The sequence below is a fragment of the Bartonella koehlerae C-29 genome (assembly GCF_000706625.1).
Lineage (GTDB): Bacteria > Pseudomonadota > Alphaproteobacteria > Rhizobiales > Rhizobiaceae > Bartonella > Bartonella koehlerae.
Window position 1 is genome coordinate 1667502 of sequence record NZ_KL407334.1, and the last position, 57671, is coordinate 1725172.

Annotated in this window: 36 protein-coding genes and 5 pseudogenes; 32 read left to right on the forward strand and 9 right to left on the reverse strand. The window is 37.8% G+C overall.

Going from position 1 to position 57671, the window contains the following annotated elements; translation table 11 throughout:
* From O9A_RS07025 to O9A_RS07035, 4 genes and pseudogenes are all read left to right on the forward strand, one after another.
* Positions 1-1010: autotransporter outer membrane beta-barrel domain-containing protein (locus O9A_RS07025; protein WP_034460025.1), on the forward strand; the 1010-nt coding region annotated here is incomplete at its 5' end.
* 456 nt (positions 1011-1466) lie between these two features.
* A pseudogene (locus O9A_RS08060) lies at positions 1467-1703 on the forward strand (integrase); the annotation flags it as partial.
* 515 nt (positions 1704-2218) lie between these two features.
* Positions 2219-3091, forward strand: a pseudogene (locus tag O9A_RS07030) (hypothetical protein); the annotation flags it as partial.
* A 1309-nt stretch (positions 3092-4400) separates the two neighbouring features.
* Positions 4401-7145 carry an autotransporter outer membrane beta-barrel domain-containing protein gene (locus tag O9A_RS07035; RefSeq protein WP_034460027.1) on the forward strand — a complete coding sequence of 915 codons (2745 nt, stop codon included), beginning with the start codon at positions 4401-4403 and terminating at the stop codon, positions 7143-7145.
* A 1734-nt stretch (positions 7146-8879) separates the two neighbouring features.
* On the opposite strand, the gene O9A_RS07040 is transcribed toward O9A_RS07035, so the two are convergent.
* The 3 genes from O9A_RS07040 to parA form a co-directional block, all read right to left on the reverse strand.
* A complete protein-coding gene (locus O9A_RS07040; RefSeq protein WP_034460029.1) occupies positions 8880-9323 on the reverse strand; it encodes a hypothetical protein in 444 nt (147 codons plus the stop codon).
* Positions 9324-13162: 3839 nt separating this feature from the next.
* Positions 13163-13393 (reverse strand): hypothetical protein, encoded by a 231-nt coding sequence (locus O9A_RS07050; protein ID WP_034460033.1) that lies wholly within the window; start codon positions 13391-13393, stop codon positions 13163-13165.
* Positions 13390-14019 (reverse strand): ParA family partition ATPase, encoded by a 630-nt coding sequence (parA, locus tag O9A_RS07055; RefSeq protein ID WP_034460036.1) that lies wholly within the window; start codon positions 14017-14019, stop codon positions 13390-13392. The genes O9A_RS07050 and parA overlap by 4 nt, the downstream gene beginning before the upstream one ends.
* A gap of 1130 nt (positions 14020-15149) precedes the next feature.
* Here parA and O9A_RS07060 point away from each other — a divergent pair.
* Entirely contained in the window at positions 15150-15479 is a 330-nt protein-coding gene (locus tag O9A_RS07060) for a protein tyrosine phosphatase family protein (protein WP_034460038.1), read from the forward strand.
* A gap of 548 nt (positions 15480-16027) precedes the next feature.
* On the opposite strand, the gene O9A_RS07065 is transcribed toward O9A_RS07060, so the two are convergent.
* Together O9A_RS07065 and O9A_RS07070 are read right to left on the reverse strand one after the other, a co-directional pair.
* On the reverse strand, positions 16028-17038 hold the full coding sequence (locus O9A_RS07065; protein WP_034460041.1) for a bifunctional riboflavin kinase/FAD synthetase: 1011 nt from the start codon (positions 17036-17038) through the stop codon (positions 16028-16030).
* On the reverse strand, positions 17038-17883 hold the full coding sequence (locus O9A_RS07070; protein ID WP_034460042.1) for a TIGR01459 family HAD-type hydrolase: 846 nt from the start codon (positions 17881-17883) through the stop codon (positions 17038-17040). The genes O9A_RS07065 and O9A_RS07070 overlap by 1 nt, the downstream gene beginning before the upstream one ends.
* A 1347-nt stretch (positions 17884-19230) precedes the next feature.
* On the opposite strand from O9A_RS07070, the gene O9A_RS07075 reads away from it, so the two are divergent.
* The gene (locus tag O9A_RS07075) at positions 19231-19473 is read left to right on the forward strand and encodes an EexN family lipoprotein (protein WP_034460044.1); all 243 of its coding nucleotides are present in this window, start codon (positions 19231-19233) and stop codon (positions 19471-19473) included.
* 1341 nt (positions 19474-20814) lie between these two features.
* Here the strand turns inward: O9A_RS07075 and O9A_RS07080 are convergent.
* Positions 20815-21558 carry a hypothetical protein gene (locus O9A_RS07080; RefSeq protein WP_034460046.1) on the reverse strand — a complete coding sequence of 248 codons (744 nt, stop codon included), beginning with the start codon at positions 21556-21558 and terminating at the stop codon, positions 20815-20817.
* A 364-nt stretch (positions 21559-21922) separates the two neighbouring features.
* Here O9A_RS07080 and O9A_RS07085 point away from each other — a divergent pair, with 364 nt between their 5' ends.
* The 26 genes and pseudogenes from O9A_RS07085 (at position 21923) to O9A_RS07210 (ending at position 53409) form a co-directional block, all read left to right on the forward strand.
* Positions 21923-22252 (forward strand): TrbC/VirB2 family protein, encoded by a 330-nt coding sequence (locus O9A_RS07085; protein WP_034460048.1) that lies wholly within the window; start codon positions 21923-21925, stop codon positions 22250-22252.
* Complete coding sequence (locus tag O9A_RS07090; protein ID WP_034460050.1) at positions 22253-22564, forward strand: VirB3 family type IV secretion system protein; 312 nt, start codon at positions 22253-22255, stop codon at positions 22562-22564. It begins immediately after the preceding gene.
* A 5-nt stretch (positions 22565-22569) separates the two neighbouring features.
* Entirely contained in the window at positions 22570-24924 is a 2355-nt protein-coding gene (locus O9A_RS07095; protein WP_034460307.1) for a VirB4 family type IV secretion/conjugal transfer ATPase, read from the forward strand.
* Positions 24921-25367 carry a hypothetical protein gene (locus tag O9A_RS07100; RefSeq protein ID WP_034460052.1) on the forward strand — a complete coding sequence of 149 codons (447 nt, stop codon included), beginning with the start codon at positions 24921-24923 and terminating at the stop codon, positions 25365-25367. The genes O9A_RS07095 and O9A_RS07100 overlap by 4 nt, the downstream gene beginning before the upstream one ends.
* Positions 25354-26319 (forward strand): type IV secretion system protein VirB6, encoded by a 966-nt coding sequence (gene virB6 / locus O9A_RS07105; protein WP_034460055.1) that lies wholly within the window; start codon positions 25354-25356, stop codon positions 26317-26319. The genes O9A_RS07100 and virB6 overlap by 14 nt, the downstream gene beginning before the upstream one ends.
* A gap of 225 nt (positions 26320-26544) precedes the next feature.
* On the forward strand, positions 26545-26859 hold the full coding sequence (locus tag O9A_RS07110) for a hypothetical protein (protein WP_034460308.1): 315 nt from the start codon (positions 26545-26547) through the stop codon (positions 26857-26859).
* The gene (virB8, locus tag O9A_RS07115) at positions 26813-27517 is read left to right on the forward strand and encodes a type IV secretion system protein VirB8 (RefSeq protein WP_195890923.1); all 705 of its coding nucleotides are present in this window, start codon (positions 26813-26815) and stop codon (positions 27515-27517) included. The genes O9A_RS07110 and virB8 overlap by 47 nt, the downstream gene beginning before the upstream one ends.
* Positions 27514-28380 (forward strand): P-type conjugative transfer protein VirB9, encoded by an 867-nt coding sequence (gene virB9, locus O9A_RS07120; RefSeq protein ID WP_034460059.1) that lies wholly within the window; start codon positions 27514-27516, stop codon positions 28378-28380. The genes virB8 and virB9 overlap by 4 nt, the downstream gene beginning before the upstream one ends.
* Positions 28373-29512 (forward strand): type IV secretion system protein VirB10, encoded by a 1140-nt coding sequence (virB10, locus tag O9A_RS07125; RefSeq protein WP_034460061.1) that lies wholly within the window; start codon positions 28373-28375, stop codon positions 29510-29512. Before virB9 ends, virB10 begins: the two co-directional genes overlap by 8 nt.
* Entirely contained in the window at positions 29509-30579 is a 1071-nt protein-coding gene (virB11, locus tag O9A_RS07130; protein WP_034460063.1) for a P-type DNA transfer ATPase VirB11, read from the forward strand. Before virB10 ends, virB11 begins: the two co-directional genes overlap by 4 nt.
* Positions 30580-30646: 67 nt before the next feature.
* The gene (locus tag O9A_RS07135; protein WP_034460065.1) at positions 30647-30853 is read left to right on the forward strand and encodes an antitoxin VbhA family protein; all 207 of its coding nucleotides are present in this window, start codon (positions 30647-30649) and stop codon (positions 30851-30853) included.
* 10 nt (positions 30854-30863) lie between these two features.
* Positions 30864-32498: a BID domain-containing T4SS effector gene (locus O9A_RS07140; RefSeq protein WP_034460067.1), complete on the forward strand. Its 1635-nt coding sequence runs from the start codon at positions 30864-30866 to the stop codon at positions 32496-32498.
* 161 nt (positions 32499-32659) lie between these two features.
* Positions 32660-34564, forward strand: a complete 1905-nt coding sequence (traG, locus tag O9A_RS07145) for a Ti-type conjugative transfer system protein TraG (RefSeq protein ID WP_034460069.1) — start codon at positions 32660-32662, stop codon at positions 34562-34564.
* 150 nt (positions 34565-34714) lie between these two features.
* Positions 34715-35062 (forward strand): hypothetical protein, encoded by a 348-nt coding sequence (locus tag O9A_RS07150; RefSeq protein WP_051665606.1) that lies wholly within the window; start codon positions 34715-34717, stop codon positions 35060-35062.
* A 49-nt stretch (positions 35063-35111) separates the two neighbouring features.
* The gene (locus tag O9A_RS07155) at positions 35112-36740 is read left to right on the forward strand and encodes a BID domain-containing T4SS effector (RefSeq protein WP_034460071.1); all 1629 of its coding nucleotides are present in this window, start codon (positions 35112-35114) and stop codon (positions 36738-36740) included.
* Between the two features lie 302 nt (positions 36741-37042).
* Positions 37043-37162, forward strand: a pseudogene (locus tag O9A_RS08705) (type IV secretory system conjugative DNA transfer family protein); the annotation flags it as partial.
* 639 nt (positions 37163-37801) lie between these two features.
* Positions 37802-39400, forward strand: a complete 1599-nt coding sequence (locus O9A_RS07160; protein ID WP_034460073.1) for a BID domain-containing T4SS effector — start codon at positions 37802-37804, stop codon at positions 39398-39400.
* A gap of 465 nt (positions 39401-39865) precedes the next feature.
* Positions 39866-40936: a BID domain-containing T4SS effector gene (locus O9A_RS07165; RefSeq protein WP_034460075.1), complete on the forward strand. Its 1071-nt coding sequence runs from the start codon at positions 39866-39868 to the stop codon at positions 40934-40936.
* A gap of 320 nt (positions 40937-41256) precedes the next feature.
* Positions 41257-42645, forward strand: a complete 1389-nt coding sequence (locus tag O9A_RS07170; protein ID WP_034460078.1) for a BID domain-containing T4SS effector — start codon at positions 41257-41259, stop codon at positions 42643-42645.
* Between the two features lie 330 nt (positions 42646-42975).
* A complete protein-coding gene (locus tag O9A_RS07175) occupies positions 42976-44685 on the forward strand; it encodes a BID domain-containing T4SS effector (protein WP_034460080.1) in 1710 nt (569 codons plus the stop codon).
* Between the two features lie 304 nt (positions 44686-44989).
* Positions 44990-47245 carry a BID domain-containing T4SS effector gene (locus tag O9A_RS07490; RefSeq protein ID WP_051665624.1) on the forward strand — a complete coding sequence of 752 codons (2256 nt, stop codon included), beginning with the start codon at positions 44990-44992 and terminating at the stop codon, positions 47243-47245.
* A gap of 500 nt (positions 47246-47745) precedes the next feature.
* On the forward strand, positions 47746-48045 hold the full coding sequence (locus O9A_RS08140) for a hypothetical protein (RefSeq protein WP_208433361.1): 300 nt from the start codon (positions 47746-47748) through the stop codon (positions 48043-48045).
* A 1455-nt stretch (positions 48046-49500) separates the two neighbouring features.
* On the forward strand, positions 49501-51072 hold the full coding sequence (gene murJ / locus O9A_RS07195) for a murein biosynthesis integral membrane protein MurJ (protein ID WP_034460086.1): 1572 nt from the start codon (positions 49501-49503) through the stop codon (positions 51070-51072).
* A 79-nt stretch (positions 51073-51151) separates the two neighbouring features.
* Complete coding sequence (gene trpS / locus O9A_RS07200; protein ID WP_034460089.1) at positions 51152-52222, forward strand: tryptophan--tRNA ligase; 1071 nt, start codon at positions 51152-51154, stop codon at positions 52220-52222.
* 60 nt (positions 52223-52282) lie between these two features.
* Positions 52283-52774, forward strand: coding sequence for a universal stress protein (locus O9A_RS07205; protein WP_034460091.1), 492 nt, complete (start codon positions 52283-52285; stop codon positions 52772-52774).
* 56 nt (positions 52775-52830) lie between these two features.
* Positions 52831-53409 carry a NifU family protein gene (locus O9A_RS07210; protein WP_034460093.1) on the forward strand — a complete coding sequence of 193 codons (579 nt, stop codon included), beginning with the start codon at positions 52831-52833 and terminating at the stop codon, positions 53407-53409.
* 248 nt (positions 53410-53657) lie between these two features.
* Here the strand turns inward: O9A_RS07210 and O9A_RS07215 are convergent.
* The 3 genes and pseudogenes from O9A_RS07215 to O9A_RS07230 all read right to left on the reverse strand — a co-directional run bounded on the left by O9A_RS07215 (position 53658) and on the right by O9A_RS07230 (position 57495).
* Positions 53658-53993: pseudogene (locus tag O9A_RS07215) on the reverse strand (zinc ribbon domain-containing protein YjdM).
* 1092 nt (positions 53994-55085) lie between these two features.
* Positions 55086-55589: pseudogene (locus tag O9A_RS07220) on the reverse strand (TCP-1/cpn60 chaperonin family protein); the annotation flags it as partial.
* 1381 nt (positions 55590-56970) lie between these two features.
* Complete coding sequence (locus O9A_RS07230) at positions 56971-57495, reverse strand: peroxiredoxin (RefSeq protein WP_034460097.1); 525 nt, start codon at positions 57493-57495, stop codon at positions 56971-56973.
* Positions 57496-57671: the final 176 nt, after the last annotated feature.

The following is a 57671-nucleotide window of genomic DNA, read 5'->3' on the forward strand; positions in this document are numbered from 1 at the left end:
AAACTGCTTCTCTTGATGCTGAAGGGAAGATCCGAGCTCTTGTACCACAAGTAGCCAGTTATTTGGTCATGCCTAACGCTTTATTCTCCACTGGATTGGCTGATTTAAACAATCAGAATATACTGTTAGAGAATATGCGGGCAACACTTTTTGAAGGACAGGATAATAAAGAGGTTCATAAAAGGAGTGGGATTTTCTTATCCTCCTATGGCAACAAAATCACATTATCTTCTAACCGCAGTCCACTACACTATGGCTATGGTGCTGATATTCAGTATACTGCAGTGTCAGCAGGCGTTACATTAACAGCATTAGAAGGCCAAAATAGCACCACACATTTTGGTCTTTTGGGAATATACGGAAAACTTGCTTTCACCCCAAAGGGGATGGCAGGTGCTGACAAGAGTACACTGGACAAATGGTCACTTGCTGCATATGGAAACGTCCAGCATAACGATGGCATGTATGTTCATGCGCTCTTCTCTTACGGAGCTCTCAACGGAAATATCACCACAGCCCTCATTGGGAACACTGCAACATTGGATAGTTCTCATACTGTAAGTGCATCAGCTACCATCGGACATAAATTAGCAACCGATACGAAAGGATTGGTCTTTGAACCACAAGCACAACTTGTTTATCAACGTCTCATGTTTGGCACCATCTCAGATATTGATGGCTTTAACGTGAATATAGGCAATCCTCAACAATGGTTGCTGCGTGTTGGTGGGCGTTTAACAAAAACGACACTTCTTGATGAAAAAGGCTATGCCACTGCTTTCTACGGTAAGCTGAACTTTATGAAAACTTTTAGTGACAAGAACACTGTACAGATTGGGGATACTTTCCATCTTGATACTATAGGAGCTTCTATTGAAGGAGGGCTTGGTATGAATGCACAACTCTCTCAAAATTTTGCCCTTCAGGCCGATATTAATTATCAACACAAACTCCAAAAAGCAGGTGTATCTGGAATAAACTTCTCTGGTGGAATACGCTATCAATTTTAATGTAAAATCATGAAAGTTTAACATAAGATTATAAAAACAAACGTTGTTTTATTCCGTTCACTTTCATAAAAAGGCAGCATATTATGCTGCCTTTTAACTTTTGACACTCTGTCATAAAAAAAATCCCGTTAAATGACTGTTTTTTTGTTTATACCCACACTACGTCATTTATAAAGAGTTATTGATTTACACTGCTGTAGACTTTTTCTTGAAACAAATGGTTTTGAAAAAGTTCATTTCTCTCAAACCAAATGTAACAAAGTAATTCATCTTCAAATTAATGCACCGTATTGGTTTACAAGAATAATTCATCATTTTGCATGCTAAATGGACGTCCATAATATCGTATAATTCTCTCATTTCAAATCCTCTCATAGTCAATTAATCAAAATCATTCCTTTGCACGTCATAAGCGAGGTTGGCTTGTGAGTAAAAACTTCTCAAGAAAGGAGTAAAATGCCCTTTATAAACCGTCTCAATGCAAAGACTGTAGCAACATTGGGAGCTAGTAAAGAAAATGAGGGTGCAAACTTGCATCTTCATAAGTGCAAAGAGGGTGGTACTCAATGGCTTTTACACTATACCCTTCAAGGACGTCGACGTAAAAGTGGCTTGCAAGCATGAAGAGATGAGGCTTTAAAACAAGCGCGTAAATATGCAACACAATGGCGTTCTGTGCTTCGTGGAGGGAGGATAAACCCATGGATGCAGAATTCTTAAGAAAATTGCCTCTTTGTTTTATAAAAATCGAATTAGCTTACCACAACTACCCACTCTCTTTTATAATGTAAAATATTTTCAATTCTTTATTTTACATTATAAAACATCATGAATTATTTATTCTTCTCTGTACAAGAAAAGCTACTGAAAGCTTTTTTAAAATGCATAACTATCTTCTCCTCAAACTCTCTAGAAATTTTCATAACAACAAGATTTGCTCAAGAAATAATCTTTCAAAATATCCTGTTCCATAGCGTTGACTAAACAAAAACTTAACAAGCGCATTTTTCTGCAATCCATGTGCACTGGTTTGCATGATCCTTTTAGGAGCTTTTCTGATGCAACTTTTCAAACGATAGAGAAGTACTATGCAATGTTTTGTTTTGTTCTTTACACAAAAAACATAATGATATAAAACCGCCCCGGTACTTGCGCCATTAGGGGAATGAAGTAAGCATCAAAGGCATACCAATACTAAAGGCATATTTATGTGTAAAAAATCCATTTATAAGAAAAACTTTTTGTTATGTACAATTGCTGGAACTTTGATTTTTTCTCATTTCTGTTCAACTTATGCAAATGCACTACATCATGAAATCCCTGAGATTCCTACGGTTCGTACTGCTAATGGAGAAAAAATAACCCTTAATAATGTTTTTGTCCGCGGTAAATATAATGCAGTGATCGCTAATACAGGCCATATTACTATTACAAATTCAATAATGCACTCAGACGGCACTTTGCTTGCTGGAGTAGCAGGCGGATACCTTAATGCAAAAGGAATTGTAGGAAAGACGAAAGAGCGTGGTTTGTCACTTACAAACGGTATAATTAATGTTCAAGATTCAATCATACATGTTACAGAACATGGTGGAGCCTATGGTATCATTTTTGATTACATTCTAAGCTCCAGAATAAAAGAGGGTGAAGAGGTTGTAAATAAGGCAATTCTTAGCAATACAAAACTTCTTGTGAAAGACGGTGTTGGTATTGTGGGACCGTACTATTCAAAAGCTATTAGTAATGAAGTCCAACTTAAAGACTCAGAAATTCATTCTGATATGTTATTAAAAAATAAAACCGCACCAGGCAATACTGAACCTGCTACTTTTATATTAACCGCCGATAATTCGATTATGGAAGGAAAAGTAAAAACATTACCCCAAAATACAACGGTTTTTAATCTGAATAATAACAGTAAGTGGTACCTAAAGATTAGTCTATTCGAAGTAGAGGATGATTCTAGTATATTTGATTACAAACTCCTTGATATTAAACAACGAGCACAATCTGTCGTTTCAGTATTAAACCTTAATAATAGCTCGATCGTGTTTAATGAGGATAAACCCATGGATGCAGGCTTCTTAAGAAAATTGCCTCTTTGTTTTATAAAAATCGAATTAGCTTACCACAACTACCCACTCTCTTTTATAATGTAAAATATTTTCAATTCTTTATTTTACATTATAAAACATCATGCTGACCAAACTACCGTCTGATAAGAAGAAATCGTCTAAACTTACAGACGATAAAAAAATTTCGATTTTATCACTACCACTCTTGATGATAAGATAAACGTCAAGCTCTTACACCACAAGTGATAAGCCTACTTGATAATACTAAACGCGCTGTTCAACCATTGGATTTGCTAATGCAAACAATCAAAATAGAGTATTAAACAATATGCAAATAACAATGTTTGAACCCAAAGATCATAAAAAAGAAAGAGATTTTTTTTTATTTCCTACTTACGGAAATAGGATCATATTATCTTCCAGTCTTCATTGACTACAAGATACATTGATGCCAATATTCACAACTCCATTACAAGCAGACGTCGATGAGGAACATAAAAAGAGAAAAATCTTAAAGATTGTGATCTTTTGCTACAGACGCACAATGAGTTTTTATCCCAAAAGACAGAAAAAGTTCTCAAAAGAGTACACTTAAAGAAATTGTCACACAGCACATCTGGCAATACCAGCATGACAGTGGCGTGTACGCAAATTATTCCTCTCTAACGTAATTTTCAAGAAAAACACCATCACAACTCCCATCAAAAATATCCCCAAAAATCAATGAGACAAAAATATTGGCAGCCTTAATCACCATTGGTTAGCAATTGGCAAACCCTATTGCGGAACTAACCCTTTAAACAAAAGGGACAACTTGTATCATCAGCATTTCAATTTAAAACTCTACGAGATGTCGCTGGCTTTAAAGTTAACATGAGCAATCTTTCTCAAGGTTTACGAGGAATTGGCTAGCGTTTAACATAAAACGAAAAACCATACCATTTACTTCTATGCTAAACTGCATATTATCAAAACTTTAATCATAGTTTCATACAAATTGGTGAGAGTTTTAAATTTGTTTCTATAGGATTTCCACTTCAAAAGATCTTCGAGTAAAGACAACCTTAATCTTCATGTGCATGTATCGCAAAATATCGCGTTTCATGGTGATCTTACCGATATAAACTTTAAAAAATGCTGTCTTGGAAATAAGCTTTACCAGCGATAATGGGTTACCGTTTATAAAAATACTTTTCTTGATATCTTGAAATGTAAACAGCGTCTTATATGTTTCATTATGTTTTTATAAAAATAACGTAATGAATTAAAAATTTTATCTTTATGAGAGGGGAAATGCGTATAGGAACATACCCATATGAAAAAAAGCCTCTTACTCTACACTATTTCTGGAGTTCTCTTTTGCTCTTATCCAAGGTTATCTTATGCCCTTACGAGCATTGATTTACAAGCTGTTTCTGTAAGTTATTCACCGAAAAAAAATACGGATGATAATTTAAAAGCTGAGAAGCTTGGAGAACCTGCATCTCAAATACCTGAATCTAAGAAGAAAAAACGCTCTGGGGTTGAACAGTCTCCTCCTAAAACTTCCCTCTCAATACCTGTACAACCTGCAAAATCCAGAAGACTCAAGGCCGCTCAACCTAAAAAGCTCAAAATGAAAAAAAATAAAACTCGTATAGTTTCCAACTCTGAATCGGAGCTTCAACTTGCTAGAACAAATACAGAATCTACCGGTAAATCGAGAAAACGTCCAACTTTAGAATCCTCTCCGACAAATCCCACCAGCGAATCCCCTTCTCATTCACCAGTACCTATACAACCCGCAAACTCAGTACAAGTTGACGAGGGACAATCTACGAAAATTGAGGTTGAAGGCGGCAGAACTGTGATAAAGCAGAATGCTAACATTCACGATAGTTATGTTGCCGTACATGCACAAGAAGCAACTTCGAAAGTAAAAATTATAGGCGGAACAGTTAATTCAAATTTTATTGGGTTGAGTGCACTAACGGGTGGAATTATTGATGCAACAAATATCAGTACAACAGCAACATCTGTTGGTTTGCTAAACACAAACGGTACAATTACCCTTAAGGATTCGACCGTAAATATTACGGGCAAGGACAGAACACATGGTATCGTTTTACGAGGCATGCACAATCTCTCTGGCAATCAACAAGCACAAAATGCTGGAAGAGAAGAGAATGTTCACCATGAAAAAGACATGCGTAATAAAGTAATGCTCACCAATACAAAAATTCTCGTTGAAAACGGTATTGGTATCGGTGTTTATGGAACATACGCGAGTAGCGAGGTTACCCTTAAAGATTCAGAGATCCGTGCTGATATGTTATCAAAAAATGAAAAAAATGTTGAAGCTCCAGCGCATACTCTTACATTAAATGCAGATCATTCTATTTTAGAAGGTAGTGTAAAGACACTAGAAGATAATAAAACATTCCTTGATTTAAACAACAACTCAACATGGCTGTTAAAAGCTCCTAGAAAAACGGAGAGGAATGATAAAGATCCATCTCATAAACATGATATTGATGAAAAATTACACTCTAACCTTTCGGGACTGAACCTCACGGAAAGTAGCATTGTGTTTGGCAAGTCAACGGATGGATATTATCAAACCTTGTATGTGGGATCTAAATTGCAGGAAGCATACCAAACTCCTAATAATCCAATAGTTTATAAGGCCACAGGTACCGCTGAGATCCATTTGAACTCTGAGTGGAGCAACAGTTCTCCAGTGCTTGAACAGAAAGCTGATAGGGTTATAATTAATGGTGATGTATCAGGCAGTACAGTCGTTCACGTTAACATCTTGGAAAGTAGTAAAAAAATAACCAATAGCGCTTCTGTTTGGAGAGAACAGATAGCTTCTACCCCTTCAGCAACGCACGGAATTTCGCTTATTCAAGTTTCTGGAAAAGCTGATGAGAATTCCTTCAAGTTAGTGAAGGACTATCTCACAATGGGAGGGGCACCTTATAAATATGTGCTCACGGCCTATGCACCTGGTACATCCGATGCAAGACAGAATCTCTTTGGTAATAATGATCAAAATTTCTGGGATTTTCGGTTGCAGAATGCCTATGTGGATAGCGATAAGAAGGTCAGAGCACTTTTGCCTCAGGTAGCAAACTATTTGGTTATGCCCAATGCAGTATTTTCTGCTGGATTTTCTGAAGTGAATAATCAAAACATGCTGTTAGACAATATGCGTACAACAATGTTTGGAGCGGAAAATCATAACAAGAATGGCATCTTCTTATCCTACTATAATGAAAAAGTCGTCTTATCCTCCAATCGTGATCCACTGCACTATGGCTACGGAGCTGATATGAACTATGATGCTGTACAACTAGGGATTATCATGAACGCTCTAGAAGGTAAAAATATCAACACGCATTTTGGTCTTTTAGGAACATGCGGAAAACTTTCTTTTACGCCAAAGGATATGCAAGATTCTGAAAAGACAAAACTTGATAAATGGTCGCTCACCGCTTATAGCAGCATCCAACATAACATGGGTCTATACATGAACGCGCTCCTTTCCTACGGAGTTCTAAAAGGGAATGTGACCACGGCTCTTATTGGAACTGTTACAAAATTAGATGGCACTAAAACATTAACTCTTTCTGCTACCATTGGTCAGAAATTAACAACCGGTCTTCAAGGGCTCATGTTTGAGCCACAAGCACAATTTATTTATCAAAACCTCATGTTAGATGTATTCTCAGATGCTGATGGTTTGAAAATTGATATGGATAATCCACATCAATGGTTGGTACGTATTGGTGGACGTTTAACAAGAGATCTCACTACCACTGAGGAGGATAATGATAATGCTGTGTCCTTTTATGGAAAGTTGAATGTTCTTAGAACTTTTGGAGACGGTGGGGCAATACAAATTGGTGAGAGCTTTTATCTTGATCCTACCGGCTCCTCAATTGAAGGAGGTGTTGGTGTTAATGTACACATCGCTCAAAAAATTGTGCTCTATGGTGATATTAGCTATCGACATAAGCTCCAAAAAGCCGGTATATCTGGAACCAATTTTTCTGGCGGAATACGTTATCATTTTTAAAAAAACCAATATATAATTTTGTTAAAAGGCAGCACACCATGCTGCCTTTTGTTTATCCGATCTCCTTTTCTCAACAAAAATTTTGATACAAAAATGCTAAAAAATAACCCACTAGTGCAAGGAATATAATCAATACCTATCTTAAAAAAACCGAGACGTATTTCTAAAAATTGAGTAACCAAAGAGAATTTCTCTCCAATGTTGCAGCAACCCTTTCCTCGAGATAGCCCATGAAAAGTATTTTTTCTCGTTTCTTGAAGATTTTTTTATCTACACGCTCACCCCACTTGTGACATTCAAGGGGATAGTTTTAACTGTTTTAACATAAAGAGATTTGAAATGAGAAAATCTTATGGTAGTAAATTCTTTGGTTCAAGGTGCATAATTATAAATTATCCATTATAAATCAATATATTATAAAATTTAAAAAAACAGTAATATTATATTGATGTATTCAAAATGATGATTTTGTATCAGGTGCTTTCATAAAACTCTATTGATGTTAAAGAATGGCTGTTTAAACCATAAGCACAACTTGTTTATTAACATCTCATGCATGGCTCCCTTTAAAAAGAGAACTTTTCAATGAACATATAAAGATAATTCATCATTTTGCATACCAAATAAGCCTCTTAAAAATAGGAAGTTTTTGTCATTCTTCTCCTTTTGATTCAAAATCATCAAAAAATCATTTTCTTGCATGTCACAAGAGAAAATAACGAGTGAATAAAAAGACCCTTTGAGATAGGAAATAAATATGCCTTTACGAACCGTCGCAATGCAAAAATAATCACAATATTTTGAGCTGGAAAAAAGAATGCCGAGCTTATATCCTCATAAATGTCAAAACGGTAGCGTTCAATGAATTATCCATTATACCACTAACAATCAGCCTCATAAAATGTGATTAGCAGAAAGGAAAGATGTTTTTCTAAAATAAATACGTGAACGAGCAAAGTAGTGACATGCTGTTTGTAATTAGCACAGGCTCTCTTATTAAAGACCAGTAACCGTTATGCTTTCCTTACATGGTTGCTTCTTCTAAACTAACACTCTACTTAATTTTAGCCCCCTGATGTCCTTTCCTACTTAAGCACAACTTGCAAACCTTAGTGGGGTAGTCAGGAAAGCAAGTAGCACCCTTACAGTACAAAAATCTCCTCAAGGACTCTTGCATGGGACTATCCCAAACACATCTCTTCACGAGATAAAAATTACTTTCAAAAGATAACTCAATACCGTCAAAACTTTTAAGGGTATGATTCTAAAAATAACGAAAAATATCTATCATTAATGATACGGATACCATACACTACCGATTTTCCCTATCGTTTACTTGTAAATTTGCTCTATCATGCACAAATATACAGTAATATCTCTCATAAAAAACAACATTCTGTATAAAACATCCTATAAAAAAAAACGTGCACCCCATATGATACAAAAAGCCATCTCCCTCCTGGGAAACAAAGTAGCAGCCTCTTTTTCTTCCTAGCAACCTCCTCTTCCTTTCAAAGAAAATTCCTTTCAATAAACCATAAAGAGCAATCCCATAACCCAAACAGGACTCACAACACCATCCTTCCACAAGCAAACTCTCTCAAGAAGCAGATCTTTTTACAATGTAAAAATCAAAAGTGCACAAATTACCATACAAGAGATAAAAATACTCAAAGACTAAGAGCACCCAAGACTGCAAAACAAATCCGCAACCCTAGGTGTTTATTTTATAAATCACTTAGAACGCCCAATATTGAGCAAAATTGGATCACTTGTTTCGTCCATTGCTTTTGTGCAAGCAGCTGTTTGCATAGCACACGAAAGATCATTCACTGCACCCAAATGGATTTGAAGCAATTCACTATTACGACGTAATTTTTCCTGTAAATCTGATAATAAACTTTCGACCTCGTTTTCAATATCTTCATTCATGTAGCGTTTTATATCGGCCATAGATTTATTAAGATCACTTAAACCACGTGTTTTACATAAATTTATTTCTTCATAATCTGGAACACCACTGCTTTCTAGCATGTTGCTTTCATAATCGATCACTTGTGCCAAGCTTTTAACAGCAGCTATAAATTTTGTCATTGCCCAATCACGATCAATAAGATCGTTATTAAAGACTTTTGCTTTTGATGCAAAACTATCATCACCATATTGCACTATAGACATTTTATTTCCCCTTCAACAGTATTGTTGTTCAGTCTCGATCTCAAATGAGGAAGATTAAACAGCCTTTCTTTAAATGCTGATACACTCGCGTTAATGCTTTGAAACACTCGAGTGAGTTCATTGTGCGAATATTGGATCAACAGCAAAACGGTCCTTAAAAGCGTATATCTATTCAAATTATTATATATGAAATATATTTTTTTATTTCATATTCGCTTCAAAACCGCCATTGGTGTAATACCAATTCTAAAAACGCTACAAATTCTCAAACTAATACGCTGCGGATATCATGAATTATCAATCTTGGACAAAAAACGATAATATGTTGACTGATCTGCTTAACAAAAATTTGTTGCATAAAAAGGTTGAGATTCTTTAAATTCAGCATTTTACCCTCCATAGCTTTTGGCTTCTTATGCATCTGTCTCTGCACACCACTTAGGCACACCCTCTGCACACTATTCGGTATGATACAAGACCAGCTTGCACACTCCAGAAAGCCCCACTCTTCTCACATGTTCTGTCCTGCAGATCACAGAACACACGAAGAACACTCTCTGAATAAACCACACGATAACCTCAAAAAAGACACTCCAAAGCAGCTAAATAGCTCAAGATTTTCTTTTTTCAATTATCATTCGCTTTTCTTTGCAGGGATCATACTATAGGATTTTTTTAATCCTTTCAAGAGTTCCTGATAATTCTTCAATTCATAAATTCTCAAATCTATCTCATAGGAACGTTTTCATGCTGTCGTTTGCAAAACAGTTCTCTTACATATCCCCAAATAACGCACAATTTACTCTTGAGAGCACTTTTTTTACTTCCTATACAGACAAAATCATAGGAACAATAATCCCCTCAGCAAAAACAAAGCTTCTGCTGAGAAACTCATCTTAATTTCTAATATTGAGGATCGAACTCTCCTGTTACTTTTCTCTTGCAAGAGTATTTGTGATCTTATCGGATATTATCTTCGAGGAAGAACACCTTATGAAACTCAAAACACTATTCTGCTTTTTAAAATACTGGCTGCTTCTGAAACAAACATCCTAGCTATTTTAGCGTCCTCAAATCCTTCCTTAATTAAGCATAACTTGCAAAACTTAGAGAGTGATCTGGGGTGTTTTCCTCTCCACAATAGATGTTCGCTACACACTCTTTCATAAAAAGCAGCTTTAGCTGCTTCGATTATGGTGTCACATGAATCAGAAAGCTTAATGAAAAGAGTTTTTTGCCACGCAAGACTGGCACATTCAAAAAGAACAAAGAAAGACTAATAAACTTTTCCTTTTTTCATGCTTCATAATTCGAAAATCTCTCTATTTCTTATAAAATTAAAAGAAAGATTTTAAGCTTGCCGAGTATGTTATATCAGCATATATTACAAACTGTAATAATATGTTATTAAAAATGGATACCACAAAGCACAAAAAGAGGTTCTTATGGCTGATATAATAAAAACCGCTATGCTTTATTCAACATTGATTATCACCATCAATGCATTTGTCGTTGTCTTAGCTCTCGTAATAGAAATGCAGTAGATATACTCTCTTAGTTTCTTTGTAACCTGCGCAAATAAATGCCGTAGATTCCCGTAAGCTCAATGGAGGATTTTAAGATAGCCGTTAATCATGTATCAATTCCAAAGGTTTCCCAACTCTTTTTGTGTTGATTTTTGTTTTTTGTATGCATTTTGAACAATATAGCTTAATGTCTTATTTTTCCTTGAATCATGATTATTCCGTTTTGAATAATTTTTTTCTTTCTCTTTAAAAGTAGAAAAAAAATCCTGAACTCAGTTGATTTTCAATGAGATATATGAAGTCGTGCAGCTTGTTTATATTTTTTTAGGCGCAAATCTGTTTTTTTTCATAAGAGCTACTCCTTACATCTAAAAAAGAGAAAACCTCCACAATAAAAAGGAAGTTTCCAATTTATTGAAGTCCATATCATGTTCAAGTCAAAATGACCTCTCACTTGAAAAAGAAAAACAATATTGTCGCACTTATCTTTGTTTATAACACCACTGCTCTCTTGCTATTTTTCAATTTCAGAAAAGTTTGAATCCTATTCTTTCATGCCTTATTCAATCTCTTCTAATAAAAGTTCACGAGCGGTTGTTAATAAGTTCTGACAATTTTTCAATTGAAGTGATAACTGTACAAATAGCATGACTCTGCTTTTTCACATTTTTCCCATTCATCGAATAATTTTCAATCTTTTTTAAACTCTTCTGCACTATAGGTTTTTTCGTAATCAGTAACGATAAGTCTAGTACACAAAAAAGGAATATTGTGATAATGGCTTTAATCACGATTCTATCCTTCTCTTATTTTATACTTTTAACTCTGGAATTTTTTCACATAATCTCTGTATGACGCTTGAAATACGTCCCTTTAACGAAGCTCTGCGGCTTCAAAGTAAACATATTGAATCAAGAGAGTGACTTGCGTTTATAACATCGTCTGTACAGCTGCTCATTGTATCAAAAGCTCTTACAATTCAACAGCAATTGTGACACCTTTGCACTGTTCAAGAAGCTTTTTAATCGCTTCTTTTCTGTCAAAAGCCATTTTACAATAAGATATAAAACAACACAAATATCTTCATTATAAGCACTTGTAACGCCTGTAATCATTGCAACTTGCCAGAAAACAAAAACAACATTTCTTCAATTTACTGATTGCACTCTCATCATTCTTACATCACCGGAAAAGCAAAGAGAGTTTTGATATACTTTCCCATGCGCTTACAACAATGCCGATAGAAATACTCAAAAAAATCTTACACATTTCAATAGAACAAAGAAATTGGACGATGCACCAAAAAAACATTACAATTCCATGAAATAATATGATGTCTCTAAAACAGCATAAAGACAGGAAACTATATCAAAAAAATGATAAAGTGATTTCTTTTGTGTCTTTGAAGAAGAGTAAATTCTACAAAGCACCAATATCAGTGAAATAACAACTTATTTTCAGCTCCGCTCTAAAATTTAACATATTTTAATAAAAAACCGTAGAGCTGAAAAAATAATCAGCGTTACTTTTTAAGTATAAGCTTATCGTTTTTATAATAAAATAAATAAGAAATAAATTCACATTTAGAAACATGAGCAACACAATTCTATGAAGAAATCGTACGATTCTATCTAAATAACAAACGATTTTACTTTTAAACTAATCACACTTGTAGATGAAGAATGAAAAAAAAAATTTCGTCATAGTCAATTGTATGGTATTAAATACTGTAAAATCCGGCAATTTATATCATGCAATGGAATTTAAATAGTCAGAATGACAAAAAATAGGTGCTTTTATCATCGCATAGCGTTCTACCAAAAACAATCAATATCCTTTTCAAGAAAATACATCATTAAACAAATTCATTCTGCAATTATCGCAGTGTTTTCTGAAAGAGTTGGTCTTGCACACTTGGAGCTGACAGAAAATATGATAGTAAAATTCCACGGATGGACTTTAGACGGATCAAATCAGATATACTCCTCCTGATCTGTTTGAATATCACAATCGCCTTCCTGTTTATTTCGCGAAAATATCTATAACATAAAAGAGTAGCCACTTTATTCATATGCCCTTCAATTTATCCTCTAACGATCATGTGGTTTATATGAAAGCTTCCATCTAATACCCAAACTAACCCCTATTAGATTTTACTCAATCCACCTTTTTGAAAAAATGCAAAGGAACAAAGCAACCGACTATAATGCACAATCACAATACGGCCTTACTAGGTTTTACATTTACGATAACTTCTTAAAGAAGATGAAATTCAGTCAATGAAACCATATATCGTATATCGTATATCATTTTTTACACTTTTCCGTATTTCTGTGAAAGTAATTCGCGCAACTCATCTGCTATTTTTGTTCCACGACTTGCGCAACTCATCTTAATTAAACGATGTAAGCTTTCCGGCACATCAATTGTGAGACGTTTCATACCTCCATCTCTGCACCCTTTATGGTTTCCTACCCACGCATCAGCTGTTAGAGGAATTGATTTATTGGTTGGCTTCGTACCAATCTTAATTTTTTTGTTCATCGTGCTAACTCCTTGATTTCCGCTGCAACAGCTTCTATCTCTGCCGCTGCTTGGCCATGTTTATCGACTTCATAAACGGCCTTTCCCTGTGTTGTAGCTTCTGCAAAAATCACGCGCTGGGCAACGTTAGCAGAAAGCAGATGCATTGGATACACCCCAAGGGCTTCGCCCACATCACGCCCTATCGCTGTATTGACTATTTTACGATTAATAACAAAAGAAGATTTCAGATTTTCTTTATAAACGCGTGCTTCGTCAATAAGCTTTACAATTCCATCAGCTGCCCAAATATCATATGGGCTAGGTTGCACTGGAATAAGCACAAAGTCCGAAGCCATAAGAGCACTGCGTGCAAGATCAGTCACACGTGGAGGACCATCGATAATGATATGATCATAGTTACGACCAATTTGTGTGATTTCTTTATGAACCGTTGCACGCGGCAAACCGACAACTGGAAACAAAGGAGCACTTTCACGAGCAGCCGCCCAATCTAATGCACTGCCTTGTGGATCAACATCAATAAGCAACACACGTGCTCCTGTGCGTGCAAAGCTAGCAGCAAGATTCACACTCAAAGTGGTTTTTCCTACACCCCCTTTTTGATTCAAAAGTCCAATGATCATTCATGATGCCTTTCAGCTTTATCGTTTTTACGATTATACAGAAAATAACAAAGCAAACAAGAAACATCTTAAAGTTTCAAAGCAATTACCTCTCCCCTTTCACAACAAAAGTCGTAGCATAGATCAACCCTCATTGAGTTCTTAAAATTCCCCCTTCCGCGTAGCAGATACAATCAACCAAAAGAAAAAAAACTTGTTCCATCTCATTGAGATCATAGCTTATTCATAAGGAGCGTTCGTCATTTTCAGATTGAATGAATACACAGAAGACAGGAAGTTTTTCATATATCATCCCCTCGTATTTTAGAAACAGAAAAAACATTCACTTACACATCACAAGAGGAAACAATGTATAAATAAAAACCATTCGAAAAAAATGGAATATGTCTCTTATCAATATCAACCATTCAAAACCCAACCATAGAAACTGGTAAATAGAATGAACGATAGCAAACTTATAGCTTCATAAGAATAACGGCTGTGATATCGCAATAGATCATGCATTATCCTTTTCACAAATGGTATCGGAAGAGAAAATTGGGAGAAAAATAAGATATCTCCTTAAAACAAGTACATAAATAAGCAACGCAATAACCTGCTATTCTTCGTGAAAAGCGTCATGTCATTACAGAACACGAAAAGCAAAAAAGGAAACACTGCGCAATCTCCATAAGACAAAATCATCTCTAATGGATCTGTGAATTTAAGCCCGCAATTCCAAGTCCATTGCACAGCACTTTTGATAAAAAAACTAGTCAATACAGCACAATCAAAAAAGTAAGAATAACCCTTTAGAAATGAGCAATCTCTCTTGCTTGAGCAGAATCAAAAAATTCCTTTGTAATTCCCCCGCCCACAAACGACATCATGTAAACCATGTAAACATATTAAATGTTGCTACAAAAGCAAAAAGAACGGACATCATAATAAAGCAAAACAAGGAATAAATCTTATGCATAAAATATCTTGCGTATCGCATATCAATTTTTCCAACCATATCCATTCTTCTCGACAGAGAGGAAGCATTTTTGTTAAGTTATTCTTTTATAAAATCTCACTGTCATAATTGTTCTTTTGGAGACAAAACAAAAGAACAGCACGAAGATGTAACATATAGGAAATAAACAAGGATGAATTTACAACAAATCGACTCTGATATTTTTATCAGCGCCCAAATCAGCGTTGAAAACATCGAAACATTGGCGCAAACTGGCTTTAAAACGATCATTTGCAACCGCCCCGATCAAGAAGATCCCCATCAACCTGATTTTTCCATCATTCAAGGAGAAGCGTGCAAACATGGCATAAAAGCCTATCACATTCCTATCGTGCCACCGACCATAAAAAAATCAGATATTGAAACCATGAAAACAATTTTAAAAACAGCATCTTTGCCTCTTCTCGCCTATTGTCACCACGGAACACGTTCAATGCATCTTTATCGTCTAGCGCGTCTTTAAGCACTTAATCTTAACCAACAAGAAAGAAACACGCTGTAAACTCTTAAACCATAATAAAAACCGTAAGATTTCATAAGATTATAAAAACGCAAAAGAGAAGACAATAATGAAATCAGATCTCGAGACATTTGTTTCCCCATCCCAACAACGAAAACTTCATATATTACACGATGTTTTAGAATGTATTTTTGTCATCATTATCAGTTTAAGCGCTATTTTTGCCGCTCTCATATCCTTTTCAGATCAACTTAAGTCCTATTTTTAAAAGTGAGCAGCTGATCGAACTGCGACAATAGCTGTAATGCCGTTAAAATGGTTTGCGCTTTTTTTCGTCATGATGCATTTGGACAATTAAAGGCTTAAACCCATCAATTTTTTCTACCTTCATAAAAACTGTAAAAAAAAAAAAAGACAATGATGAAACCAGATCTCCAAACATTTGTTTCTCCCTCCCAACAACAAAAACTCCTTATATTCCAAGATGTTTTAGAATATATTTTTGTCATCATCATCAGTTTAAGCGCTATTTTTGCCGCTCTCATATCCTTTCAGATCAACTTAAGTCCTGTTTTAAAAGTAAGTAGCTGATCGAGCTGTGACAATGGCTGTACTGCCGCTAAAATGGCTTTTGCTTTTTCTTCGTCATGATGCATTTGAGCAATTAAAGGCTCAAGCCCATCAAATTTTTCTTGTTCTCGTAAAAACTGTAAGAAGGAAACAGTGCAGCTTTCTCCATAAAGGTCGCCGTCAAAATCAAACAAATAGGTTTCCAGAAGTGGTGCTGCATCTTTCACAACCGTTGGACGACAACCAAAACTTGCAACCCCATCATGCAAAACACCGTTAGCACGACGCAACCGTACTGCATAAACACCATGCGCTAAACTGGCTTGAGGAGGAAGCATCTGGTTAGCAGTAGGAAACCCTAGAAGGCGGCCAAGTTGTTCGCCCTGGATAATATTTGAGCGCACCCGATAATGATAGCCTAACAAATGAGCTGCCTTTTCCACCTGACCTTGTGAGAGAAGCTTACGAATAGAACTAGAAGAAATGATCATTGATTGTGAATCTAGTGCACTCGAAACGCAAGGAATTTGCACAACTTCAAATCCCCATTCTTCTCCCCTTTGACAAAGAAGACGTGAATTTCCACTTTTCTGACAACCAAATTGAAAATTTTTACCCGTTACCACAACCGAAACATTAAGGTTTTTTTTTAAAATCACATTGATAAATTCATCTGCTGAAAGAGTAGAAAAATGTGCATCAAAAGGCTGTTCAATCACACCATTAAAGCCAAGGATTTTAAAAATTTCAGCTTTTTCAGTAGCCTCTGTTAAGCGATCAACAGGAATTGAACGTTGAAAAAAACTTCTTGGATGCGGCTCAAAAGTTAAAACGAGAGCTGGCTTATTTCTTAAGCGTGCTAAATTGAGCGCTTTTTGGAGTACCACCTGATGGCCACAATGCACGCCATCAAAATTTCCAAGTGCCAACACCGCCCCCTGCCAAACTAAAGGAAGCATATGAGTCCCTTGAAGACGCAAAAAATCAGACATTACTGGAGTGCCCACATTACCGCTTGTGGCTTATAGCCATGATGTTCAAGAAAAGAGTGCAAAGCTTTCTTATCGACCATACCGTTTTGCACATAATCATAACGATGAACACCCCCCATAATATAAAGCACATCAAGACCAAAATGAATAGCGCCTTTAACATCGGTCAAAAGACCATCGCCAATAGCAAGAACTTGACTTTTTTCTACTGCTCCGCAAATTTTTTGAAGTTTTTCAAAGGCACACTCATAAATAGGCGCATGAGGTTTACCAGCGATACGCACCTCACCCCCTAATTGTTGGTAAAGACGTGCTAAGGCACCAGCGCACCAAAATTGCTGATTTCCATAATGGACAATGACATCGGGGTTGGCACAAATAAACGGCAAATTCCGCCCTCGCATACGGTGAAACATATCCTCATAAGCGGAAGGTTTTTCATCAAAACCTTCAAGAAAGCCACTGCAAACCACCACAGAAGCTTCCCACTCTTCAACTAATTCACAATCCAACCCTTCAAACAAAACTAAATCACGTTGCTGACCAATAAAAAAAACTCTACGCGGTGCAGCACGAATGAGATCACGCGTCACATCTCCTGAAGTAATAATAGCATCATAACAATCTCTATGTACATTCATACTTTGTAATTGATCAATGACATCTTTACTTGGACGAGGCGAATTGGTCAAAAAAATGACATTTTTTCCCATCTGTCGAATTTTTTGTAAGACTTTCAAAGCCGGTTCAAATGCATGTACACCGTTATGCACAACACCCCAAACATCGCAAAAAACAGCATCATAATCCTCTATAACAGTATCAATATGGGTCAGCTCATTCATGTCGCACCTATTTATATCTTTGCCATTTATCAAGCTATCTTTTACTTCAAAATGACTTATCGAAAGAGTATTCTTCTGTCATCTGATTTCTCAACATTGTCTTTTGTCCCTTCATCGCTTCGTATTGCATCTATAAATCATGAGAAATAATAAAATAGATAAGTTATTGTATTATAACTGTGCGAAATTCTAAAATGTTTCCTATCAAAAACTGATAAAACTATAATAATGAGAACTTCAATTTTAAAAGCGACTGTATTGATACAGTTTATCATTTGAATTATTCAAGTTCTTATTTTGAAATGTACGAATAAATATTTTCATAAAAAAACAGCGAGAATAAAAAGTTTTACTTCCCAAGAGATGAAGAGAACACGCGGCACAGGAAGTATGCATCATTGCTGATACAGTACATTGATTTTTAAGCTTAAAAGAACATTCTGAGATGGTATTCGAGAAATTTTTAATCTAAAGCCGTATAAAATATCGTATTTTTTAGAAGTTTGAGGAATATACCACCTCGTTTAATCAATAAAAAACATTCCCGTGATTTGGCGTGATAAGGATTTAAAAAGTATAGAAACATAATATGCGTTAATAAGACGCTTCACAACAGCTTAAAAGAACTAGTATCCAGGTTTTTTGCAACCAAAGTTGCATAAACAGTATGAGATTAATGACGCGCTATTTTTCAAAGAGGATCAATCTTTAGCATTCATAAGTAAAATATAAACTAAAATTATATTCTATCCAATCAGCACTTCAAAATCACGGATACCAAACCAAACTTGAAGATTTCACAGGACAACTCCTCAAATTGATAACTGATAGAGTTTACTATTTTTTTATAAACTCTGAAAACAGTAAAACGTAAAGGATCAAGAGAAAAATAACCCTAATAAAAAGAGGAAAGTCATTCAACTACAAAATAGTATAATACAACGAAATCTCTTACCACTTAACAATAAAAAGAACGTAATAAGCTTTTCTTTTATGGCTTCATACAATATTGTGCAATACATTGATTTATAAGAATGCTACGAGGAATCATAATGATTACAGGTTTTCTAGAACACATAAAAATACCTATTGTAGTATCGATCTCAGTGGACAATTGGATAAAATGATTGGTATACTTTATGATATTCTCTTTCATAGTTAGTTTTAGTTCTTTCGTTCTCATTCTATGCTATGACCAATTCATACGACATCTGTCGTGAACTCTTCTTAGTATTTCACTCATAGCACTCATTAAAAAAGCAAGCAGTCATAAAACTAAAGCTGTATTCTGTATCCAGGATAAAAATCAAAACCCTCTTGGGGGAAGAGGGTTAAAAGAGGATAAAAATGAAAAAAATTATTTTATTATGCAGAGCTGCATTACTTATATTAACCGTCGCTGGTTGTGAAAAAATCCATAGCGTAGAAGAATTCAAAAAAAATGAGAAATTGAGGGACACGTGGGGAAAGAAATGTGTAATTGAGAACGCTATTAAGTCATCTAAAAATTGTCAAAATTTACTACAAGCCGATAACGAAATATTTTTCTCACAAAAACCTGTTTCTACAAAACGTAGACATGGTTTTTAACAAACGCATTGTTAAACAATATTGTTAAACCAATAAAGTGTAATTTATAAATCATCAAAGGAAGAGATTACAAATCCCCGCGTAAAGGAATATCTCCGTAGCCTCTTTCTTCATTGTTATCAAAAAAATTTCATCATTTGTCTGTTTCAGAAAATACTCTAGAAATTAGATTTGCAATAATATTATTTCTTGCAACTTCATCAGATTGAGGAATGATAACTACCAGAGAACGGTATAACATTATTTTCTGATGGTGTTGGGAAAGCATGAAATAAGACTTGTTGCATTTTTATTCTAGAGTTTAAAAAAACAGCAACAATTTCTACAACACCTACACCAATATTGACAATATTTTCTCTTGAACAAGAGAAGACATTTTAGTAGCTAGTTCCTATAGAAGATTTCCCTCCTCCAGTCACAGGTGAATTTTCACTCAAGTATGCTTTAGCTCTCTCTTATTGAAGGGATTATCTGTAATTTGAGAAGCATATATTGTTTTCATCTCTATACTACGACCCAAACCACCATCTACCCTTCCTATAACGCCCAAACCAACAGCTCTTGCGCTACCAATAAACCAATACCATCCCCCATCATTCCTCCAACTGCTATTCCAGAAACTGCACCACAGTACCCGCCATTGCTGCAGCAGCTGAACTAATACTCTTGCTTGTGTTCACAATGAAACTACCAATAATGTTCGATAACATCTTAGAAAAGCAAAAAACCATGATTTATCATCCTTTATGACAATAAATTTTGACAATGAAAATAGTTTTGAGCAAATCAATTTCTATAAATTCTGATAAAATTCTCTTAATAATGTGCCGTAGTAAGGAGACTGAAAATATCGTACACTACGGCATCTGCAAAATGAATGACCAAATTTACTATAAGTAGTTTTGCACTGAGAGATACAGCTTAACGGAATATCCTTGTGGTTACATCCAGGTCCATGAGGAAATTCTAAAACCCCACACATAATATAAATCCATACATCATAATAGAAAACTCGACAATTATGAGAACCATCAAGCAACAATAAATGAAAAACAGAGAGAAACCCTTAACATGACATCATGCTTAAATAGATAAACGAATAATTTTCAGATGCTTAGATAAAGAATATTCAAAAACAAATGAGCCCTCTGCAAGATATGACCGAGTACACATACTCGATATCAACCACTTGCATGAGCTGCTCCTGGAGAACACTCAACAATAATGGCACAATGAATCTACCTCTATGCAAAAACATCCGCAAAAATTCCTCTGGCTCCTTTCAATTTTATTTGGAAGGTTTTCACTCTAAACATTGCGTGAACCTCTCCATTACACAAATTAGAAATTCGCAAGTGGATTGTAAGATCCATAGTCCTTCCGCCACTGTAAAGGTTCGATGAAATCACTTGACCACAGACCCATCTTGTTATGACGTGCTACATCTTCAATACTATGATAATGTGCTGGAGCAGGATTTTTATTCTCTTGTGAGAGCACCAACATCCCCTCTGCAAGGCCAACTTCAGCTAAATCAACACCTTGAACAAAACATTGCGCATAATGAATACTATTACGCACAAGAGTCTGTTTACACGATAAATCCTGACCAAGTGTTTTGGTAACCAACCAAGCTGTTGTAACTACGCCACATGGCCATTCTTGATCGTCTAATTTCGCTTTTTGAAGTGGTGCACATGTATCCACACCATAGAGATGAATATTACGTGTGATATGCGTACGCCAAGATTGTGCCACAGGAGTGACCAATTTAAATGTGACACCACTAGTAACCGATGCTCTCCCATGAAAAGAAACTGCATTATTTGGTGACACACTCTTTTGCAGATTGAAAATCGGTTCATTTTTTTTGAATTGCTGTTTAATGGTAGATTCAGTTGTTTTTTTTTCTTCCAAATGCATCTCAACAATATCTTGGATATCTTGCATTCTCAATGGCGTGAGAAAACTAAAATTTATTCTATCTTTATATTGGCTTATACCCCACAATATAGAACCCATAATGTAGAGAATGACAATCAATTTAAATCGCATTCGTTTAACATATTCGCTCAAAAACTTCATTGTTTCGCTGCCCTTTCGTATTTTTATGAACAACTTCCTACTCTTGAAGAGAAATCTCTAAGCAGGATGTGTTGCAAATTAACCACATTTTGCGAGTAAAATATTCTTTTTTACATTTTAGATATTGTCATTTTGACAAAAATAGTACAACTATTAGTTGCTTAATTAAATTAACGCAACTGTAAAATATGCTCTCTGGAAAAGAGAGGTTTTACTGTCAGCAAAGTCCACTATCAAGACTTTTAAGAAAACCATAAAAATTGAGGGGAACTTAGGCAAGTAAAGTCTAAGATGAAAGGTTTTTTGTCCTTTAGAGGCAAAAGGATTTCAAAGATAAAGAAAGATTCTTTTAAAGAGAGGTAAAATGACAGACACTATATCCAGGAACATCATTTTTATCGTCGTCATGCTGCTATTAACAGCGCTCGTTGTATCAGACCCTTCTTATGGTGCTACTGCTACGGGTAGTGCCAGTGGTCTGGGAAATGTTGATACTGTTTTAGACAGTATTGTTAAAATGATGACAGGAAATACAGCGAGGCTGATTGCGATTATATGTGTTGCTGCCGTAGGCATTGGTTGGATGTACGGCTTTATTGATTTACGCAAAGCTGCTTACTGTATTATCGGCATTGGAATTGTTTTTGGAGCACCTGCTCTGGTTGGTAAATTGGTGGGCGTGGGCACGACATAGATGAACGAAGATACTCTTTTCCTTGCCTGCACAAGACCGGCCATGTTTGCCGGTGTCACAATGGAAGCCATGGCGCTTAATGTCATGGCAACATCCATTCTCTTTATTTTAACCAGCGGTTTTACAATGATTGGTCTTGGCATTGGGGTGCACTTTGTTTTGCGTGAAGTGACAAAACATGACCACAACCAATTTCGCGTATTATTTGCTTGGCTTAATACCCGAGGAAAACAAAAAAACCTGAATAGATGGGGAGGCGGTTCAACGTCCCCTCTCCGCCTTATCCGTACTTATGAGGAACTAAGCAGGTGAAACAGATGTCAATGATGAAACGGGAATCTTTGCCTGAAGAATATATTCCCTACATACGCCACATCAACCAACATGTTATTGCATTAAGCTCCCGCTGCTTAATGACTGTGATGACTATTGAAGGTGTAAATTTTGATACTGCAGATATCGACCAGTTAAATTCCTTACACAACCAGTTAAACACACTTTTGAAAAATATCGCCGATGAACGTGTTGCTTTATATTCTCACATCATCCGCCGGCGTGAAACGATTTATCCAGAGAGTCAGTTTTTTTCCTCTTTTGCAGCAACATTAGATGAAAAATACAAAAAGAAAATGGTTTCGCAAGAGTTGTATAGAAATGATCTCTTTGTTTCACTGCTTTGGAACCCGGCATCAGATAAGACCGAACAGCTCGCTTCATTTTTTCAGCGCTTGGCAAAAGCGAAGAAAACGCAATCTGAACCCGATCAGGAATCCATTCGTAAAATTGAAGAGTTAAGCCAAGATCTTATAGAAGGATTGGAGAGCTATGGAGCGCGGCTTTTATCAATCTATGCACAGGGGGGCATCTTGTTTTCCGAACAAAGTGAATTTCTCCACCAGCTGGTGGGAGGAAGGCGTGAACGTATTCCTCTCACATTTGGCACTATTGCCTCAACGATTTACTCAGATCGTGTCATTTTTGGCAAAGAAACAATTGAAATTCGCCATGAAAGCAATGAACGCTTTGCTGGCATGTTTGGCTGGAAAGAATATCCCTCTAAAACCCGCCCAGGGATGACCGATGGTTTACTCACAGCACCGTTTGAGTTTATCTTAACACAATCCTTTGTCTTTAAGAGTAAAGCAGCGGCCAGTTTCATTATGGGCCGCAAACAAAATCAAATGATAAATGCGGCCGATCGTGCCAGCTCACAAATTGAAGCACTTAATGAAGCGCTTGATGATTTAGAATCAAATCGTTTTGTTTTGGGCGAACATCATCTTTCTCTAGCTGTTTTTGCTGATCACCCAAAGGCTTTAGCTGAATATCTTTCAAAAGCACGCGCTCACTTAACCAATGGGGGAGCGGTTATCGCAAGAGAAGATTTAGGATTGGAAGCCGCATGGTGGGCGCAATTGCCTGGCAATTTCAGTTATCGTGCGCGATCAGGAGCTATTACCAGTAGAAATTTTGCGGCTTTATCCCCTTTCCATTCCTTTCCGATTGGTAAACTGGAAGGCAATGTATGGGGAACTGCTGTGGCATTACTAAAAACACAAGCGGGATCTCCTTATTATTTTAATTTTCATTATGGGGACTTGGGCAATACCTTCGTTTGCGGTCCATCAGGATCTGGAAAAACGGTGATTGTTAATTTTCTTCTTGCACAACTCCAAAAACATAACCCTATAATGGTCTTTTTCGACAAAGATCAGGGTGCAGAGATTTTTGTCCGTGCTGGCGGGGGAAAATATAAGCCTTTGAAAAACGGACAGCCTACAGGCATTGCTCCCTTAAAGGGCATGGAATACACGGAAAAAAACAAAGTTTTTCTTCGTAATTGGGTCTTAAAACTGGTGACAGCTGAAGGACAAACGGTGACAGAAGAAGAGCGACAAGATATCGCCAAAGCCATTGACGCCTTGGAAAACCTCCCCCATGAACAGCGCTCTCTTAGTGCCCTTCAATTATTTTTTGATAACACCTCAAAAGAAGGAATTGCCATACGCTTACAACGTTGGCTCAAAGGCAATGACTTAGGCTGGGTTTTTGATAACGATCAAGATGATCTCAATTTAGACTCTCAATTCATTGGTTATGACATGACCGATTTCTTAGACAATGAAGAAATTCGGCGTCCCTTGATGATGTATCTGTTTAACCGGATTCTCGATCTTATTGATGGGCGACGTATTATTATTGTCATTGATGAATTTTGGAAAGCGCTTGAAGATGATTCCTTCAAAGCGTTTGCGCAAGACCGCCTTAAAACGATCCGTAAACAAAATGGCATGATGCTCTTTGCAACACAAAGTCCAAAAGATGCTTTAAATTCAACAATTGCACACACCATTATTGAGCAATGCCCCACCCAAATATTTTTTCCAAATCAAAAAGCAAATTACAAAGATTATGTTGAAGATTTCAAACTGACTGAGCGAGAATTTGAACTGATACAATCAGAATTAAGTCGAGAATCCCGCCGTTTTCTCATCAAGCAGGGACAAAATTCCATTGTTGCAGAACTCAACTTACGTGGAATGAATGATGAGATTGCCGTTTTAAGCGGTACGACAAAGAATATTGAACTGGTAAACCAAATTATCAGCGAATATGGAGCAGACCCTGACATATGGCTGCCTATATTTCATCAAAGGAGAGAAAATCAATGAAAAAATATAGCTTAGTCACACTGTTATCTTTATTTTGCATCTCTCATGCAAAAGCGCAGATAGCACCCCTTCCTGATGAGTATTATAAAAAAGCCTTAGAAAACACGCAAAAATTAGACGTTGCAAAATCACAAACAGCTGAATCTATTTATGAATCTGCAACACAAACTGCAAACAAAATTAAGGACATAAACGATCAACTTAAAACTCTTAAAGCAGATACAAAGACTAAACCTGAACAATTGCAAGCTCTACAAATAGAGTTGACCCTTCTTCAAGCACAGCTGCAAGCAGATACTTTAAAAATTCAGTCCCTTTCTATGATTCAAGCAAAAGATACGAAAACAAAAGAAGAACTGCGTGAAGAGCAAACACAACAAAATCATAAAAAAATTGAAGAAAAATTAAAAGAAAAACTTGAGAAATCTGATGTCCGACTTTAGTTTTTCCCCGTTTGAGAGCATTTCTGGATATATTTTACAACCACTCAACAATGTAATGAATACAACAGTGAGTGGTCTGTCTTCTGCTATTTCAGCCCCTTTAAATCTTGCCTCGATCATTTTTATTTTTCTTTACGGTTATAACGTTATGACCGGTCGCGTTGCCCTCTCGATGAATAGTCTTCTCAACAATGTTGTGAAAATCGTTATCGTGACGACAATGGCAACCAATGCGGATACATTTAATACCTATGTTAAAAATATTTTCTTTGGAGATTTAGCAAATGCCATTGGGAATGCCCTCAACAGCAATCCTTCTGACGCCAATGTTTTTGATTATATTCTGTTAAAGACAAGTGTCCGCTATCAAGAGGTTTTGGCGGCGGCTTGGTTCCTTGAAAAGATCATGGTTGGTCTTCTTGGATCTTTAATGATTATGGCCGTTATTGTCTTTTGTATAGGGGGTTTTATTGTGCAAATGTTTGCACAGGTTGCACTTGTAATGATTATAGGTCTTGGGCCTCTTTTCATTAGCCTCTATTTGTTCAATGCAACCAGAAAATTTACCGATGCATGGATTACGACACTGGTCAATTTTACTATTTTGCAAGTTCTGGTGATCATGCTTGGGACGATTATGTGCAAAATTATTTTGTATGTTCTCGATGGAACATATGAGTCAATCTATTTTCTGTTCCCACCTGTCGTCGTTATCTCAATAGTGGGCGCTATTCTTTTCCGTGCGCTTCCTGGCATTGCCTCTGCACTCTCCAGTGGAGGACCATACTTTAACGCCGGTATATCTTCAGGAGGGCAGATTTTTACGATGCTTTCTAGCGGCGCTAAAACAAGCAGAAACGCAGCAAAAAGTGCGGTATCAACACTTTCTGGTGCAGCAGGGACCGCAGCCAAAGCTGCAAAAATCGGAGGAAATGGTCGTGGTCGATTTTAGTAACAGACACCTCCTAAAAGAACCCTAGTGCTTATCTTCACAGTGTGTGCGCATAACAGCGCACACACTGTATATATTGCGTGAAACACTTGATACCGCCGGTTTCACAAGACCAATCAAAATGTTTCATCGCACATTTTGTGAAATGTATTCAGAACAAAGACCTCCATGCCCTACCTCATGGGTTCATACGTTGTATTTGAAAGTATTTGTGAGTTCAAAAAAATGAAACAAAAAATAACTTTTGTTATGATCTTGATAATTGCTCTTACTGGCTGTGCCTCTCTGAGTGGCCCCCAAAAACCACCAAGATGTAATGGCAAAATTACCCGTGCTTTAAATAGAGACAAATGGAATTGGGACAATAAAAACCTTATCCTACAAGAGAAAATTGTAAAGCCTACTAGAACACCCATCATCCTCAATACGCTAGAAAGCGAAAAAGCAACAGCGAATATGATGCTTAAGGAAGCTCCATTGCATTCCATAACCCGTGAAACACTCCCTGAGAACACTATGGAGGTCGCACGTGAAAATTGATGAATTTAATGAATATATAAAAGAAGCACGTTCCTTTGATATTGATCGTATGCATGGCATGCGACAACGCATGAGGATTGCTATGGCTTTAACGGTGCTTTTTGGATTAATGACAATTGCCTTAGCCTTAGCTGTAGCAGCCTTAACCCCCTTAAAAACAGTAGAGCCTTTTGTGATCCGCGTTGATAATTCAACGGGCATTATTGAAACTGTGAGCGCCTTAAAAGAAACGCCAAACGACTATGATGAAGCGATAACACGCTATTTTGCCAGCAAATATGTTCGTGCCCGTGAAGGTTTTCAATTATCAGAAGCGGAACACAATTTTCGCTTAATTTCTCTTTTATCTTCCCCGGAAGAACAAAGCCGTTTTGCAAAATGGTATGCAGGCAACAATCCAGAGAGTCCACAAAATATCTACCAAAACATGACTGTTACAGTCACGATCAAATCAATCTCTTTCTTAAGCAAAGATCTTATTCAAGTTCGCTATTATAAAACGGTCAGAGAATTTAATGGCAAAGAAAATATTTCCCATTGGGTTTCGATCTTAAATTTCTCCTACATTAATGCACAAATTTCAACACAGGACCGATTAATTAACCCGCTTGGCTTTCAAGTTTCGGAGTATAGATCTGATCCAGAGGTGATAAAATGATGAGGATTTCAAAAACACTCTTTTTAACTTTCATAGCTGCAATAAGCTGCTATACAGCCCCTTCATTTGCTGAAACAGCACCTATCAGTGCACGCAAAGACAATCGCATCAGATTTGTCAATTATGACCCATATAATGTGACAAAAATCATTGGTTCCATTCGTTCTTCTGTTCAACTTGAATTTGCTGATGATGAAGAAGTGACCTATGTAGGGATTGGCAATTCCGTTGCTTGGCAAGTTGCACCGGCTGGCCACTTTGTGTTTCTAAAACCGCGCGAAGTTCAACCTGTTACCAATTTACAAATCGTTACAAGCCGCCAAGACGGTACAAAACGCTCTTATCAGTTTGAACTACAAGTGCGTGAAGGTGATGTTTCAGCAGGTAATGATACATATTTCCTGGTAAAGTTTCGTTATCCAAAAGATGAAGCCTTGCGTAAGAAATTAGCCGAAGCAGCAAAAGCGGCACAACATGAAGAAAACTTTGTCAACGATATTTTTAACACCCATGAAGATTTTGGACCACGCAATTGGGCTTATGAAGCACAAGGCTCCCCCCTCATTGAACCTGCTTCTGTCTATGATAACGGAAAAACAACAACCTTTACATTTTTAGGCAATACCGAAATCCCTGCCATTTATCTTGTCTCATTGGATGGACAAGAATCTCTCGTTCCCAAAACGATTAAAGGAAATAAGGTCATTGTTCATGCCACAGCTGCGCAATTTGCTCTGCGCCGCGGAAATGACGTGCTGTGTATCTTCAATAAAAGATTTGTGCCTGAAGGGATAAACCCTGAAACCGGTACGACATCACCATCTGTACAACGTAAAGTGAACATAGGAAACGGTTATGAATAATGAAATGAATGAAAACAACCTGAATGATCGCGATACGATAAAAGACGGTCACGGGAAAAGACAACGTCCTAATACAAGTAAAGCCGCTGCTCTTGTTATTCTTTTTGGTGTTTGTCTTTATTTAGCGTATTCAACGCTTGTTACAGATAAAAAACAGCCAGTTGAACTCCCAAAAGAAGGGATCATTAAGCAAACAGAGCTTTTCCGCCCTGCACAACCCAAACCTGTAACCCTCGAGCCTCTTTTGCCCAAGGTTGAACTCCCAACGCCCCAAAAAAAACCAACTAATTCCGATGACTCACTCTTAGAAGCAGCACAACGTGCTCCTGTCTTAGCCTATGCCAACACACAAAAAAGCCAAGGAAGCGCAGAACAAAATAAAGACATAATCACAAATCAACTTGAAACCAAGCCTGATGAAACGGCGCAACGCTTTAATCATCTTCTCAAGCCAACAACGCTTGAAGGTATTCGTGCTGCAAAACTTGGCAATCGAAACTATATCATCGCGATGGGTGCTTCCATTCCGTGTATCTTAGAAACAGCGATCAGTAGTGACCAACAAGGATTTGCCAGCTGTATTGTCTCCCGAGATATCTTATCTGATAATGGTCGTGTTGTTCTTCTTGATAAGGGTACCCAAATTGTTGGCGAATATCGCGCTGGATTAAAAAAAGGGCAGAAACGCCTTTTTGTTCTATGGAATAGAGCCAAAACACCAAATGGTATCATTATCACCTTAGCTTCACCGGCAACAGATGCCTTAGGACGTTCTGGTATGGATGGAGATATTGATAATCATTGGTTTGAGAGAATTGGATCTGCGCTTCTTGTATCGATTGTCAAAGATGCAACAAACTATGTGAGAGGCCGCTTGCCAAAAGACCACGATAAAAACAATTCTGAAACAATTTCTTCGGGACAAAATATCGCAAATATTGCTGTAGAAAATTACGCTAATATTCCCCCTACCCTGTCCAAGAACCAAGGAGAAATGGTCAATGTTTTTGTGGCCCGCGATTTAGATTTTTCCAGTGTTTATAAATTGAAAGTGATCGAAAACAAAAAACAGATTGTCAATCGAGCTCTTTCAAGAAACTTTTATAAAAATTCTTCGGTGATTTTGCAATGAACCAAAATTTGCACAGGTTGAGCGATGAAACGGTCGCGATTGTTTTAACAAAACTGGAACCAATCAGTGCCTTTCTAAAAGATGAGAGCCTTTTTGAAATCGTCATCAATCGTCCCTATCAAGTTATGACAGAAGGGATTGAAGGATGGAAAACCATAGAAGCACCAGCTCTTTCGTTTAATGAGCTTATGGGAATTGCTAAAGTTGTGGCTTCTTATTCTAAGCAAAATATATCGGACAAAAATCCAATATTATCGGCGACCTTACCGGGCAATGAGCGTATTCAAATTGTCATTCCTCCTGCGGTAGAAAAAAATACCATCAGTATGACAATTCGCAAACCCTCATCGCGCAGCTTTTCCCTTGAAGATCTAGCAAATAAAGGGCTCTTTTCGGTGTGTGAACAAGTTTCCTTCACGCCCTTGAATAATTATCCCTTACGTTTGAGTGAACTCAAACACATTGATCACAACTTGATCAGCACTTACGTGAAGAAGGATTTTGTCTCCTTTTTAAACCTAGCTGTACAATGCCAAAAAAACATTTTGATTGCCGGAAAAACCGGCTCTGGTAAAACAACACTATCAAAGGCATTAATCGCCAAAATTCCTGATGATGAACGTATTATCACCATTGAAGATACACCAGAATTGATCGTCCCACAGTCTAATTATGTTTCTATGATCTATTCAAAAGATGGTCAAGGTTTAGCTTCTGTTGGTCCAAAAGAACTGCTTGAATCTGCTTTACGCATGCGTCCTGACCGCATTCTTTTACAAGAGCTACGAGATGGTACCGCCTTTTATTATATCCGCAATGTTAATTCAGGACATCCAGGTTCAATTACCACAGTTCATGCCTCAACAGCACTTGCTGCCTTTGAGCAAATGACCCTTTTGGTAAAAGAAAGTGAGGGTGGAGGGGACTTAGAGCGTGACGATATTCGAGGGCTGTTAATTTCAATGATTGATATCATCATTCAATGTAAACGAGTTGAGGGAAAATTTAAGGTCACAGAAATTTATTATGACCCCTTTAAACAAAGAAACATCTTTGGCGGGAATTAAAGGAAAATGCTCCTGCTCTAAAAGGCTTTTTTAAGGCAACTCTTGAAAAGCAGAAAAGGAGAAATAAATGGCAATACAAGTGACGGAGAATCTTTTGTCAATCACGCTGGAAGAATTGAAAAAGCGCCGTGAAGCGGTTGATGCAGTGTTCAGCTCCCATACACTGGAAGGCATAACACTTCATCCCAAAACGCTCAAAATTTTAGAAGGATATGCGAGAGGAAATACCTCATTAGAGGAATTTAACACGCTTATGGACAACGCTAAATTATAAGGAGGTCGTTATGCCAAAGGCAAGAGTAAAAACAAAAAATACACAAATTATCTCCCCCCATCATTATGTCTATCCTAAAACCACAACACTCAAAAATAAATATAGAATAAAAAACTTAAATACCTTTCTAGAAAAATGCTCGCATGATACAGCCAAAGCAATGGTTAATCTGCGTGAAGATCCCTTACCAGAATATTTTGATACCACTTACCTATGCCATATTCATCACCAGTTGTTTAAAAATACATTTGAATGGGCTGGACACCTCCGCCATATCCCCTTCACATTTGAAGATGGTACCACAGCCGCCATGCCCGAAATGAAAAGAACGGGTTGGAAAAATGCTTTTGCAATCGGTGATGAGATCGGAGAAGGCTTGCAAAGATTAGATCGAACACTTGCTGAAAAAAACAATTTGCAAAGTTTAACACGCGAAGAATTTAACTCTGAAGCAATGGAACTGTTTAATTCTCTTAACCAACTCCATCCTTTCAGAGAAGGTAATGGACGCACACAACGAGTCTTTTTTGAAAATCTTGCCAAAGGAGCGGGCCATCGACTTGATTTTTCACTTGTGACAAAAGAACGCATGATGGTTGCCAGTGTTGCAGTAGCAGAAAATGGTGACCTAGAACCTATGCAACATTTGTTTGAAGATATCTCCAATCCAAAAAAAATCCGTCTTTTAAAAGAATTTATGGACAACATGAAAAATACTGGGCGAAATGTTAATGATCGTCCTGTTATGGTTGCAAAGGAAGGTGAAACCTACATGGGCACCTATAGAGGTGCTGGTCTCGAGGGTTTTGCACTCAATGTGAAAGGTGCTTACATTATCGGCAATATAGGCCACCTCCCACCAGAACAACTAAAAATATTAAAACCTGGTGATAAAATTACCTTTACAGCTCCAAAAGCCGAAGAGTTTAAAAAAACACTCATCCCAAAAGAGACATTAGCTCCTTTGACAAAACTTGAAATGGCTGAAATGGTTGCGAAAGATTCTCTTGTCCACACATGTCGAGACCAGATTTGCAGTTTATCAAAAATTGTTTATGGAAATCAGAGTATTTTGAATAAAAAGATGATAGAGATTATTAAAAATCCAAGCAAGGGTCAACAGCTCGTCGAACTGATTGAAAGAGCGCCCTCTTCTGTTCATAGTCTTGCAGGTTTTGACCTCATCTGCTTTAAAACTGGAGCACGGGTACGTGCTGAAAAGCATGTTGAACTCCTTAGTTGCGCAGTTGCAAATTTTGCCGATTCTGTAAGACAAGCGAAGCAAGAAATCACAAAAGAGCATCAAGCAGAACACAACCGCCGTGGACAAGAAGTACCCATGCCAAGTCAAAATTTGCAAGATCTTCTTTCCCTGCCAAAAGAGTTCCAGCAAAAAGCCTTAGGAGTCTCTCCTCTGCTTCAAAAAGAGCTCACGAATCTTTTACAAAAAGTCAATAGCCGTCTCTCCTCAAGTGAACAAAGAGCACTTAGAGAAAATAATCATGAAACACTGGCAAAAAGTCTTGGTGTTGCAGAACACAAAGCAAAGGAAATTACAGAAACTGTTATGAAAATCAGAGAAGTACAGCAAAAATCGCAAACACGCACAGTCAATCGCTTAAAAACTCTCGCCATAGCTAGCTAAAAAGTTTGCTCAAAAGTGAGAGTCTTTGCACCTTCCCTTGAAACCTTATAGGAAATGTATTGTGATACTGTCACGCCCATAAAAAAGCATTTAGCACACTATCGCCGATTTTAACGGGATGCCTTTATAGCACATCACGATAAAGCCGAAAGTAAGATACGATGAAATACACAAAGACACAACTGGCGCTGATTTCTATGCCAATCCCTTTAAGCGCCTTAACAGTATTTCTTGTCCCTCGTATGTTGTCATTTGTGATAAATGATCTGAAAGCCAATCAAATTTATTGGTATGTTCGTTCAGAACCTTTATTAACGCTAATGCTGGTTGCTGCTGTATCATTATTTTATACTCTCTCGCAAAAGCTGCATTTGCGCAAAGCAATCACATTTGTCTCAACCGTCTTTTTTTGCATCACTACTCTTTACTATATCGGCGGTGAAATAAAACGCTTAAATCCCTATGTTGGCCAACAGGGGATAACCTGGGGTTATGCTCTAAAATTCATAGATCCGATGGTTGTCTTTGGTGCCATTTTAGGCTTTGTTCTTTTAGCAATCCAAGTCATGATCACTTCTCCACGCACAAGCAATGTTAAGCGTGCAAAAAAAGGAATTTTCGGTGACGCCGCATGGATGAATTTAAAAGAAGCAGCAAAAATCTTTCCCTCCAATGGACAAATTGTTGTTGGCGAAAGATACCGTGTTGATCAAGATAATGTTCGCAATATTCCCTTTGCACCAAGTAATAAAACAACATGGGGCAAGGGCGGAACAGCACCTTTGCTGACCTTTAATCTTGATTTTGGTTCCACTCACATGATTTTTTTTGCCGGTTCTGGTGGATATAAAACAACAAGTACAGTGGTTCCAACCTGTCTAACCTATACAGGCCCCATTGTTTGCCTTGATCCTTCAACAGAAATTGCACCTATGGTCAAATTTGCACGCAAAAAAATGGGTAATAGAAATGTTATTATTCTCGATCCCAATTCACTCTTAACAAAAAATTTTAATGTGCTCGATTGGCTTTTAGACGAGAGTATACCGCATGCAAAGCGAGAAGCCAATATTGTGAGTTTTTCTAAACTGCTTCTCTCGGAGAAAAAATCAGAGAATTCTTCAGCAGAATATTTTTCAACACAAGCGCATAATCTTTTAACCGCACTTCTTGCACATGTAATCTTCTCTGATGAATATGAAACCAGTGAGCGTAATTTAAAAACATTACGTGCGATCCTCTCTCAGTCAGAAACAGCTGTTGTCAATCAATTGCGCATGATTCAAGAAACGACACCGTCTCCTTTTATTCGTGAAATGGTTGGTATTTTCACGGAAATGGCAGATCAAACCTTTTCAGGGGTTTATACAACTGCCTCCAAAGACACCCAATGGCTTTCTTTGTCGAATTACGCTGACCTTGTTTGTGGGAATGATTTTGCATCCTCGGATATTGCAAACGGGAAGACAGATGTTTTTCTTAATCTCCCTGCCAGCATTTTGAACAGTTATCCAGCGATTGGCCGCGTGATCATTGGTGCTTTTTTAAATGCGATGGTTACAGCAGATGGAAAATATAAAAAGCGTGTTTTGTTTGTCTTGGATGAAGTAGATCTTCTTGGTTATATGAATATTTTGGAAGAAGCCCGTGATCGTGGTCGTAAATACGGCACATCTTTAATGCTTTTTTATCAATCCTCTGGTCAATTGGTCAATCACTTTGGAGAAGCAGGAGCACGTTCATGGTTTGAAAGCTGCTCTTTTGTGAGTTACGCCGCCATTAAAGATCTCCAAACAGCCAAAGATATTTCAGAGCGCTGTGGTCAAATGACCATTGAAGTGACTGGAACGAGCAAATCGAGGGGGTTATCTTTAACAAAAGGCTCTCAAAACATCAACTATCAACAAAGAGCACTGATTTTACCCCATGAGATTATTCAGGAGATGCGCCAAGATGAACAAATTATTCTTATGCAAGGGCATCCCCCTTTACGATGCGGTCGAGCGATCTATTTTAGAAGAAAAGAAATGTTAGCAGCTTCTGAAAAAAATCGCTTTGCCCCATAAGCAAAGAAAAGTTAAAAGCACCCTCTGATGGCTCTTCAGACTCAAAATAAGAAGAGCAGCATACATAAAAAACAAAGATTTCTGTTTTACAAAAGCGTCTTAAAAAGGAATTTTCGTATGATCTAAAAAAAATATGGTGAAAAAAGACCTTTGAGTAGTGCTGTTTTACACGGGCTTACCAATGCCAGTACTCTTTATGAAGCGCTCTCCTCATTCCCAAACAATGCATACCAACCATATCTATGTCTTGAGATACCTCTCAAGAAACTTTTGAAGAGAGCTCTTTTACAGGAAAATCACCTAGAAAAATTTTTCACAAAAAATAAAAAAACACCATTCATGAAAACAACAAAGACCGATCCTTCTCTCTTAAGAAAAGAAAAAAGCACCAAGATAAGGATTGGTACAAGCAAAAACACCCATGAATTTGAGGGATCCCTCTTCCCTCGCTCAATGCTTGAAATCTCAAAAGAATATGCGAGGGGAAATATTTCATGAGAAAAATTTAATACTCTCATGGACAGTGCGACATGATAAGGAGTTAACAATGCCAAAAGTAAAAGCAAAAAATATCTCCACCGCTTCTCCCCATAATTATATCTATCCTGGTACCCAAATACTCAAAAATAAATATGGAGAAACAAATTTAAAACTCCTTCTGGAAAAATGCTCACATGATAGGGAACAAGCAATGATAAATCTGCGTGCAGAATCCTTACCAGAATATTTTGATTGCACTTATCTATGCTATATCCACCAACAATTGTTTCAAAACACCTTTGAATGGGCTGGCCATCTCCGCCACACTCCCTTCACATTTGCAGATGGTAGCGTTGCCGCCATGCCAGAAATGAAAAGAACAGTATGGAGCAAAGATTTTGCAAAAAGTGAAAAAATCCCCGAACTTTTACAAAAATTAGATCAAGCGCTTGCCGAAAAAAACAATTTGCAAGGCTTAACGCGCGAAGAATTTATCAAGCAAGCAACGGAGCTATTTTATTCTCTTCATAAAATCCACCCATTCATAGATGGCAATGAACACACAGAACAATTCTTTTTTGAAAATCTCGCCAAAGCTGCCGGACATCAGCTTGACTTTTCGCTTGTCACACAACAACGTATGATGGCTGTCTGTAGCGAAGCAATACAATATGGCAATACACAACTGATAAGAGATCTTTTTGAAGATATCTCCAATCCAGAAAAAATGCGTCTTTTAAAAGAATTTATGGACAACATGAACAATACAGGACGAAACGTGAATGATTGCCTTGTTATGGTGACAAAGGCAGGAAAAACCTACAGAGGAACCTATCAAGGTTGTTATTCAGAAGCTTTTGTGCTCGATATGCAAGGAACTTACATCATCGGCAACAAAGATGATCTCACACCAGAACAATTAAAATCATTAAAACGTAATGATATAATTACCTTTACCGCCCCCAAAAACAAAGAGCTTGAAAACACGCTTATTCCAAAAGAGACATTAGCGCCTCTAACAAAAAATGAATGTGCCAGAACGGTTGTGCAAACTATCCATGTCCTCACCGCTCAAAAGAAAGTCCGGCAACACTCAAAAACTGTTTATGGCGATGCAAATACATTAAACGAACAGATAGAAGAGATTATTAAAAATCCAGAATTAGGACAACAGCTCGCCGATCAGATTAGACAAACACCGCACTCTCTTTCTTCTCTTGCAGGTTTCAGTCTATGCGGTTTACAAAATCCGGCACGTGTAAACGCTCGAAATCATCTTGATGCACTCGCTACTGCAGTTTCCAATTATGCATATACTGTAGAACATACATATCATGTAATCACTCAAAAACATCAAATTGAACAAGAACGCCTTGGAAAAACAGTAGAAAAGCCCAGTCAAAACTTGCAAAACCTTTTTGCCTTATCACCGGAACAACAAAGAGAAATCTTGTCTCAATCTCCTCAATTGTACCAAGAACTGCGCACTTTTATACGCTGCGTAGAGCATCGTCTTTCATCAAACGAGTGTAGTGCGATCAACAACAACGATTATGAAACACTTGCTCAAAGTATTGGTGTATCAGAACAGAAAGCACGAGAGATTACCAATACTGTTCAAAAGGCCAGAGAACTACATAAACAAGCCTACACACAGGTAGTCACTCGCTCAAATATGCTTACTATTGCCAGCTAAAAAATATGAAGCCTTGTTGCTTAATCTGAACACCCATGGGGAAGAAATGTTTTAATATTCATTCCTCCATGAAGAAACAGAGCATTTAAGTGCCTTACCAATTTTGCAAATAGCATAGACATCATATCCAGATAATTGGACGGATGATTATGAGCACCTTTTTAAACGCCAAGATTACAGCTGACGGAAACTACAAAAAGCGTGTGTTTTTTATCTTAAATGAAGTGGACCTTCATGGTTGTAGGAATATTTTAAAAAGACGCTCACATTTTATCCCCCGAAAGACGCGCCAAAATGAATAAATTATTCTCATGCAAGAACATCCCCCTTTACGATGTAGTCGCGCGATCTATTTTAGAAGAAAAAAAATTTTAGTAGCTGCTGAAAAGAACCGTTTTACCCCCAAAGCACAGAAAGACTAAAAACCATCCTCTTGTGGAGATCATATATTAAAACAAGAACAACAACATCAAAGGATAAAAGCAAAGACTCTGTTTTATAAAAGCACACAAGCAAGGAATTTCCGCATGATCCAACAAGAAAAATAGGGTGAAAAAAGATCTTTGAGCAATGCTGTTTTGCATGGGCTTACTAACACGCGCGTTCTTCGTAAAGAGCTCCTAAACGCACAAGCGGTCAATGACGATGATACGCAGCATGTCCATATAGAAAAGTCACGTATTAAACACCCAGAAAGTGGGCTTTATGGAAACAACTTTATTAAAGACTAGGAAAAATTATCATTTATGAAAATGATACACAAAAGGGGAATACATACTAGAGAAGCTTTTCACAAAATGAAAAAAGGAAAAAAATCTGCATGAAAAAACTCAAACGGACTATTTTGCAGCTTTTATACCAGAAGAATTTAAAAAGCACGCTGAAACGGTGGATACAGCCTCCAGCACACATATCCTCACCATCCATCAGTCTTCATGCTCTTCAGCCAGCATCCTTCTCTGAAAAAATGCTCGAAATCTCAAAAAACACGCGAAGGGGGATTTTTCACGTGAAAATTTTAATATTCTCATGAACCACCCACCCCTCTAAGGAGAAAATATATGTTAGAGCATAATTATCTGTATAAAAATAGCAAAACACTGAAGAATAAATATGGCATAAAAGACCCGAAAAGACTGTATGAGCGCTGTGCCCATGATGCAGCCAGAGAGGTTATGAATCTTCGCTTTGAACCACCCCCACAAAGATTTGGTCTCGCTTATTTGAAATTGATCCATTGGAACCTCTTCCATAGGAGTTTTGAATGGGCAGGTCATACTCGTGATGAACTCTTTACATTTGAAGATGGCAGCTCCGCCCGTATGCCAGCTATGCGCCCAAAAGGTCATAAAATTCCTTTTGCCGTTGGTCCACAGATTCAAAAAGAACTTAAACAATTAGAGCGAAAACTTACAGCAAGGAATAATTTACAAGGCTTATCACGCCGAGAATTTGCTGAAAATGCTGCGGAAGTCTTTATGGCTCTCGACCACGCACATCCTTTCAGAAAAGGCAATGGGCGCGCGCAAAGATTGTTTATGGAAAAACTTGGACAAGCAGCAGGCTATAAGATTGACTTTTCTGTTATCACAAAAGAACGCCTCACCCAAGCCAGTATTGCAGCAATGCAACATGGCAACGCACAACCCATGAAAGATCTTTTTGAGGATATCACCCATCCGCAAAAATCTCTTCTTTTAAGGGAATTCATCTTTCAAATGAGAAATAGTGGACTTGAGAAAATCAATGAATATGTTGTTATCGCAGCAAAAGAAGGTGTACGCTATAATGGCATCTATAAAGGGTGCGCTGCAGAAGGTTTTGTCATAGAATTAGAAGATGGTTTTGTTGTCGGTCATAAAGATGATCTTAAGCCAGAACAAGTGAAAACATTACAGAACGGTGATCCTATCGTCTTTGCGAAAAGCAATGTTCAAAATCTGAAAGAAACACTGATCCCAAAAGAGACCTTACCCCCTCTCACCAATGAAGAACTTGCCAAAAGGCTCACAAATAATTCTGGAGTTGAATCATACCGCCATGAAGTCGAACGTTTATCAAAACGTGTTTATAACAAATCAGAAGCACTAAAAGAAATGGTAGAAATGGTCAATATAGATCCAAGCTTAGGCCCACAGTTCGCCGATCAAATTGCTCAAAATCCTAAATCATTTTATAAGCTTGCGGGGAGAAAAATATTTGGCATAAAAAGCCCAAATCGTAGACGTGCCGAAGAGACTATTCCACAGCTATGTGAAGCCCTTAAAAATTATGCTGATATGACACAACATACAATGGAGGACCTTATAGGGCAGCACCAAAAAGAACAAAAACGCACAGCATGTTCTGTCGAAAAACCAGAGAGAGATTTGCAACAGCTTTTTACCCTCTCACCAAAACAACAAAGAGAAACCCTGTCTCGTTCTCCTACACTGCAAAAACAACTCCATGCTTTTGCGTGCCAACTACAGAGTCGTCTATCCTCAGAGGAGCATAGAGCCATACAAGAAAACAATTCCCTAAAACTTTCTTGCATGCTTGGTGTATCGGAAAGTAAAGCAAAAGAGATTACTAAAGCTGTAAAACAAACCAAAGAAGCACAATGTCAGCTGCGAACTCTCAAAATCAATCGCTCCGCAGCGAGGGCTCTTACCAACTAAACACGGGAGATATCTGTAAGTTTGTCCCTCTGAGCGCATCGGCAAGCACAACAAAAGAGATTACAAAAACCGTGAAATAAACTAAAGACATACAATAATACCAGCTGCGCACACTCCAAGTTGGCCAATGCGCAGCAAGGGCTTTTAGCAACAACACAGGAAAAAGAGTTGTGACTTTTCCTCTCCTTTCTTGGTGTAAGTCATTTTGTAAAGATTGCAGGAAAAGATGTTACAAAATGTGACAGAAAATATCCATCAAACAGACTCGGAAATTATATATGATTTATTGATAAAGTTTCACAAAAAAACTGTATAAAAGACACAAATGTCGATTACGATAAACGTGAATAGCGGAGGATCTTTGGACGTCATTCAAGTAGCCGTTCTCCTTTGGATAAAAGCTATTAAACATAGAGGTGAAGAGTGCACCAAAGAGGTTTCTCAAAATATTGAAAGGAAACGTGCATGAAAAAACATCAGTCACCCCCTCCGACATCTCATTCTGCGGAAAAAGAAAGAGAACATGAACAAGAAAGAGCGCCTTCTCCTGCATCAGAACCCCTCTATGCAAAGGTGAATAAACCACCCAGAGAACAGCAACCCCAAAAATCAGAAGAAACTGTCACTGTCTATGCACCTCAAAACCCATCAGAAACTATCTATGCACCACAAAGGCCACTAGGAAATCCCTATGACAGACTTGGTGGGAGACCGAGTAATGGGCGACGTGCTGAGAGACTAGTAGATCCCTATGCAGTAACTGATGTGCAGAATCTAGATAAAGGGCCAGACTTTCAAAGCTTAGAAAATCCTATCTATGAAGGAGTTGGCGGAGGGGGCCATGGTGGGCGAAATCCTCGAAAATCAGAAGAACATGTGTATGCAGAGCTTGAATTTGGCGAACAAAGTGGGCGCTCCCTCCATAATCCCGTAGAGTCTGTCTATGCAACAGTTGGCATAGGCACACAGGATGGACAAAACATTCAAACCTTAGAAAATCCCCTCTACGAAGGAGTTGGCGGAAGGATAACACCCCCTCCAAGAACCCAAAAAGATGAGGTTACCACAAGGCTTTTAAAAAACGTAGACTTCCAATATGGTGTAGCAGAAATTCAAGAACGGTGTGCTGTTGTTTATGGTAACCGACATGCTTTGAATAAAGAACTTGCTGAAATTCTTGATAATCCTCAAGGTGCAGACAAAATCCTATGGAACCTTGCAGCAAATCCTGAAAGTGCTGGTAAACTTGCGGGTCAAAAAGTGCTTGGCATAAAAAGCCCAGGCCGCAGAGAAGCTGAAGAAGGTTTTGGCCCCCTTTGTTCAGCTCTTGAAAGACATGTAGAGACTGCAAAAAAGCTACACAAGGCTTTTACCCGTGAGCACGACAGACAGAGAGATCATGCAAGCCCAGAAAGGCATGGACACAGACATCATCATCGTCATCACTCACAAGAGAGAGAACAGGCTGCTCCAGAGCAGGAAACACAACGCAGACAGAGTCCTAAAGCCCAAAGAGGAAGGGCTTTTGCGATGTAAGCGTACATAAAAAATACAGATATTTTTTCCTTTCAGCTAATTTCTTGGCACAATCACAACAAAGTGATTTGTGCCAAGAATTGTTATGAAATGTTACAAAAGAATTCATCAAAAGAGCTTCAAAAATTTTATATAACTTATTGATAAAATTTCACAAAAAAACTGTATAAAAGACATAAATGTCGATTATGTGAATAACGGAGGATCTTTGGAGGTCATTCAAGTAGCCATCCTCCTTTGTGTAAGAGCTATTAAAGCGTAAAGGTGGAGAGTGCACCAAAGAGTTTTTCTAAAAACAAAAAGCTTGAAAGGAAACATCCATGAAAAAAAATCAACCACCCCCTCCGACATCTCGTTCTATGAAAAAAGAAAGAGAGCCCTATGAACAGGCAAGGATGCCTGCACCAGAACCCTTATACGCGACGGTGAACAAAAGACCACCGCGTGCAAAAGACAGGAAACTAAACAAACCACCAACACAACAGGAAGAAGTCGTATACGCAGCGCTTAATTTTGAAAATAAACCACATCATCCAAGAGACAGGCATTCGAAAAGGAATCCAGAAAGCGAGACTATATACACAACAGTTACTTCTCAAAGGTCAACACAAGAAGAAGTGCTGTACGAAGATGTCCCTCACAAACTCTCGCACAGCAAACACACGAGGCAGAAGCTGACAAGCGAGACTTTATACGCAGAAATCGCTACGCAAAGCACAAAACCATCTCTAACAAAAGAGGAAATTATAAACAGAACGCAACAAAACCCATTGGTCAAAGCTTATCAACAAGAAGTGACGCATTGGTGCAAAATTGTTTATGGAAATTCAGATGTTTTGAAGAAGAAAATGCAGGAGGTTCTCCGCAAACCATCTGAGGGAGAGGAACTTTCACGGCAAGTTGCAGAACATCCTACGTCTTTTCATAAACTGGCAGGTCACAACATGTGTGGCTTTAAAACAAGTGCACGCAGACATGCTGAAGAAGGTTTTAGGCACCTGTGCCAAGCTCTTGACGGTTATGCAAGTGCTGTAAAGCAGGCACAAGAGAACATTACACATGTTCCACAAGCAGAAGCAAGACGCTATAGACAAGAGCGTGAGCAAAGAGCTGAAAGGTTACAACAACTGCATTATCATCCTGAAAGGGAGAGACAATCCCCCTCAAATCAAGAAATTCTCGGTATGGTTCAAGAGAATTCATCAGTGCAAAGATATGAAGCACAAGTTGAGCATTGGTGTGAAATTGTTTATGGAAATTCAGGTATTTTGATGGAGAAAATGGAAGGGATTCTCCAAAAACCATCTGAGGGAGCAGAGCTTTCATGGCAAGTTGCAGCGTATCCTCAATCTGTTCATAAGCTTGCGGGGTTTAATGCATGTGGCCTAAAAAACGGTACACGCAGACACGCTGAAGCAGGTCTTTCACATCTATGTGATGCCATTGATAATTATGCCAATGCTGTACAACAAGTAAAGGAAAGCATTATGCGAGGACATCAGGCTCAGACAAAACAAAGCTGCCAAGAACAGTCTAGTAAATTAGCTCAAAGCTTGCAAAGAGAAAAAGCTTTATCACGGCCTTCTCAACGACTTGAGCGTCAAGCACATCATGAGGGTGCAGAAGCCTCTCGGCAAACACATCAACAATCACCGGAAGTTCCACCACGCAAAATGTGCGCAGCAAAAGCAATGGCTTTCGCCAGCTAAGCGGCATAGACGCTAAGCGCGCATTAGCTTTGCTTTTTCATGAGATCGTTTAATCTCATCTCTTGGCTCCGGTCATTTTAGAGAGATTGCGCCAAGAGAGAGTGTTTGGTGTGATGGTACACATTTCATCAAACACCCCATCACTGAACCTAAATAACGCATCAGTACAAAGACAAATACCGATTACATTCTGGGCAAAAAACGCAAAATCCTTTGAGGTCATTCAAATGTGCATCCTTCTTTAAAGAAAAAACTATCAAAATATACAAGGTGGAGAGTGCACCAAAGAGGTTTTCTAAAAGCAAATTAAAATCTTGAAAGGAAACATGCATGAAAAAAAACCAACCACCCTCTTCCACGTCTCCCTCAGTGAAAGAATTAAAAAAGCGCTATGAACAAAATGCTTCAGGAGCATCTACTCCATCACCCCCCTCAACAGGAGGAGCTCCAAAAGAAAAAAGACAGCCGTCCTCGAAACTGGAAGCATTAAGAAAACGCTATGAACAAAATGCTGTCCTAACAGCTTCTCAAGAAGCTCTCTCTGCAAAGGATTTTCGAAAAGAAAAAAGACAACCCCATACGCCACAAAATCCTGAACAATTGTTAAAACGCCATGAACAGCAATCTTCTGTGACACCGCAACAAAGTTCACCACAAACACCTCTCTACACAACACCTCTTCCACAACAACTAATTCGCACGCCACCACAAAGACCACCGCGCGCAAAAGACAAGGAGCTCAACAAACAAGCACCCCCAAACAACCCTCCTCTGTACGTGACACCTGCTCCACAACAACCAATTCGCACGCCACCACAAAGACCACCGCGCGCAAAAGACAAAGAGTTCAACAAACAAGCGCCCCAAGACAGCCTTCCCCTGTACACGAAACCTGCTTGCCACAAACCACAGCCCATGAGAGAAAAGGCGCAAAGCAACACATCAGACCAAAACAACGAACCTCTCTACGCAACACCTCTTCCACAAAAACGGCAGGCTATGAGAGAAAGAACGCAAAGCAACACATCAGACCAAGACAGCGAACACCTTTACGCAACAGCTGCTCCATTACAATCGCCACGCATGGAAGAGAAATCTGTAAACACAATGCAACGAAACTTATTGCTCGAAGCATATAAGGAAGAAATCAACTATTGGTGCGGAATTGTTTATGGCGATCGGCTTATTTTGCAAAAAAGAATAGAAGATATTCAAGAAAACCCTGCTCTGGGAGAACAGCTCTCATGGGAGGTTTCAGAACATCCTAAGTCTATTTCTAAGTTTGCCGGTAAAAAAATGCTTGGCGTGAAAACGAAAGCACGCAGAGAAGCTGAAGAAAATTGTCCAGCTCTGCGTAACGCCATAGATGGTTATGTGTATACTTTGAAATACATACAAAAGAGACCTTTGCATACTCCGCATACGAAGCACCCCCCTGATGAACAACAGACACAGAGAACGCAAAAAGCTGAAAAAGAAAAAATTCCTCTCTCGAATCAGGAACTTGCCGACAGGGTTCGAACAGAGCCATCGGTTCTATATAGTCAAACAGAAGTCCAATATTGGTGCCAAATTGTTTTTGATAACCCTTATATTTTGCAATACAGAATTGAAGACATTCAAAAAAATCCTAATATGGGAGAAGAGATTTCATGGCAAGTTGCAAACAATCCTGGTCTTTTTTCTCCGTTTGCAGGGAAACAAAGACTTGGCATAAAAAATGATGCGCGTAAACAAGCGGAAGCAAGTCTTCCTTACCTTTGTAACGCCATTGAAGGTTACGCAGATGCTGTAAAACAAGCAAAAGAGGATATTGTACAAGAATATCAAGTACAACAAAGTCGCCAAGAACTGTCTGCTGGATCGGCTAAACAGTTGCAAAAACAACAAATCTTATCCAAACCGCATAAACTGCCTGAATACTCAACAGGAACCCCACGTCATGAGGCTTTAGAAACCTCCAGGCAAGCACAACAGAAACCGCCCAACGTTCGATTGTGCGAAGCTGAGAAACCAAAAAGAATGGCGATGACCCTTTAAAGATACATCAACTTTCGTCTTTCATCTGATCTCTAAATCTGATTTTTTGGTGCTCATCATTTTATAGAAATTCTCCACGTAGTATTGGGCAGCATTACGGAAAACATGGAACAACCACTACTGGTCATGTGCCCTTACTACATAAAAATTACAAATACAAATAGTGATTATGATCCATGAAAAAACTCGTGAAATTATTCACATGGACACCCAGCCTGAAAGAAAAAGCTCTCAAAACATAAAGGTGAAAAATACACCAAAGAGGTTTTCTAAAAGCAAATTAAAATCTCGAAAGGAAACATACATGAAAAAAAACCAACCGCCCTCTTCCACATTTCCCTCAGTGAAAGAACTAAGAAACCGCTATGAACAGCTTATCAAAGAAACAGCCTCTTCAGTATCTCCATCCGCAAAAGTTACTCAGCACAAACCATCTCATATGAAAGACAGATTGGTGGGAAAAGAGCAAGCGAAAAAAACTCTCTATGAAACCGCTACTTCTCCACAAAAATCACCGCGCCTAAAAGAGCCAATTGCTAAAATTATGCAACAAAACCTCTTGGTGGAAGCGTATCAAGAAGAAATTCGACACTGGTGTGGGATCGTGTATGGATATCCAAGCATTTTGCAAGAAAGAATTGAGGAAATTCAAAAAAATCCCGATATGGGAGAACAGATTTCACGGGAAGTTGCAGAAAATCCTGCATCTGTTCATCATCTTGCAGGTCATCAAATGCTTGGCGTAAAAACGAATGCACGTAAAAATGCTGAAGATGGTTTGTTATCCCTATGTGCTGCTATTGAGGGATATGTATGTGCTGTAAAACAGGTACAAGAGAGCATTGTGCATTTCCCTTACGCACAACAAAGCGGCTATGAACAAGAAAGAATACAAAGAGCTGAAAACCTGCAAAAGCTAGCTCATCCTGAAAAGGAAATGACATCTCTCTCGAATGAGGAAATTTCCAACAGGATTCAAAGAGATCCATCGGTTCAATATGGTGAAGCAGAAATCCGATATTGGTGCCAAATTGTTTTTGGCAACGCTCATGCTTTGCAATACAGAGTTGAAGACATGCAAAAAAATCCCAATATGGGAGAAGAGCTTTCATGGCAAGTTTCAGAAAATCCTAACTTTTTTCATAAGCTTGCAGGCAGTCAAGCCCTTGGCATAAAAAACAGTGCACGCAAAGAAGCTGAAGCAGGTCTCTCTTTCCTGTGTAACGCCATTGAAGCATATGCAGATACGGTAAAACAGGTAAGAAAAAGTATTGTACAAACCCATCAAGCACAACAAAACCACCAAGAACTTTCTGCGAGTAGGCTGCCTCACGATGTACAAAAACAAAAAAGCTTATCGAAACCTCCTAAACTGCCTGAACACTCACCAGCAGACAAACATCAAGAATCTGCTGAATCCTCCACGCAAACTAAGTGGAACCGACTTGGTGCTCGACCACGCACAGTGCCTCTTACTCAAGAATCGCAAAAACAGCAGGAAAAACTTGGTATGCGTCAATCTATTATGGAAGGTGATGGCAAAGAAACTACAAAAGTAAGCATGCCAGCAATTAAAGCAACGGAAGTTACAACAAAGTTCGAAGTATCCAAAGCAGTAGAACAGCTAGTTCAACCACCAAAAGTTGAAACCGCAAAAATAGTTTCAGTGTCTCTCACTCAAGAAGCGCAGAAAACACTTATTGAAAAGGAAACAGTTCGACCTCTTAGTTACGTAGAAGTTGCTTCGAAGATTCGAGACAGTGAAGTCGTGAAAAGCAGCATGAAAAAAATTGAGACTTTGTGTGGTGTTGTTTATGGCAATCCCCGTATTTTGGAAGGCAAAATACCAAAGATGGGAATTCCAGTGACAAATAGAAATGTCGAGGAGTTAGAAAAATTCGCGCGGCAGGTTGGAAACTTTCCATCCTCTTATGGTAAAATCGCTGGCTTCAGTTTTTTGGGTATAAAAAGTGAAGCACGTGCCCATGCTGCAGAAAATTTTTTACCCTTAAGCCATGCTATTTTTAGTTACGCACATAATGTAAAACAAGCAGAGAAGGATATTCTAGAAGCCTATTCTAGGGAACAAGAACGCTGTGCACAATCGGTAGAAACACCCAGTGAAGAGATACGAAATCTACTTTCTCTCTCTGAAAAACAACAGAAGGAGGTTTTATTAACTTCTCCTGAACTGGGAACACAGGTAAAGGCTTATTCTCAAAAACTCCATGACCGTCTCTCACAAAGTGATCTTAAGGCTATAAATGAAAGGTCTCATACAAAACTTGCTGAAAATCTTGGCACATCAGTAAACCAAGCAGAAAAAATTGCACAAATCTTTAAACAAACAAAAGGCATTGTCCAGATTCTTCAAAAGCAGGAAAAACTTGGTATGCGTCAATCTATTATGGAAGGTGATGGAAAAGAAACTGCAAAAATAAGCATGTCAGTAATTAAAGCAACGAAAGTTATAACAAAGATTGAATCATCCAAATTAGTTGAACAACCAGTTCGACCACAAAAAATTGAAAACGCAAAAATAATTTCTATGAGTAGATAAGCGTACCTTAAATTTTATTTAATATAGCCTCTTTGTGCAATTGTTTCATGTAGATTGTACGAAGGGGTGCTGTTTAGTTATAAAAATGAAAATTTCCAAAGAAAGAAAATTTTAAATCAAAGAACAAACATTGATATTGAGAAAACTTGAAAGGAAATACCTATAAAAAAATAAAAAAACCATTCTGTATCTCTTATAGCAAGAGAATCGATACAAACCTGCCAAGAAGTTAATGTAAAAAACCATGAAAAATAAGTTCAGCATCAAAGAATTTCTGTTACCCTAATAATTAAAGTAGTCAAAAATAAGCATAGGATCAAAGAGGCAAGCGCTTTAGAGAAACAATGTATTTATGATGTAGAAAATAATAGCTAGACTGTGTCCAGAACCTCTACAAGAACAGTTTAATTCTGCCTCTCTAAAACATATGCACCACAGCTTCTTTTAAAATACATTTAAACGAGCTGGGCAGACTCGTAACCTCTCCTTTACATTTACAGATGGTAGGAGTTCCTTTGTGCACCACAGTCATAAAAGAAAAAAAATTTACAAAACCTTTTGCCGTCAGAAGAGAAGTCCAAAGAAAAATCAACGAATTAGATCAAATGCTCGCAGAAAAGAATAATTTAAAAGGCTTAATTCGCCAAACACCTGTTAAAAAGTCCCTGAAATGGTCACATAGCTACACTATACGCCCCCTTTCAGAAAAAATCAGTAACGCACACAACGTGATGTTCTTTCAAAACTTGGGCAAGATGCAATCCACGAGCGAGACTGTTTTATTACAAAAGAACGCATAGAACTTACCAGTCCTGCATCACTGCAAGAGGAAGCTTAAAAATAATAAAAGATCTGTTTCGGAAATTTCCAATCCAGAAAATCAAAAAAAATGCTTCTTTTAAATAAATTCATACACTACCTGATAAAATATTAGGTTTGATCATAATAATCATCGCCTCATTATAGCTGCTAAAAAGGATGAAAGCTCTGCAAATTTCTATAGAACTGCAAGCGAAAGAAATTCTTTATGTAATGAATCAAACAGCTTCATGATAAATGTTCATGATACTTTCATTGGAGAAAACAAAAAAGATTTTGCACTATAGCAGCAAAAATATTTAAAATGAATTATGCCACCTCCTTTACAACACCAATAGCTCAAGGCTTGCAACAAACGCTTATTTCAAAAGAAAAAACAGCAGCTTCCTTGAAAAAGGATATTGTTAAAAGAATTACAAGACAATCCATCAATTCAAGCATCTCAAAAAATTTGAAGCTTCATGGGAAATCATTAAGAACAACGCATATATTTTGCAAAGAAGAATGCTCACTCTAACATCATGATTTGAAAGCTGCGTAAGAAGGTCAAAACAAACCGTGTTGATTATTGATCAAGAATAATCGTTAAGCCTCCCGAAGAAGTTGCTTAAGAACTCAGGCTTTTTCGTTTTTTCATCAAACGCGGTTGTGATGTTATAAATTTCGTAAATGAAATCAAGCGTTTGAGAAGTAGCAAATCCCTTATTTTTGATCTGCTGTAAAATTATGGCCTTATACACGAAAACGAAAAGCTCCTTTATAAAAGCCGTATAAACTCTGTATCATATCATAAATCCTACACTCCGCATAGGTACACTCTCTTTCATAATGACACATTAAAGCGCTTTAGGTCATTATGAATATTCTTCGAAACTATAATTTCTATTTAGAAAAGCTAAAGTATAAAAAGAACAAGTTTGGCATTCTTTTTTCGCTGCAACTTCTTTTAATCATTGCCATAGAAAGTATATAAACCAATCCTCTCCGGCAACAGTGTGCAAAACTCCCATACCTACCTTATCCACCAAAAAAACGAAACAGAGCACAAACACAATCAGCTTGCATGAAACGCACTATTGCTTTGGACTATCCTCATAAATGTGGTTATTAGAAATACAACAGACAACTGATAAAGCGAACGATAAGCCACCCCCCATTGCCTGTGGCTTTTTTCCATTCATCGCACTGCTCTGTCTCTCCAGTTTAAGAAAAAAGAATATTGATTGTTTTAGGGAAGCAAGACAAACTATAAGAAAGCAATAACAAATACAGCTTAAAGAGCATAAAAGCCCTCTTGTTGACAGAAGGATAAACACCATCGTAAAACACTTCAAAAATGTATATTATATTGGCATGCTAATCAAATTTTTACAATCTAAAGTGATCTTATTGATTTTTTTATTACCTCTCTTTTCTGACAAACCAGATGTATTTTTATGATCCTGATTAAAAAATTTGCAACTGTTGCTTCTGGAACCCTGATGAGCCGTATTTTTGGCTTTGTACGTGAAATGCTAATGGCAGCAGCTCTGGGAACTGGTCCTGTTTCCGATGCCTTTAACGCTGCTTTCCGTTTTCCCAACACATTCCGTCGTTTTTTTGCTGAAGGAGCCTTTAATGCGGCTTTTGTTCCTCTTTTTGCAAAAAAAATCACTGAAGATGGTCAAGAAACTGCATGCAAATTCGCAGAAGAGGTATTTGGCGTTCTCTTCTCACTGCTGCTCCTTTTAACCATTGCTATGGAATTAAGTATGCCTTTTTTGGTACGAACCATTATCGCTCCAGGATTTGCAGAGAATGCCATAAAATTTAACGCTACGATTCATTTTACAGCAATCATGTTTCCCTATTTAACATGTATATCTTTAGCAGCTATGATGGGGGGAATGCTCAATGCTTTGCGACGTTATTTTATCGCAGCCATTGCTCCTCTCTTTTTAAATATTATTTTGATTAGCGTACTTGCCTATGCTTGGATCTATCAGCTTGACTCTTGGAATATCGGCTTAAATCTTTCTTGGGGCGTCTTGGCCGCAGGACTTCTCCAACTCACCTTGATTGCGGCTGCACTGCGTCAGAGTGGAATGAAATTTTTTCTCCGCCGTCCCCGTTTCAGCCCCAATGTTCGCAAGCTTTTAACATTAGCATTCCCTGCTGCTATCACAGGAGGGATTACACAAATCAATTTGTTAATCAATACCAACATTGCCTCTAGTCAATCAGGTGCCGTATCCTCTTTGATGTATGCTGATCGCCTTTATCAATTGCCTTTAGGAGTGATAGCAATTGCCATCGCGACCGTTCTTTTACCAGAATTAACAAGAGCCCTTCGTAACAAAAATCATAAAGAAACCCATAATTTACAAAACCGCTCTATTGAACTTACACTATTGTTAACACTACCCGCCTCTGTGGCGTTTTTAATGCTCTCCACCCCCATTGTTAGTTTACTTTTTGAACGTGGGCAATTTACCAGCGAGTCAACACACTATGTTGCCCAACTGCTTAAACTTTATGGACTAGGACTTCCCGCTTTTGTCCTGATAAAGGTCTTTATTCCTAATTTTTTTGCCCATGAAGATACAAAAACACCGATGATTATCACAGGCATTTGCGTTTTCATCAATATCAGCCTAGCCTTAATATTATTTCCAATTTTGTCAGCACGGGGCATTGTCATTGCTGAAATTACCTCTGGATGGGTGAATACCCTCTTGCTCTGGGCTATTCTCATTAAACGTGGTTATTGGAAATACGATACACAACTAATAAAGCGAACAACATGTCTGATTATCACTACTTTTTTAAATGCTATAACCCTCTATTATGTCTTTGATGTGATTAACTTTTTGTCTTTCCCTTTATCCTCACAAGCATCGTTTTTCTTGCGTGCCTCCACCTTAGCAGGGATAATGGTTGTCATACTCTTGATGCACTGTTTCGCCTATTTTTTACTGAACACTCGTTCCTTTTTTCTTACCCTCAAAAACTTTAAAAAACGCTTATAAATATTTTGTCTTGCTTTCAGCAAAAGGCTTTGTCAAAAAAACATAAAGCGAATAACTTTACTAAAGAAAGAGCACCCTTATGGACACTTTCACACCACTTGTCTTTTCCGGAGTACAACCGAGTGGTCACTTGCATCTTGGCAATTATCTTGGAGCCATCAAGCATTGGGTTGAACTACAAACGTCCTATAATTGCCTGTACTGCGTTGTTGATATGCATGCCCTCACCGTTAATCCGGATCCCCTTGCCTTGCGTGAATCTACTAGAGCAGTTACAGCAGCCTTTTTAGCTGCTGGTATTGATCCGCAAAAACATATTATTTTTAATCAATCTCAAGTTTTTCAACATGCTGAACTCGCATGGATTCTAAATTGTATCGCCCGTATTGGTTGGCTTCAGCGCATGACACAGTTTAAAGACAAAGCAGGAAAAGACCGCGAAAAAGCATCCCTTGGGCTTTTTGCGTATCCAAGTCTGATGGCTGCCGACATTTTACTCTACCGTGCCACGCATGTTCCGGTAGGCGAAGATCAAAAACAGCATGTTGAGCTCACCCGTGATATTGCCCAAAAATTTAATAATGATTATGCACAACGTATTGTAGATTTAAACTTTGCTGTTACAATATTAATGGGTGAGGAAAAAAAACAAGGTTTTTTTCCTCTGCCAGAAGCGCTGATAGGGGAAACAGCCATGCGCATTATGTCGTTGCGCGATGGCACAAAAAAAATGTCGAAATCGGATCCTTCCGATTTTTCGCGTATTAATTTAACAGATGATGCTAATCTTATCGCAAAAAAAATACGCAAAGCAAAAACAGACTCCGTCCCTCTTCCCGACACGCTTGCAGCCTTAGAAGGACGACCAGAAATCGATAACCTGCTTGGTATTTATGCTGCCTTTGCACAAATAAGCAAAGAAAAAGCTCTTTCAGAGTTTTCTGGACAACAATTTTCGCTTTTTAAAACAGCCTTAACTGACCTTGCTGTTGAAAAGCTTGCACCAATCACACAAGAACTCCGTCGACTTCATCAAGAAAGTAAGTATATTGACTCTGTTTTGCACGATGGTGCACAACGTGCCAGTGCATTGGCAGAAAAAAATATGAAAAAAATCCGTGAAATTGTTGGACTTTTGCACGATATATGAAACAATCAAACTGAAGTTGTAAGAGTAAAGAATTTATCTGCAAAAAATAGAGAAAACCTCATGGTTTCTAAACAAAACAAAGTGAAAAAAAATCACAAGCGGAAAATTTTAGTCATTATCGATGAGACACCAGAATGTCGGCGTGCTGTTGCCTTTGCTGCACAGCATGCCCAAAATACTAAAAGAACATTGGTACTGCTCTGTGTTGTTGATAGTGTAGAATTTCAACATTTTCTGGGCGTCAACAATGTTATGCGAACAGAAGCAACGCAAACTGCCCATAAAGTCTTGGGAGAAATTGCCAATGATGTACGCACTTTGCATTCCCTTGAAACACAAATAATCGTGCGTGAAGGCAAAAAAATTGATGAAATTTCCAAACTGATCGATGAAGATAAACAAATTGCACTTATTGTTTTAGCTGCCAGTGGACATACAGAAGGACCAGGACCGCTTGTGCAATTAATTGGCAATCGGAGCACAGCTTTTTCAATCCCTGTTATCGTTATTCCAAGTAATCTTGTGGATGAAGATATTGAATCGATTGCCTAAAATAGAGTATTCTTCATTTAAGAACCGTCCTGATCCGTCCCATAAAAGGAGAGTCTATGTTTATTCAAACTGAAACCACACCAAACCCTGCAACACTGAAATTTCTGCCAGGTCGTGTGGTACTTTCTGAAGGTGTGTTAGAATTTCGTGACAATGAAGAAGCTGCTAAAAATTCACCTTTAGCAGCTAAACTGTTTAATATTCCAAATGTCAATGGTGTTTTTTTGGGCTACGATTTTATTACCGTGAGCAAAAAAGAAGGAGAGTGGCAACATCTCAAACCAGCCATTTTAGGTACCATTATGGAACATTTTCTGTCTGGAGACCCAGTTATCAACACCAATGTCACAAGACAAGCGCAAATTCACGCCCTTAACGAAGAATTTTATAACGAAAAAGACGCTGATATCGTCTTAACAATTAAGGAACTCCTTGAAACGCGTATTCGCCCGGCCGTTGCCAATGATGGTGGAGATATTACTTTTCGCGGATTTGAAAATGGTATTGTTTACCTCAATATGCGTGGCGCTTGCGCCGGATGTCCCTCTTCGACTGCAACGCTAAAACATGGTATTGAAAATCTTTTACGCCATTTTATCCCAGAAGTTGTAGGTGTTGAAGCCATGCCTCAATAAACAAATGAGATCTGATAAAAGAGTGCTAAAAGCACAAACGTCGTAGCTGCCTAGCTGATCTTGCTGTCAAAATACCAAAACACCACAACATTGAACATGATTGTTGCGAATAAGTCAGTCTTCGACAAATTTTACCCCTCCTCCCATACAACACCAGGGGTTATCTCTTTGAAGAAAATGGAACAAATTGTTCCCTAAAATAAGCCCATCAACCGTGCATCTACACTTTACCAAACAAGTATAATCAACTAAACTTTTTTCACGCATTCTGATTTTAAGCCAATTTGGCCTATCCCAGAGATTTTGCAATCAATATTATGATCCTCATCCAGTAGGCGAATATTTTTCACCTTCGTACCATTCTTGAAAACGGATGCATCACCTTTGATTTTAAGGTCTTTGACCACCATAATATTATCCCCGTTTGCTAAGATCTGACCATTGGCATCATAAATGATGTTAGAAGGGGAAGTATATTCGTCCTTTTGTGGTCACTCATATGCACACTCAGGACAGACAAAATTTTTACCCTCTTCATAAGTATAAAGACCGCTACAATGAGAGCAATTGGGATATTTGTTCATACATTCTCTCTTTTGTTTAAGCAAAATCATTCCTCTAAGCTTTCATAGAATAAGAAGTACTTACTTTTGTCTATTGCTAAAACAAAACAGCTAGCAAACACAGCATTTTATCTTAGAATTCTGAAGAATTAAACATGCCACAATAAACGAGGACAGAATTGACAAAATACCGTGACAGAACATTCTCAAAGAAAAATGCTTTCTATAAAAATACTTATTGAGCAAAAAAGAAAAAGCATAAGGAACAAACAGCAACTGATAACACAATGACGGTACATCTTTGAGACACATAATTAAGGCGAATGAAAACTCTACGAACAGTTTCAACTTTTGTATGCCAGATAGGAGCGAACGTATTACGTATCTCTGTTTGTGTAATTTCTGAAACGGGTATACAATCTAATTTGAGAGGAATATAAAGCCGTAAAGATAAAGATCAGATTCCATCTTTATTATTCCTTTTATTTGTTTTACACTTTTCACAAGTATTCACGGCGCTGTCTTTTAAATAATGAAGACTATGTATTATCTTACACTTTTGATTCTCACGTTCTTTAATGGGGTTACGCCTCTCATGAAGAACAGAACGCTACTGTGTTGCCAATTCACGCACTTGTTTTAAAGAAACATCTCTTAAAGCAGACACCCAAGCCACTTTCATGATGACATATCCCCGTGAGTGATATAACGGTACAGCCATTGTGCACCGCCCTCTTTACACTTATGAAGGAGTAAGTTGGCACCATCATTCTCTTTGCCAGCTCAAAATGTTGCACCAGCCCTTGCATTAAGACGGTTTATGAGAAATTTTTATTCCTTTCTTTATGAATACCTACATGCCAGCCCCGCTTGTGATATGCAAGAAAGTGATTGTAATTGATTCATTCTAAGAGGATTTGCGATGAGCAAATCTTACGATGTTCGAGACTCTACAAAAAAATGAATTATCCTTATAAATCAATGTATTTTTTACCACGAAACTACATAAACACCAGAAAACCGTAATAAAATGGAGAGATTCAACAAGAGACAGAAAAAACCTACAAAAAACGGGCCAGAGAGGCCCGTTTCTTTTTACCTTTAGCAAGGGGCTTAGAAATCCATACCGCCCATTCCACCCATTCCACCACCAGGCATTGGAGGCATTGGTGTATCTTTCTTTGGAACTTCAGCAACCATTGCTTCTGTTGTAATAAGAAGGCTAGCAATTGAAGCAGCATTCTGAAGAGCAGAACGCACAACTTTCACAGGATCAATGATTCCCAAAGCAATCAAATCACCAAATTCACCGGTTGCGGTATTGTAACCAAATGTATCTGCATTGTTTTCAAGCACTTTGCCAACGATAATCGCTGCTTCTTCACCGGCATTGGTAGCAATTTGTCGTGCTGGGGCCTGTAGTGCACGACGAACAATATTGATACCAGCTTCTTGATCAGGATTGCTGCCTTTAACAGTCAAAGCATTTGCCGCACGCAACAATGCGGTTCCACCTCCTGCAACAATACCTTCTTCCACAGCTGCACGTGTTGCGTTCAAGGCATCATCAACACGATCTTTCTTTTCTTTTACTTCAACTTCTGTTGCTCCACCAAGCATTGAAGGCACTGGTGTATCTTTCGCTATAAAATGAATCTTTACGAGGATATGCTGAGAGAATTTTAGTGAACCAAAATATGAGAGAAATTTGAGATGTTTACGTCATCACGTTTAAAAAATCGATAGTTAATAATTGATAAAAATATTTACAGTTCAGATGAGCTTAGTTTTTGAATTCTCATCTGCAGGCATCAGGTTCTCTGTATTTTCTTATGGAAGCACAAAATTTAGCACGAGCAAAATATGAGGGAAATCAAGAGTATTTTATTCTAGAAAACTTTTTTAAAGCTTCATAAAACAATTGAATAACTTCAATCAGACAATTTGTTACAATTTACAGGAGGACATTTGGATAAATTGTCAGCTGATACAACAGTAACTAATTGATAATATGTATTTTAAAACTCAACGTATTAATGGAGAAATACAAGAATCCAATAAATTTTTATCGTGTTCTATGAAAGAAATCCTTTTCTTCTTGAAAAAACTGAGGATATTGGAAAATCATTTGAGCTTCCTCCCTCAGACTTCGGATTTGCAGATCTCACCAAAATCACCGTTTCATGAGCATTCGAGAGTTGGCTTATGATTCGTAGGCTCTCATTTATTGCTCTGAACAGTTTTTTGTTATGTTGTGGCAAGTGGATAAAATATTAGATGAGGATGATGTGAATTTATGGTTTGAGCAGAGAGTGTGAGATCATGGTATTTTCAATGAATCTTTGATTTGTAACTTTTCAACTGAAGAACCGTAATATCTTGATTTTGAAACTTTTAAAGAAGTTATCAATGAATGGGAAAGTAACAAAATTGTAGCGAAGGGGATAAAAAAATTGTTATTTCATAATTCTAGATATTTTCTAGCTTTCTGAACGTGATGAAAATTTTGCATTCAATGAATCTGAAGAAACGAATGCAGTATTTGTGACAAAATATTCGAATAAACAACTACTTTAACAGTTATTTAAAAAGAAATCTTAACTCTTAGAATGAATACTTTTTAAAAAAAATAAAAGTTTAAGTTAAGTGATTACCACAATCACATCAAAGTTAATCCTCAGAGATGCGTGAATTGGATTATTATACGGAACCGGTTTTTGAAGCGGTATTGCTCTTTGTTGTTTTCAATGATGATGGATAAAAAATTTCTTTTCGGTTTGTGGAGAGAAATGGGTGCTATGATGATCTGATAGGACGTTTTTGTGGTATGGTATATCTGTTGCAAAAGAAATCGAACTTGAAGATAAGTTCGAAAAGAAGATATTGAGACTAACAGGTTTTGCAATTCAAAATTTATAAAATACAAACGGCACAAATTCCTTTGCAAAGGAAACTGTGCCATGAAGTTCTGTTTTAAATGTGTGTATTTGGTTGGAAATTAGCCTTTTAGGATTTTTAAAACGTTTTGTGGTGAAGAGACTTCATAAGGGTCTGTTGTGCAATTATCTGAAAAACCTTGTTCTTCAAACCAATGTTCAATGACACCATCATTAATAACAGCAGCATAGCGCCATGAGCGCATTCCAAAACCAACATTGTCTTTAGCAACCAGCATACCCATTTTGCGCGTGAATTCACCTGAGCCATCAGGAATTAATTTTACGTTTTTAATACCTTGTGTTTTTCCCCAAGCGTTCATGACAAAAGCATCATTGACGGAAAGGCAATAAATTTCATCAATGCCAACTTTTTTAAATTCATCATAGAGTTTTTCAAAATCAGGAAGCTGAAAGGTTGAGCAAGTAGGGGTAAAAGCTCCAGGAAGAGAAAAAAGAATAACCCGTTTCCCTTTAAAATATGCATTGCTATTCACCTCTTGCCATCGATAAGGATTATCTCCACCAATTGATTCATCGCGTACACGTGTATGGAAGGTGGTATTGGGAACGGTTTTTCTTATCATAATTATGCTCCTGTATTTTTTATGGGAATCATGTTTTAAAAATGGTTTTCATCTTAAAAAACACATTGAAGAGGACGTCTTAAATAATCCTCTTTTTTGACAAGTTTGCAAATATTTCATTGCCACGTCAAGTAGAATTAATAGTCGACTTTGCTGGAGCTTCACTTTAAAATCGA

Bases quoted from the DNA above. Each gene is read 5' to 3' on its own strand.
- O9A_RS07035 (WP_034460027.1), top strand. From the start codon at position 4,401: ATGAAAAAAAGCCTCTTACTCTACACTATTTCTGGAGTTCTCTTTTGC.
- O9A_RS07040 (WP_034460029.1), bottom strand. From the start codon at position 9,323: ATGTCTATAGTGCAATATGGTGATGATAGTTTTGCATCAAAAGCAAAA.
- O9A_RS07050 (WP_034460033.1), bottom strand. From the start codon at position 13,393: ATGAACAAAAAAATTAAGATTGGTACGAAGCCAACCAATAAATCAATT.
- parA (WP_034460036.1), bottom strand. From the start codon at position 14,019: ATGATCATTGGACTTTTGAATCAAAAAGGGGGTGTAGGAAAAACCACT.
- O9A_RS07060 (WP_034460038.1), top strand. From the start codon at position 15,150: ATGAATTTACAACAAATCGACTCTGATATTTTTATCAGCGCCCAAATC.
- O9A_RS07065 (WP_034460041.1), bottom strand. From the start codon at position 17,038: ATGTCTGATTTTTTGCGTCTTCAAGGGACTCATATGCTTCCTTTAGTT.
- O9A_RS07070 (WP_034460042.1), bottom strand. From the start codon at position 17,883: ATGAATGAGCTGACCCATATTGATACTGTTATAGAGGATTATGATGCT.
- O9A_RS07075 (WP_034460044.1), top strand. From the start codon at position 19,231: ATGAAAAAAATTATTTTATTATGCAGAGCTGCATTACTTATATTAACC.
- O9A_RS07080 (WP_034460046.1), bottom strand. From the start codon at position 21,558: ATGAAGTTTTTGAGCGAATATGTTAAACGAATGCGATTTAAATTGATT.
- O9A_RS07085 (WP_034460048.1), top strand. From the start codon at position 21,923: ATGACAGACACTATATCCAGGAACATCATTTTTATCGTCGTCATGCTG.
- O9A_RS07090 (WP_034460050.1), top strand. From the start codon at position 22,253: ATGAACGAAGATACTCTTTTCCTTGCCTGCACAAGACCGGCCATGTTT.
- O9A_RS07095 (WP_034460307.1), top strand. From the start codon at position 22,570: ATGTCAATGATGAAACGGGAATCTTTGCCTGAAGAATATATTCCCTAC.
- O9A_RS07100 (WP_034460052.1), top strand. From the start codon at position 24,921: ATGAAAAAATATAGCTTAGTCACACTGTTATCTTTATTTTGCATCTCT.
- virB6 (WP_034460055.1), top strand. From the start codon at position 25,354: ATGTCCGACTTTAGTTTTTCCCCGTTTGAGAGCATTTCTGGATATATT.
- O9A_RS07110 (WP_034460308.1), top strand. From the start codon at position 26,545: ATGAAACAAAAAATAACTTTTGTTATGATCTTGATAATTGCTCTTACT.
- virB9 (WP_034460059.1), top strand. From the start codon at position 27,514: ATGATGAGGATTTCAAAAACACTCTTTTTAACTTTCATAGCTGCAATA.
- virB10 (WP_034460061.1), top strand. From the start codon at position 28,373: ATGAATAATGAAATGAATGAAAACAACCTGAATGATCGCGATACGATA.
- virB11 (WP_034460063.1), top strand. From the start codon at position 29,509: ATGAACCAAAATTTGCACAGGTTGAGCGATGAAACGGTCGCGATTGTT.
- O9A_RS07135 (WP_034460065.1), top strand. From the start codon at position 30,647: ATGGCAATACAAGTGACGGAGAATCTTTTGTCAATCACGCTGGAAGAA.
- O9A_RS07140 (WP_034460067.1), top strand. From the start codon at position 30,864: ATGCCAAAGGCAAGAGTAAAAACAAAAAATACACAAATTATCTCCCCC.
- traG (WP_034460069.1), top strand. From the start codon at position 32,660: ATGAAATACACAAAGACACAACTGGCGCTGATTTCTATGCCAATCCCT.
- O9A_RS07155 (WP_034460071.1), top strand. From the start codon at position 35,112: ATGCCAAAAGTAAAAGCAAAAAATATCTCCACCGCTTCTCCCCATAAT.
- O9A_RS07160 (WP_034460073.1), top strand. From the start codon at position 37,802: ATGTTAGAGCATAATTATCTGTATAAAAATAGCAAAACACTGAAGAAT.
- O9A_RS07165 (WP_034460075.1), top strand. From the start codon at position 39,866: ATGAAAAAACATCAGTCACCCCCTCCGACATCTCATTCTGCGGAAAAA.
- O9A_RS07170 (WP_034460078.1), top strand. From the start codon at position 41,257: ATGAAAAAAAATCAACCACCCCCTCCGACATCTCGTTCTATGAAAAAA.
- O9A_RS07175 (WP_034460080.1), top strand. From the start codon at position 42,976: ATGAAAAAAAACCAACCACCCTCTTCCACGTCTCCCTCAGTGAAAGAA.
- O9A_RS07490 (WP_051665624.1), top strand. From the start codon at position 44,990: ATGAAAAAAAACCAACCGCCCTCTTCCACATTTCCCTCAGTGAAAGAA.
- O9A_RS08140 (WP_208433361.1), top strand. From the start codon at position 47,746: ATGGTAGGAGTTCCTTTGTGCACCACAGTCATAAAAGAAAAAAAATTT.
- murJ (WP_034460086.1), top strand. From the start codon at position 49,501: ATGATCCTGATTAAAAAATTTGCAACTGTTGCTTCTGGAACCCTGATG.
- trpS (WP_034460089.1), top strand. From the start codon at position 51,152: ATGGACACTTTCACACCACTTGTCTTTTCCGGAGTACAACCGAGTGGT.
- O9A_RS07205 (WP_034460091.1), top strand. From the start codon at position 52,283: ATGGTTTCTAAACAAAACAAAGTGAAAAAAAATCACAAGCGGAAAATT.
- O9A_RS07210 (WP_034460093.1), top strand. From the start codon at position 52,831: ATGTTTATTCAAACTGAAACCACACCAAACCCTGCAACACTGAAATTT.
- O9A_RS07230 (WP_034460097.1), bottom strand. From the start codon at position 57,495: ATGATAAGAAAAACCGTTCCCAATACCACCTTCCATACACGTGTACGC.